Annotated in this window: 53 protein-coding genes, 1 tRNA gene and 1 riboswitch (2 of these 55 cut by a window edge); of the genes, 22 read left to right on the forward strand and 32 right to left on the reverse strand. The window is 68.1% G+C overall.

Features of this window, described 5'->3' with window-relative positions:
* A protein-coding gene (locus C882_RS16240; protein ID WP_009541735.1) for a creatininase family protein crosses the window boundary here: on the reverse strand, positions 1-195 show its 5' end (the start). The gene continues 561 nt to the left of window position 1, outside the view; the window shows 195 of its 756 coding nt (coding positions 1-195); it begins with the start codon at positions 193-195; its stop codon lies off the left edge, out of view.
* A 119-nt stretch (positions 196-314) separates the two neighbouring features.
* Between C882_RS16240 and C882_RS16245 the strand changes: the two genes are divergently transcribed.
* Positions 315-1,874 carry a cryptochrome/photolyase family protein gene (locus C882_RS16245; RefSeq protein ID WP_009541736.1) on the forward strand — a complete coding sequence of 520 codons (1,560 nt, stop codon included), beginning with the start codon at positions 315-317 and terminating at the stop codon, positions 1,872-1,874.
* Here C882_RS16245 and C882_RS16250 read toward each other — a convergent pair.
* Both C882_RS16250 and C882_RS16255 read right to left on the reverse strand, forming a co-directional pair.
* Positions 1,864-2,373, reverse strand: coding sequence for an NUDIX hydrolase (locus C882_RS16250; protein ID WP_009541737.1), 510 nt, complete (start codon positions 2,371-2,373; stop codon positions 1,864-1,866). The two genes, C882_RS16245 and C882_RS16250, sit on opposite strands and share 11 nt — an antisense overlap.
* A gap of 234 nt (positions 2,374-2,607) precedes the next feature.
* Positions 2,608-3,291, reverse strand: coding sequence for a hypothetical protein (locus C882_RS16255; RefSeq protein ID WP_009541738.1), 684 nt, complete (start codon positions 3,289-3,291; stop codon positions 2,608-2,610).
* A gap of 236 nt (positions 3,292-3,527) precedes the next feature.
* Between C882_RS16255 and C882_RS16260 the strand changes: the two genes are divergently transcribed.
* From C882_RS16260 to C882_RS16275, 4 genes are all read left to right on the forward strand, one after another.
* Complete coding sequence (locus C882_RS16260; RefSeq protein ID WP_009541739.1) at positions 3,528-3,767, forward strand: hypothetical protein; 240 nt, start codon at positions 3,528-3,530, stop codon at positions 3,765-3,767.
* Positions 3,767-4,414 (forward strand): hypothetical protein, encoded by a 648-nt coding sequence (locus C882_RS16265; protein ID WP_009541740.1) that lies wholly within the window; start codon positions 3,767-3,769, stop codon positions 4,412-4,414. Before C882_RS16260 ends, C882_RS16265 begins: the two co-directional genes overlap by 1 nt.
* 62 nt (positions 4,415-4,476) lie before the next feature.
* Positions 4,477-5,241, forward strand: a complete 765-nt coding sequence (locus tag C882_RS16270) for a response regulator transcription factor (RefSeq protein WP_009541741.1) — start codon at positions 4,477-4,479, stop codon at positions 5,239-5,241.
* The gene (locus C882_RS16275) at positions 5,219-6,880 is read left to right on the forward strand and encodes a sensor histidine kinase (RefSeq protein ID WP_052000190.1); all 1,662 of its coding nucleotides are present in this window, start codon (positions 5,219-5,221) and stop codon (positions 6,878-6,880) included. The genes C882_RS16270 and C882_RS16275 overlap by 23 nt, the downstream gene beginning before the upstream one ends.
* Positions 6,881-6,966: 86 nt before the next feature.
* Here C882_RS16275 and C882_RS16280 read toward each other — a convergent pair.
* Both C882_RS16280 and C882_RS16285 read right to left on the reverse strand, forming a co-directional pair.
* Positions 6,967-7,043, reverse strand: a tRNA-His gene (locus tag C882_RS16280).
* A 76-nt stretch (positions 7,044-7,119) separates the two neighbouring features.
* Positions 7,120-8,280 (reverse strand): aminotransferase, encoded by a 1,161-nt coding sequence (locus tag C882_RS16285; RefSeq protein ID WP_009541743.1) that lies wholly within the window; start codon positions 8,278-8,280, stop codon positions 7,120-7,122.
* Between the two features lie 416 nt (positions 8,281-8,696).
* Between C882_RS16285 and C882_RS16290 the strand changes: the two genes are divergently transcribed.
* The 4 genes from C882_RS16290 to C882_RS16305 all read left to right on the forward strand — a co-directional run bounded on the left by C882_RS16290 (position 8,697) and on the right by C882_RS16305 (position 14,785).
* Positions 8,697-9,035 (forward strand): P-II family nitrogen regulator, encoded by a 339-nt coding sequence (locus C882_RS16290; RefSeq protein WP_009541744.1) that lies wholly within the window; start codon positions 8,697-8,699, stop codon positions 9,033-9,035.
* A gap of 149 nt (positions 9,036-9,184) precedes the next feature.
* Positions 9,185-10,594, forward strand: coding sequence for a type I glutamate--ammonia ligase (glnA, locus tag C882_RS16295; RefSeq protein WP_009541746.1), 1,410 nt, complete (start codon positions 9,185-9,187; stop codon positions 10,592-10,594).
* A 95-nt stretch (positions 10,595-10,689) separates the two neighbouring features.
* On the forward strand, positions 10,690-12,993 hold the full coding sequence (locus C882_RS23440; protein ID WP_152415373.1) for a PAS domain-containing protein: 2,304 nt from the start codon (positions 10,690-10,692) through the stop codon (positions 12,991-12,993).
* A 151-nt stretch (positions 12,994-13,144) separates the two neighbouring features.
* Positions 13,145-14,785, forward strand: a complete 1,641-nt coding sequence (locus tag C882_RS16305; RefSeq protein WP_009541748.1) for a GMC family oxidoreductase — start codon at positions 13,145-13,147, stop codon at positions 14,783-14,785.
* A gap of 107 nt (positions 14,786-14,892) precedes the next feature.
* Here the strand turns inward: C882_RS16305 and C882_RS16310 are convergent, their stop codons facing one another.
* The 6 genes from C882_RS16310 to C882_RS16335 are packed head-to-tail and all read right to left on the reverse strand — an operon-like array spanning position 14,893 to position 19,531.
* Positions 14,893-15,114 carry a hypothetical protein gene (locus C882_RS16310; RefSeq protein WP_009541749.1) on the reverse strand — a complete coding sequence of 74 codons (222 nt, stop codon included), beginning with the start codon at positions 15,112-15,114 and terminating at the stop codon, positions 14,893-14,895.
* Positions 15,115-15,137: 23 nt separating this feature from the next.
* Entirely contained in the window at positions 15,138-15,944 is an 807-nt protein-coding gene (locus C882_RS16315) for a ZIP family metal transporter (protein ID WP_009541750.1), read from the reverse strand.
* Positions 15,941-16,585 carry an ABC-type transport auxiliary lipoprotein family protein gene (locus C882_RS16320; protein ID WP_009541751.1) on the reverse strand — a complete coding sequence of 215 codons (645 nt, stop codon included), beginning with the start codon at positions 16,583-16,585 and terminating at the stop codon, positions 15,941-15,943. The genes C882_RS16315 and C882_RS16320 overlap by 4 nt, the downstream gene beginning before the upstream one ends.
* Positions 16,586-16,589: 4 nt before the next feature.
* Positions 16,590-17,543 (reverse strand): MlaD family protein, encoded by a 954-nt coding sequence (locus tag C882_RS16325; protein ID WP_009541752.1) that lies wholly within the window; start codon positions 17,541-17,543, stop codon positions 16,590-16,592.
* A gap of 5 nt (positions 17,544-17,548) precedes the next feature.
* Complete coding sequence (locus tag C882_RS16330; protein WP_009541753.1) at positions 17,549-18,382, reverse strand: ABC transporter ATP-binding protein; 834 nt, start codon at positions 18,380-18,382, stop codon at positions 17,549-17,551.
* Positions 18,383-18,385: 3 nt separating this feature from the next.
* Positions 18,386-19,531, reverse strand: a complete 1,146-nt coding sequence (locus C882_RS16335) for an ABC transporter permease (RefSeq protein ID WP_009541754.1) — start codon at positions 19,529-19,531, stop codon at positions 18,386-18,388.
* 168 nt (positions 19,532-19,699) lie between these two features.
* Here C882_RS16335 and C882_RS23445 point away from each other — a divergent pair, with 168 nt between their 5' ends.
* From C882_RS23445 to C882_RS16350, 3 genes are all read left to right on the forward strand, one after another.
* A complete protein-coding gene (locus tag C882_RS23445; RefSeq protein ID WP_009541755.1) occupies positions 19,700-20,161 on the forward strand; it encodes a PRC-barrel domain-containing protein in 462 nt (153 codons plus the stop codon).
* 165 nt (positions 20,162-20,326) lie between these two features.
* Positions 20,327-20,782: a bacteriohemerythrin gene (locus C882_RS16345; RefSeq protein ID WP_009541756.1), complete on the forward strand. Its 456-nt coding sequence runs from the start codon at positions 20,327-20,329 to the stop codon at positions 20,780-20,782.
* A gap of 114 nt (positions 20,783-20,896) precedes the next feature.
* Positions 20,897-21,226, forward strand: coding sequence for a hypothetical protein (locus C882_RS16350; protein WP_009541757.1), 330 nt, complete (start codon positions 20,897-20,899; stop codon positions 21,224-21,226).
* A 24-nt stretch (positions 21,227-21,250) separates the two neighbouring features.
* Here the strand turns inward: C882_RS16350 and C882_RS23450 are convergent, their stop codons facing one another.
* From C882_RS23450 to C882_RS23455, 5 genes are all read right to left on the reverse strand, one after another.
* Positions 21,251-21,781 (reverse strand): CC0125/CC1285 family lipoprotein, encoded by a 531-nt coding sequence (locus tag C882_RS23450; RefSeq protein WP_009541758.1) that lies wholly within the window; start codon positions 21,779-21,781, stop codon positions 21,251-21,253.
* A 69-nt stretch (positions 21,782-21,850) separates the two neighbouring features.
* Positions 21,851-22,960 carry a CaiB/BaiF CoA transferase family protein gene (locus C882_RS16360; RefSeq protein WP_009541759.1) on the reverse strand — a complete coding sequence of 370 codons (1,110 nt, stop codon included), beginning with the start codon at positions 22,958-22,960 and terminating at the stop codon, positions 21,851-21,853.
* Between the two features lie 147 nt (positions 22,961-23,107).
* Entirely contained in the window at positions 23,108-25,402 is a 2,295-nt protein-coding gene (gene clpA, locus C882_RS16365; RefSeq protein WP_009541760.1) for an ATP-dependent Clp protease ATP-binding subunit ClpA, read from the reverse strand.
* 6 nt (positions 25,403-25,408) lie between these two features.
* Positions 25,409-25,741, reverse strand: coding sequence for an ATP-dependent Clp protease adapter ClpS (gene clpS / locus C882_RS16370; RefSeq protein WP_009541761.1), 333 nt, complete (start codon positions 25,739-25,741; stop codon positions 25,409-25,411).
* A 291-nt stretch (positions 25,742-26,032) separates the two neighbouring features.
* On the reverse strand, positions 26,033-26,893 hold the full coding sequence (locus C882_RS23455) for a phasin family protein (RefSeq protein ID WP_152415374.1): 861 nt from the start codon (positions 26,891-26,893) through the stop codon (positions 26,033-26,035).
* Positions 26,894-27,436: 543 nt separating this feature from the next.
* On the opposite strand from C882_RS23455, the gene C882_RS16385 reads away from it, so the two are divergent.
* Positions 27,437-28,780, forward strand: coding sequence for a D-alanyl-D-alanine carboxypeptidase (locus tag C882_RS16385; RefSeq protein WP_201448383.1), 1,344 nt, complete (start codon positions 27,437-27,439; stop codon positions 28,778-28,780).
* A 236-nt stretch (positions 28,781-29,016) separates the two neighbouring features.
* Here C882_RS16385 and C882_RS16390 read toward each other — a convergent pair whose 3' ends face one another.
* The 3 genes from C882_RS16390 to C882_RS16400 form a co-directional block, all read right to left on the reverse strand.
* Entirely contained in the window at positions 29,017-29,463 is a 447-nt protein-coding gene (locus C882_RS16390) for a hypothetical protein (protein WP_009541764.1), read from the reverse strand.
* 123 nt (positions 29,464-29,586) lie between these two features.
* Positions 29,587-29,814, reverse strand: coding sequence for a hypothetical protein (locus C882_RS16395; protein ID WP_009541765.1), 228 nt, complete (start codon positions 29,812-29,814; stop codon positions 29,587-29,589).
* Between the two features lie 112 nt (positions 29,815-29,926).
* The gene (locus C882_RS16400) at positions 29,927-30,415 is read right to left on the reverse strand and encodes a hypothetical protein (protein WP_009541766.1); all 489 of its coding nucleotides are present in this window, start codon (positions 30,413-30,415) and stop codon (positions 29,927-29,929) included.
* Positions 30,416-30,603: 188 nt separating this feature from the next.
* Between C882_RS16400 and C882_RS16405 the strand changes: the two genes are divergently transcribed.
* Complete coding sequence (locus C882_RS16405) at positions 30,604-31,989, forward strand: glutamine synthetase family protein (RefSeq protein ID WP_009541767.1); 1,386 nt, start codon at positions 30,604-30,606, stop codon at positions 31,987-31,989.
* A 455-nt stretch (positions 31,990-32,444) separates the two neighbouring features.
* Here C882_RS16405 and C882_RS16410 read toward each other — a convergent pair whose 3' ends face one another.
* The 4 genes from C882_RS16410 to C882_RS16425 all read right to left on the reverse strand — a co-directional run bounded on the left by C882_RS16410 (position 32,445) and on the right by C882_RS16425 (position 36,960).
* Complete coding sequence (locus C882_RS16410) at positions 32,445-33,272, reverse strand: ABC transporter permease (RefSeq protein ID WP_009541768.1); 828 nt, start codon at positions 33,270-33,272, stop codon at positions 32,445-32,447.
* Positions 33,273-33,294: 22 nt separating this feature from the next.
* Entirely contained in the window at positions 33,295-34,584 is a 1,290-nt protein-coding gene (locus C882_RS16415) for an ABC transporter permease (protein WP_009541769.1), read from the reverse strand.
* 96 nt (positions 34,585-34,680) lie between these two features.
* Positions 34,681-35,736, reverse strand: a complete 1,056-nt coding sequence (locus tag C882_RS16420; protein ID WP_009541770.1) for a polyamine ABC transporter substrate-binding protein — start codon at positions 35,734-35,736, stop codon at positions 34,681-34,683.
* 123 nt (positions 35,737-35,859) lie between these two features.
* The gene (locus tag C882_RS16425; RefSeq protein ID WP_009541771.1) at positions 35,860-36,960 is read right to left on the reverse strand and encodes an ABC transporter ATP-binding protein; all 1,101 of its coding nucleotides are present in this window, start codon (positions 36,958-36,960) and stop codon (positions 35,860-35,862) included.
* A gap of 447 nt (positions 36,961-37,407) precedes the next feature.
* Between C882_RS16425 and C882_RS16430 the strand changes: the two genes are divergently transcribed.
* From C882_RS16430 to C882_RS16445, 4 genes are all read left to right on the forward strand, one after another.
* Positions 37,408-38,400, forward strand: coding sequence for an ABC transporter substrate-binding protein (locus C882_RS16430; protein ID WP_009541773.1), 993 nt, complete (start codon positions 37,408-37,410; stop codon positions 38,398-38,400).
* Positions 38,401-38,468: 68 nt separating this feature from the next.
* A complete protein-coding gene (locus C882_RS16435; protein WP_009541774.1) occupies positions 38,469-39,380 on the forward strand; it encodes an ABC transporter permease in 912 nt (303 codons plus the stop codon).
* A complete protein-coding gene (locus C882_RS16440; protein WP_009541775.1) occupies positions 39,377-40,171 on the forward strand; it encodes an ABC transporter ATP-binding protein in 795 nt (264 codons plus the stop codon). Before C882_RS16435 ends, C882_RS16440 begins: the two co-directional genes overlap by 4 nt.
* Before the next feature lie 255 nt (positions 40,172-40,426).
* A riboswitch (yybP-ykoY riboswitch) is annotated at positions 40,427-40,533 on the forward strand.
* Between the two features lie 109 nt (positions 40,534-40,642).
* The gene (locus C882_RS16445) at positions 40,643-41,203 is read left to right on the forward strand and encodes a TMEM165/GDT1 family protein (RefSeq protein ID WP_009541776.1); all 561 of its coding nucleotides are present in this window, start codon (positions 40,643-40,645) and stop codon (positions 41,201-41,203) included.
* A gap of 7 nt (positions 41,204-41,210) precedes the next feature.
* Here C882_RS16445 and C882_RS16450 read toward each other — a convergent pair whose 3' ends face one another.
* The 5 genes from C882_RS16450 to C882_RS16470 all read right to left on the reverse strand — a co-directional run bounded on the left by C882_RS16450 (position 41,211) and on the right by C882_RS16470 (position 46,785).
* The gene (locus tag C882_RS16450) at positions 41,211-42,260 is read right to left on the reverse strand and encodes a nucleotidyltransferase family protein (protein ID WP_043646052.1); all 1,050 of its coding nucleotides are present in this window, start codon (positions 42,258-42,260) and stop codon (positions 41,211-41,213) included.
* 211 nt (positions 42,261-42,471) lie between these two features.
* Positions 42,472-43,347, reverse strand: coding sequence for an N-carbamoylputrescine amidase (aguB, locus tag C882_RS16455; RefSeq protein ID WP_009541778.1), 876 nt, complete (start codon positions 43,345-43,347; stop codon positions 42,472-42,474).
* A gap of 58 nt (positions 43,348-43,405) precedes the next feature.
* A complete protein-coding gene (locus tag C882_RS16460) occupies positions 43,406-44,422 on the reverse strand; it encodes an agmatine deiminase family protein (protein WP_009541779.1) in 1,017 nt (338 codons plus the stop codon).
* A 231-nt stretch (positions 44,423-44,653) separates the two neighbouring features.
* Positions 44,654-46,153, reverse strand: coding sequence for an aldehyde dehydrogenase (locus C882_RS16465; RefSeq protein WP_009541780.1), 1,500 nt, complete (start codon positions 46,151-46,153; stop codon positions 44,654-44,656).
* On the reverse strand, positions 46,150-46,785 hold the full coding sequence (locus C882_RS16470) for a cupin domain-containing protein (protein WP_009541781.1): 636 nt from the start codon (positions 46,783-46,785) through the stop codon (positions 46,150-46,152). The genes C882_RS16465 and C882_RS16470 overlap by 4 nt, the downstream gene beginning before the upstream one ends.
* 340 nt (positions 46,786-47,125) lie before the next feature.
* Between C882_RS16470 and C882_RS16475 the strand changes: the two genes are divergently transcribed.
* Entirely contained in the window at positions 47,126-48,157 is a 1,032-nt protein-coding gene (locus C882_RS16475; protein WP_009541782.1) for a histone deacetylase family protein, read from the forward strand.
* 164 nt (positions 48,158-48,321) lie between these two features.
* A complete protein-coding gene (locus tag C882_RS16480) occupies positions 48,322-50,637 on the forward strand; it encodes an HWE histidine kinase domain-containing protein (protein WP_009541783.1) in 2,316 nt (771 codons plus the stop codon).
* 39 nt (positions 50,638-50,676) lie between these two features.
* Here C882_RS16480 and C882_RS16485 read toward each other — a convergent pair whose 3' ends face one another.
* The 4 genes from C882_RS16485 to C882_RS16500 form a co-directional block, all read right to left on the reverse strand.
* Entirely contained in the window at positions 50,677-51,378 is a 702-nt protein-coding gene (locus tag C882_RS16485; RefSeq protein WP_009541784.1) for an ABC transporter permease, read from the reverse strand.
* Positions 51,379-51,398: 20 nt separating this feature from the next.
* A complete protein-coding gene (locus tag C882_RS16490) occupies positions 51,399-52,073 on the reverse strand; it encodes an ABC transporter permease (protein ID WP_009541785.1) in 675 nt (224 codons plus the stop codon).
* 147 nt (positions 52,074-52,220) lie between these two features.
* Entirely contained in the window at positions 52,221-52,979 is a 759-nt protein-coding gene (locus C882_RS16495) for an ABC transporter substrate-binding protein (RefSeq protein WP_009541786.1), read from the reverse strand.
* 70 nt (positions 52,980-53,049) lie between these two features.
* Complete coding sequence (locus C882_RS16500; protein ID WP_009541787.1) at positions 53,050-53,856, reverse strand: ABC transporter ATP-binding protein; 807 nt, start codon at positions 53,854-53,856, stop codon at positions 53,050-53,052.
* 133 nt (positions 53,857-53,989) lie between these two features.
* Here C882_RS16500 and C882_RS16505 point away from each other — a divergent pair, with 133 nt between their 5' ends.
* Together C882_RS16505 and C882_RS16510 are read left to right on the forward strand one after the other, a co-directional pair.
* Positions 53,990-55,021 (forward strand): threonine aldolase family protein, encoded by a 1,032-nt coding sequence (locus C882_RS16505; protein WP_009541788.1) that lies wholly within the window; start codon positions 53,990-53,992, stop codon positions 55,019-55,021.
* A 4-nt stretch (positions 55,022-55,025) separates the two neighbouring features.
* Positions 55,026-55,348, forward strand: the start of a protein-coding gene (locus tag C882_RS16510) for a DMT family transporter (RefSeq protein ID WP_009541789.1). 580 nt of this gene lie beyond the right edge of the window; 323 of the gene's 903 nt are visible here — the first part of the coding sequence; the start codon lies at positions 55,026-55,028; its stop codon lies off the right edge, out of view.

The following is a 55,348-nucleotide window of genomic DNA, read 5'->3' on the forward strand; positions in this document are numbered from 1 at the left end:
GACCGGAATGCCCGGCGCCACCATGATTCCGGCCCGTTTGCCCGCCTCGACCGCGACGGCCTCGGCGCAGAGCGCATCAGTGCCCAGCAGGCCGGTCGGGCCGTGCTGTTCGGTGGAGCCGATGGGGACGATGATGCCGCGGGAGGACTCCAGGTAGTCCTCGACCTGGGGCCAGGTGGAAAGCTGCAGGCGCATGAGGGTTCCGTTGAACTGACAGAGGGTCCGGCGCCGTATGGACGACGGGCGCCCACACCTACCACCGCGCCCCCGCCCACGCCAAGCCCGACACGTCCCCAGTCCGCGCAAGGGTATCCATGACCGACGCCGCCCCTGTCCTCCGCCTGGTGCTGGGAGACCAACTCAGCCGCTCCATCGCCGCGCTCGGCGACATCGACCCGGCGCGCGACGTGGTGCTGATGATCGAGGCGATGGAGGAATGCACCTACGTCCCCCACCATCCGCGCAAGATCGCCTTCCTGTTCTCGGCCATGCGCCACTTTGCGGAAGCGCTTCGGGCCGAGGGCATCACCGTCGATTACCGCCGCCTGGACGAACCGGGCGAGGGGCGGTCCTTCCGCCACGGGCTCGAGCAGGCCGTGGCGCGCTACCGCCCGGCACGGGTGGTGGTGACCGAGCCCGGCGAATGGCGCGTGCTGGAAGACATGCGCGGGTGGCAGGAGGCCGTGGGCGTGCCGGTGGACATCCGCCTCGACGGCCGGTTCCTCTGTCCGCTGGAGGACTTCCGCCGCTGGGCCGGGGGCCGCAGGACGCTCCGCATGGAATGGTTCTACCGCGACATGCGCCGCCGCCACGGACTGCTGCTGACACCCGGGAGCGAGCCCGAGGGCGGGCGCTGGAACTACGACCAGGACAACCGCGAGGCCTTGCCGGCGGACCTTGAGGCGCCCGACCCGCCCGCCTTCGCGCCCGACGCCCTTACGCGCGAGGTGCTGGATCTGGTGGCGGCGCGCTTCGGCCATCATTTCGGCAGGTTGCAGGGGTTTGCCATGCCGGTCACCGCCGCCGACGCCGAGGCCGCGTTCGACCATTTCATCCGGCACCGCCTGCCGCGTTTCGGCACCTATCAGGACGCCATGCGGCAGGGGGAGCCGTTCCTGTTCCACTCGCTGATCTCGGCGCCGCTGAACGCCGGGCTCCTGGACCCGCTGGACCTCTGCCGACGGGCCGAGGACGCCTATCATGCCGGTCACGCGCCGCTGAACGCGGTCGAGGGATTCATCCGCCAGATCCTGGGGTGGCGGGAGTACGTGCGGGGCATCTACTGGACGCGGATGCCGGACTACGCGCAGACGAACGCGTTGGAGGCCCATCGTCCGCTGCCGCGCTTCTATTGGACCGGCGAGACCGGCATGAACTGCCTGCGCCAGGTGGTGACGGAAACCCACGATCACGCCCATGCCCACCACATCCAGCGCCTGATGGTGACGGGCAACTTCGCGCTGCTGGCGGGCATTGATCCGGCGGCGGTGAATGCCTGGTATCTGGTGGTCTATGCCGACGCCTATGAATGGGTGCAGTTGCCCAACACGCACGGCATGGCGCTCTATGCCGACGGCGGGTTGCTGGCGTCAAAGCCCTATGCGGCCAGCGGCAAGTACATCGACCGCATGTCGGATTATTGCCGCCACTGCCGCTATTCGCCCAAGAAGCAGCTGGAGGACGACGCCTGTCCCTTCAACGCGCTGTACTGGGATTTCATCGCTCGGACGCGGGCGGTCACGGCGCGCAATCGGCGCATGATGATGATCCACAAGACCATGGACCGGATGGGCGACGAAAAAATCCGCGCCTTGAGGGACAAGGCGCGGACCTTTCTGGATGGCCTGGAGTACGACCCGCCCGTCAGGCGGTAGCAGGGGAAACGCGCATCTTGCCGGCGGCCGGCGACGGGACGAAGGCGCCCTGGTAGGCCGCGCGGGCCTTGCGCTCGATCTTGCAGAAGCGGCGGAACAGGTCGGCCAGTTCAGGCTCGGCGACCATGAGGGCGGCCTCCTCGGGCGTCACCCATACGCGCTTGCGTTCGTGCCGCTCCGGCCAGTCCAGGCATTCGAAGCGCACGCGCAGGCCGTAGACGTCGACCGTCAGGGGTTTGATGGCGCCACTGTTGAGGATCTTGTTGTAGTCATACAAGCCGATGGGCCGGGGCGTCACATCGCCCACGACACCGCCTTCCTCGAAGGCTTCCAGCGCCGCCATTTCCGCGGGCGTGTGCTTCTTCTTCACCCAGCCCTTGGGAATGATCCACCGCCCGGTCCCGCGCGAGGTCAGCAGCATCACCTGCACCTCGCCGTCGCGAACCACGTAAGGAATGGCGGCGCATTGCCGGTCCTTGCCGGTCTTCTTTTTCGCCACGTTACACAACCTCCCCTTTGCCACCCCCACACCACGGGGCGACATATGTTCTATAGCATGCCACGGGACCGATCGGATAGCGACTAACCGTTTGCGGTATTCTGCCATCCCCTTTCTGCACCGTAAGTATAGGCTGGGGGCGACGCTGGCCGCATGTGGACCCGGCCGTCCCGGCGCCTTCGGACGGGAAGGAGAACGCGCGGTACGCCGAAAGGTTCCATGTCGCGTGCGGGTTCAGTCCGCCGGCGCGGTCTCCGTCGCCGCCGTATCCGCCGGCGCGGGGGCTTGCTCCGCTGCCGCATCGGGACGTTCCGAGGCGTCGGGCTCCGCCTCGTCCACGGTTTCGGCGGCGGCGGCCGGCTCGGCCTCGGGCGGCGCGGTCAGCACCGCCAGGCATTCCTCAACCGTCAGGGTTTCGGCCGAGGCGTCCAGGGCGTAGAGGCCCTGGCTCTCCACGCGCGGGAACAGGTGGATGTCGAGCACGCAGCCTTCCGGCCGGTACCGCCACGTCACGCCGGGTGTTTCCTCGATCTCCTCCGCCGGCGTGCCGAAGCGGGCGCGCAACTGCTCCGCCGACAGCCCGACCAGCCCTTCCGGCAACTTGCCACGCTTGGGCGCCGCGGCCACCGCCGCGGCCTCCGCCGTGTCGGCGGGCTCCTCGGGTTCCGGCGGCACGGGTTCGGGCTCGGGCGCCAGAGTCGCCGGCGCCGCGGGCGCGCGCTTGGCCGGCTGGCGCTTGGGCGGCGGCACGTCCGTGGGCTTGCGTTCCGGCAGGGGCTGGAACGGTTCGACCACCGGCGCCGGCGCCGGCTCCTGCGGGTTCAGCGCCGCCGACAGGCGCCGGTCCAGGTCGTCCAGGGCCGTGCAACCACTCAGCGCGAGGGTGGCGGCGACAAGGGGGAGAATGACTGCGCGCATATGTCTTTCGTCGAGGATGGGCACCGGCCGGGATCATGCGCCCGAATGGACGCGAGAGCAACATACGCGGGCCCCGGTGACAACGCTGTGACCGGCATCATCGGACTTACCGCTTCGTGTGACAAAGCAAGGACCAGTGATTTCAGTCACTTGTGGCCTGCGCGGGCCCCGCACATTCTGCAATCAACGCGCGGTCGATCGACGGCGCCTCATTGGAACCTTTGGACGAGAGACCCATGACCACTACCCGAAAGAGCCTGACGCTCACCGCCGTGGCGGCGCTGGTTCTTGCCACCGCCGGATGCTCCAACCTGTCGCGTGACGAACAGCGGGCCCTGACGGGCGGCGCGCTGGGTGCGGCCGGCGGTGCCGCCGCCGGTGCCCTCATCGGCGGGTCGGTGGTCGGCGGCGCGCTGCTTGGCGGGGCCGGCGGCGCGCTCATCGGCGGCCTGACCGACATCGAGATCGACCGCTGATGCAGGCCCGTCGCCGCGCCGCCGCTCTTGCGCTGGCCGCCGTCATGGCCGCGGGCTCGGTCATGGCCGCGGCCCCGGCGAACGCCGAGCCGCCGCCCTGGGCGCCGGCCCACGGCTGGCGCGCCAAGCACGGCCACAAGCACAAGGGGCCGGACGTCGTCTACATTCCGGTGCCGACGGTGGTCGAGCGCGGCGGACGGGACCTGCCGTACGGCTTCGGACGCGGCACCTGCGACCGCAGCCTCATCGACGGCGAGCTGATCGGCAACGTCCTCGGCGCCGCCGCCGGTGGTCTCGCCGGCAGCCGCTTCGGCGAGGGCAAGGGCAAGCTGGCCGCGGTGATCGGCGGAACGCTGCTCGGCACGCTGGTCGGCGGCGCGGTCGGCCGCTCCATGGACCCGGTGGACCGCGCCTGCACCCTGACGGCGCTGGAGCATGTGCCCGACGGCCGCGCCATCCGCTGGACCGGCGGTTCCGCCGGCAGCGGCGTCGGCACGCCCTATCGACTGGTCCCTCAGGACACCTTCCGCGACGGAGGCCGCACCTGCCGCACCTATACCACCACTGCCTCGGTCGACGGACGGCCGGAGGTTTTCAGCGGAACCGCCTGCCGAAGGGAGGATGGCGCCTGGGAGATCGTCAACTAAATGGTTTGATGGTACCCTCTCGGGAACGCCATGGTTTCCTTCTTCCTCATCCCCCGGATGGCATGACTGACCGCTCGACCATAGTCCTCATCGACGACGATCCGCTGTTCCGCGAGTCCCTCGGGCGCAATCTCGAGGACAGCGGCTACGCTGTCGAAACCTTCGCCGACGGCCCGACGGCCATCGAGCCCCTGACCCAGGGCGACCTGGCGCCGTCGCTGATCCTGCTCGACTGGAAGATGCCCCGCATGACGGGGATCGAGGTGCTGCGCCAGTTGCGGTCCTCGGGCGACGTGACGCCGGTGATCTTCCTCACCACGCTCAACGACCAGCTCTACGAGGAGACGGCCCTGACCAACGGCGCCGTCGACTATGTGGACAAGGGGCGCGGCTTCAACATCCTGTTGCGGCGCATCAACCTGATCCTGGAAGGCTCCAAGCCCGTCCCGGGAATGCCAGCCGGGGCGGAGAACGGAATGGTCGGCCAGGCCATCGAGCCCGAGGAGATCATGACCCTGGGGCCGTTGACGCTGGACGTTTCGTCGGCCCGGGCCCGTTGGCGGGAGCAGCCGGTGGACCTGACCATCACCGAGTTCCGCATCGTCCGCAAGCTGGCGGAGAACGCCGGCCGCGACCTGTCGTACCGGGCGCTCTACGACGCCGTGCGGGGCGAGGGCTTCATTGCCGGGTCTGGCGACGAAGGCTATCGCGCCAATGTGCGCACCCACATCAAGCGCATCCGCCAGAAGTTCCGCGAGATCGACGCGAGCTTCGACGCCATTCTCAACTATGCTGGATTCGGATATGGCTGGCGCGCCGAGGGCTGAGCCGGCCAACGATACCGCCGTGCGTCCGCACGTGGAGGCGACGCCGACCCGCCGGGTCCGCACGACCGCCGGGGCTGGCGTGGGCGCCCGCGGCGGCGATCCCGGTGCCGCGGCGGCGCACTCACCCCCGCCGGTGTCGGGCGGCGGGCGGCGCCGTTGGTTCCGCCTGCGTCATCCCTCGCTGGCGGCCCGTCTCGTGCTGCTGGCCTTCGTCTTCATCGCCGTGCCCGCCGTGCTGGTCGGGCCGTTCCTCGCGGCCGAGGAAGCCAAGCGCGAGGCCCTGCTGCGCGCCGTGCGCACCCAGGGCGCGGTCATCGCCGAGGGCCTGCGCCTGGCCCTGGAAAAGAGCCAGGAGGCCGACCTGCCGACGGCCCGCGAGGCGCTGGAGCGCCTTGCCCAGCCGGAAATGCGGCTGCGGCTGCTCTACCGCCCGCAGGACCAGGACAGCGTCTTCCTCATCGGCGCCCAGCCGCCGCTGCCCTCCGACCAGCTGGACACCGAACGCCTGGCGCTGGTGGCGGCCGGCGTGCCCTGGACCCTGCCGGAAAGCTGCCGCGGCGGTCAGCCGCTGGACCTGCCCTACGTCACGCCCGGCGGCGAGCAGGAGGTGCTGACCAGCCTCACCCCCTTCACCACGCAGGCGGGATGCTGGGGGCTGCTCACCTCCTACAGCCTGTCGGGCCTGATCGGCGAGCAACTGGCGCGGCCGACGTGGCGTTCGCAGCAGGTGCTGTACGCCGCGGGTCTCTACGGCCTGGCCGCGCTGCTGGCGCTGGGCGTCATCTGGGCTCTGTGGCGGTCCCTGCGCCGCTTTGCCGGGCAGGCCCGCGCCGTGGCCCAGGGTGACGCCGAGGCCCACCACGGCTTCAAGGCCCGAGCCCGCATCCCCGAGCTTGAGGACGTGGCATCGGACTTCGACCGCATGGTGGAGCGCCTGCGCGCCTCGGCCGATGCCATCCGCCACGCGGCGGAGGAAAACGCCCACGCCTTCAAGACGCCGCTGGCGACCATCGCCCAGAGCCTGGAACCGCTGTATCGCACGGTGCCCGTCGGCGACCAGCGGGCGCGGCGCTCGCTTGACACGGCCCGCGCGGCGCTGACCCGGCTGGAGGCGCTGGTGCAGGCGGCGCGGCGGGTGGATGCCGCCATGGCCGACCTGATCGACCCGCCGCGCCGGCGCATCGACGTCTCGGTGCTGGTGAGCGCGGTGGCGGAAAGCTTCGACGACCCGGAGGAGGGCGTGCGCGTCACCGCCGAGGTCACGCCGGGCCTGCATGTGCTGGGCGGGGAGGACCTGCTTGAGACGGTGGCCGAGAACATCATCGAGAACGCCGTCAGCTTCAATCCCGCCGGTGCCACGGTGAAGGTCAGCCTGGTGCGCGAGGGCCGGGACGTGGTCTTCCGGGTGGAGGACGAGGGACCGGGCGTCGATCCGGCGGTGCTGCCCAACGTGTTCGAGCGCTACGTCAGCCATCGCCCCGATCCCCGCCACGGCGACGTCCGTCCCGGCGCCGGCCATTTCGGCCTGGGCCTGTGGATCGTCAAGCGCAACGTCCAGGCCATGGGTGGTACGGTGACGGCCGAGAACCGCAAGCCCCGCGGCTGCCGCATGACGGTTCGGCTGCCGTTCGCCAAGTAAGGGCGGGCGGCCCCGCCACCGGTGGCGGGGCCGCTGCCTCGAAAAGAGAACACCCCCGCGCCGGCAGGCACGGGGGTGTTTTCATGTGGGGCGACTAGTCGGATTCGAACCGACGACCTCCTGGACCACAACCAGGCGCTCTAACCAACTGAGCTATAGCCGCCATCGCGGGAGGGCCGCTTTGTATGCCATAAGGGCCCGACCGTCAAGGACGATTTCGACGAAATCCCGCGCCTTTTTCACCGCGCGAAATGGGCCGACAGGCGCGACAGAGCCTCGTCCAGCGCCGCGTCGTTCTTGGCGAAACAGAAGCGGACGAAATGCCGGTCCGCCTCGCCGGCGAAGAAGGCCGACACCGGCACCGCCGCGACGCCCGCCTTGGTGGTCAGGTGCAGGCAGAAGTCGGCATCCGTGCCCGTCCACCCCAGCGGCCGGACGTCGGTCGTCAGGAAGTAGGTGCCGGCGCAGTCCAGCACCTCGAACCCGATGCCGCGCAGGCCGTCCGCCAGGTGGTCGCGGCGGGCCTGCATGTCGCGGGCGAGGCCCTCGAAATAGGCGTCCTCCATGCCCAGGCCCTCGGCCACTGCGGCCTGCAGGCCGGTGGGGGTGGTGAAGGTGAGGAACTGGTGGGTCTTGGCGATGGGCCCCAGCAGGTGCGGCGGCGCCGTGATGTATCCCACCTTCCAGCTGGTCACCGAGAAGGTCTTGCCGGCCGAGCCGATGCGCACGCAGCGCTCACGCATGCCCGGCAGGGTCATCAGCGGCACATGGCGGCGGCCGTCGAAGGTCAGGTGTTCGTAGACCTCGTCGCACACCGCATAGGCATCGTGGCGCTGCAACAGGTCGGCGATGAAGGCCAACTCGTCCTCGTCGAACACCTTCGCGCAGGGGTTCATGGGACTGTTGAGCATGATCAGCTTGGTGCGGTCGGAGAACGCCGCGGCCAGGTCCTCGCGCGGCAGGTCCCAGCGCGGCGGCTGCAGGCGCACCAGCTTGGGTACGCCGCCGGCCCTCTTCACGATGGGCAGATAGCTGTCGTACAGCGGCTCGATCAGCACCACCTCGTCGCCCGGTTCGATCAGCCCGAACAGGCAATCCGCCAGGGCCTCGGTGGCGCCGGAGGTGACCATCACCTCTGTCTGCCAGTCGACGTCGAGCCCGTAGAAGCGTTTGTTGGCCGCCGCCACCGCCTGCCGCAGCGCCGGAATGCCCATCATGCTGGGGTACTGGTGCGGTCCCTGCAGGACGTGGCGCGCGGCGGCCTCAAGCACCGCCGGCGGCTCCAGGTCCTCGGGAAAGCCCTGGCCCAGGTTCACGGCGCCGTGCTCCTGCGCGAGCCGGGACATGGTTTCGAAAATGGTGGTGCCGAGGGAGGAGAACAGCGCGTTGGCGGGCTTCACGGGGCGGTCACTCCGGCGATCGATGGACAGACTGCCACGGTTTTAGCACGACGGCACGGCGGCGGCCCAGGGGGCGACTCGCGAGCCGTCGCATGCGCCCCTCCGCCGGGCTGGACGCCTCCTGCCCGATGGTGTTGCCCGCGCGGCGATCACTATGCCCAAGACTTAGGCACGACACGGCGGCGATAGGACCCGTACATTCCCTCCCGGACCTGTGGAAATCCTCAGGATTCCGCCGTTTTCTCTGTTTGGCACGCGGCGTGATAATGAGCTGTTGCCGAACCACGGCGGAAGCGGCCACACTCGCTCCGCGCGAGGCCGCCGCCCGGACCGGGAAAAGGTCGCGGGCGGTCGAGGAACGCGGAAGCCAGAGGTCGGACGCGCGACGCATAGAACGAGCGAAAGCAACGGGGGCCATGAAGAAGATCGAAGCGATCATCAAACCGTTCAAGCTGGACGAGGTGAAGGAAGCCCTTCACGAGATCGGCTTGCAGGGCATCACCGTGACCGAGGCCAAGGGCTTCGGCCGTCAAAAGGGCCACACCGAGCTGTACCGCGGCGCCGAATACGTCGTCGACTTCCTGCCCAAGGTGAAGATCGAACTGGTGGTGGACGACGCGCTGGCGGAACGCGCCATCGAGGCGATCCAGCAGGCCGCCCACACCGGGCGCATCGGCGACGGCAAGATTTTCGTCTCCTCCGTCGAGGAGGCGATCCGTATCCGTACCGGGGAGCGCGGCGGCGACGCCATCTAGGCGCCCTCGCTTTCCGACCCCCGGCCGGACGACGACGCGAACGCGCCGCACAGCGCGCGCAGCACTGTCCCGGCCGGACCCGGGCCGACGGTTGGCGGCCCTGGGGGGATCCATTCAACCGGCCACACATATTTACGGGAAACAGGATCATGTCCGACGTGAACAAGGTTTTGGAGCTGATCAAGGAAAACGACGTCAAGTACGTCGACTTCCGCTTTACCGACCCCAAGGGCAAGTGGCAGCACACCGCGCAGCATGTCGCCTCCATCGACGAGGACATGCTGAACGAGGGTGTCATGTTCGACGGCTCCTCCATCGCCGGGTGGAAGGAGATCAACGAGTCCGACATGATCCTCAAGCCGGACCTGACCAGCGCCGTCATGGACCCGTTCTCGGCCCAGCCGACGCTGATCCTGTTCTGCGACATCCTGGAGCCCTCGACCGGTCAGCTCTACGACCGTGACCCGCGCGGCATCGCCAAAAAGGCCGAGGCCTACCTGCACTCCACCGGCATCGGCGACACCGTGTTCATGGGCCCCGAGGCCGAGTTCTTCGTGTTCGACGACGTCCGCTTCGACGTGCAGATGAACCGCTGCTTCTATGAGATCGACAGCGAGGAAGGCCCCTACACCTCGGGCAAGCTGTTCGAGGAAGGCAACTGGGCGCACCGTCCGACCGTCAAGGGCGGCTACTTCCCCGTGCCGCCGGTGGACTCGGGCAACGACCTGCGCTCCGAGATGCTGACGGTCATGGGCGAGATGGGCCTGGCGATCGAAAAGCAGCACCACGAAGTCGCGCCGTCGCAGCACGAACTGGGCACCAAGTTCCAGACGCTGGTGACCGCCGCCGACCATATGCAGATCTACAAGTACGTGGTGCACATGGTCGCCCACGCCTACGGCAAGACGGCGACCTTCATGCCCAAGCCGGTCATGGGCGACAACGGCTCGGGCATGCACACCCACCAGTCGATCTTCAAGGAAGGCAAGCCGCTGTTCGCCGGTTCGGGCTACGCCGACCTGTCGGAGACCTGCCTGTACTACATCGGCGGCATCATCAAGCACGCCAAGGCGCTGAACGCCTTCACCAACCCGTCGACCAACAGCTACAAGCGCCTGATCCCGGGCTTTGAGGCTCCGGTGCTGCTGGCCTACTCGGCGCGTAACCGTTCGGCGTCCTGCCGCATCCCGTACGCCACCAGCCCGAAGGGCAAGCGCGTCGAGGTCCGCTTCCCCGACCCGACCGCCAACCCCTACCTGGCCTTCGCCGCCATGCTGATGGCCGGCCTGGACGGCATCGAGAACAAGATCCACCCGGGCGACCCGATGGACAAGAACCTCTACGACCTGCCGGCCGAAGAGCTGGAGGGCGTGCCCACCGTCTGCGGCAGCCTCCGCGAGGCCCTGCAGGCGCTCGACGCCGACCGCGACTTCCTGAAGAAGGGCGACGTGTTCACCGACGACGTGATCGACGGCTACATCCAGCTCAAGTGGGAAGAGGTGTACAACTACGAGCACACCCCGCACCCGGTCGAGTACCGCATGTACTACTCGGTGTAAGCCGAACCGCCGGAACCGCGCCGTGCCCGTTGGGGCCGGCGCGGGATCGGGAATGATGAAGAAGGCCTCTCCGGGCAACCGGGGAGGCCTTTTTCGTGCCCGATGTCCTTTTCCGCGGTGCCCGCACGCTGGGATTGACCATCCGGCGCACACGGTCGACCGGCCGGAGTACGGTGCGACCCACGACGGAGGCGCGCCGTTACATTCCTTACACCAACGGTTTCGCCCGCCCACCCACCGTCGAGGAGAACCGGATGGCTGCCGGCACGCCATCGCAGCCGCCTGCATCCACCACCGTCGATCCGCACGCCGAAAAGAGCCCGGCGGCGCGCGCCCTGGCGCGGCGGGTGGGGCCGCTGGCGGGTCTCCCGTTGGTGGCCGGGGCCCTTGCGGGCGGACTGGCGGCGGCGGGCGGCCTGGAACTGCCGGCCGCGATCGCCCTGACCGCAGCGGCGGGAGGCGGGGCCGTGGCGGTGGCCGCGTGGGTCTCGGTCCGCCGCCTGGCCGGGCTGGAGCGCGACCGCATGGACAGCGAGGAACGCTTCCGCATCTTCCGCCGCGAGGCCGGCATCGGCATGTTCGAGTGGGACCTGAGCCAGCCCTACGCCACCGGCACGCCGGAATATTTCGCCATGATGGGCATGCCGCGCGACAAGGGTACCTTCACCAAGGAGGAATGGGCGGAAAAGGTCCACCCTGACGACCGAGCCCGCGCCGGAGACGCGGTGGAGGCGCTGGTCAACAAGGGCCGGCCCTACGACATCGAGTTCCGCAGCATCATGCCCGACGGCTCGGCGCGCTGGTACGCCAACCGCGCGGTCCTGTTCCGCACCCGCGAAGGCAAGCCGGCGCGCATCCTGGGCGCCATGGTGGACATCGATGACCTCAAGCGCACGGAAGCGCAGGTGCGCGAGCGCGAGCGCATGTTCCGCCGCATGGCCGACGATGCCCCCGTGACGGTCTGGCTCAGCGATGCCGATGGGCGTCTGGTGTTTCTCAGCCGGTCCTACTACGCCTACACCGGCCATGATCCCGACAAGCCGCCCGACGACATCTGGCTGGAGAGCATCCACCCGGACGACCGCCCCGCCGTGCTGGCGGTATGGGAACACGCCAACCGCACGCGCGAGCCCTTCTCCATCGACCTGCGCGCGCGCCGGCACGACGGCGTCTGGCGGTGGAAGCTGGACACGGCGACGCCGCGCTTCGAGGAAGACCGCTTTGTTGGTTATATCGGATCGGTGGTCGACATCGCCGCCCGCAAGGAGGCCGAGGAACGCCATGAACTGCTGATGCGCGAGGTCGACCACCGCGCCAAGAACGTGCTCGCCCTGGTGCTGTCGGTGCTGCGCGTGACGCGGGCAGACAGCATGGAGGCTTATGTCGCCGCCGTGGAAGGACGGGTGGAGGCCATGGCGCGGGCGCACGTGCTGCTGGCCGAAAGCCGTTGGTACGGCGCGCGCCTCCAGCGGCTGGTGGAGGACGAACTGGGCAGCCTGCGCGGCGGTGCGGCGCGGGTGGAGATCGAGGGCCCGGCGGTCACCATACTGGCCGACGCCGTCCAGCCCATGACCATCGTGCTGCATGAACTGGTCACCAATGCCGCCAAGCACGGCGCCCTCTCGGGCGGCGAGACCGGCAGCCTCTCCGTCACCTGGATGCGCACGCCGGAAGGCGGCCTCGCGGTGGAATGGCGGGAGGCGGTGGGGCATCCTGTTGCGCCGCCGTCCCGCCAGGGCTTCGGCCGCATGCTGATCGAGACGCTGGTGGCCCGCCAGTTGGGTGGCACGATCACCTTCACCTGGGCAGAGAACGGCCTGCATTGCCGCCTCGACCTGTCGGCGGCCCTGGTTTCCGCCCGCGCGCCCGACGCGGAGCCCGACGCGGTGGGCGGGGCAGAGGCCGCCGGCGGCACGGCGTCGCCGTCCGGCTCTGCCGTCGCCGCCCCCGACACGGCGCCACCCCCGGCCGCGCCGCCGCGTCGCCGGGTGCTGGTGGTGGAGGACGACGTCCTGGTGGCGCTGGGACTGGAGCAGATGCTCGAGGACCTCAAGTACGAAGTGATCGGCCCCGCCCATGGCGTGGAGGACGCGCTGGCGCTGCTGGAGCGGGAGCGGCCCGACGCGGCCCTGCTGGACATCAATCTCGGCGGCATGCTGTCGACCGCCGTCGCCCGCCGACTGCGCAAGAAGGGGGTGCGGTTCGCCTACTGCACGGGCTACAGCGACCGCGGGGACACGGGTGTCGAGGCGCCGACGATCATCAAACCGGTGTCGGCGGGGCAACTGTCCAAGATGCTGACCGCCCTGCTGCGCAACCCGCCCCCCAACCGGGCGCGCCCGGCGCTGCCGTCGCCGGTGGCGTGGACGCACGGAACCGGCGGCCCGTCGCGCCGGTGAGCCCGTCATCGGGCCGACGACGGCCCCTGTCCGGGGCGCGCGGACAGGGCCGCATTGGTTTCGGTTGGCTTTCGCTTCCTCCAACGCCTACAGTCCCATGAAACGGCGCCGGGCAGCGCGTGAAAAAAGAACAGTGGCAACGGGAGGAACCATGTCCAGGCATCTGGGGACGTTCGATTACGTGGTCGTCGGCGCCGGCTCGGCCGGCTGCGTGCTCGCCAACCGGCTCAGCAAGGACGGCAGGCACTCGGTTCTGCTGCTGGAGGCGGGCGGCAAGGACGACTACATCTGGATCCACGTTCCCGTGGGCTACCTCTACTGCATGGGCAACCCGCGCACCGACTGGGGGTTCGCCACCGAGAACGAACCCGGCCTGAACGGCCGCGCGCTCAACTATCCGCGCGGCAAGGTTCTGGGCGGGTGCTCGTCCATCAACGGCATGATCTACATGCGCGGCCAGGCCCGCGACTACGACGGCTGGCGCCAGATGGGCAATGCCGGCTGGGGCTGGGACGACGTGCTGCCCTATTTCAAGCGCAGCGAGGATCAGGCCGCCTGCGAGCTGGGGGACTTCCACCAGTCGGGCGGCGAGTGGCGCGTGGAAAAGCAGCGCCTGAAGTGGGAAATCCTCGACGCCTTCCGCGAGGCCGCCCACCAGTGGGGCTTGCCCAAGTCAGACGACTTCAACACCGGCAACAACGAGGGCGTGGGCTACTTCCACGTCAACCAGCGCTCGGGCTGGCGGGTGAGCACGGCCAAGGCGTTCCTGAAACCCGCCATGAAGCGGCCCAACCTGCGCGTGGTCACCGGCGCCCACACCTCCGGCCTGCGTATCCAGGACGGCCGCGTGACCGGCGTTCACCTGAAGATCGACGGCGAGGACGCGCTGGCGGAAGCCTCCGGCGAGGTCATCCTGGCCGCCGGCGCCATCGGCAGCCCCCAGATCATGCAGCTGTCAGGCCTGGGGCCGGGCGGCCTTCTGCGCGAGTACGGCATCGACGTGGTGCGTGACATGCCCGACGTCGGCGGCAACCTGCAGGATCATCTGCAGATCCGCACCGCCTACAAGGTCCAGGGCGTGCCGACGCTGAACGAGCGCGCCGGCAAGCTGCTGGGGAAGATGGGCATCGGCCTGGAATACATGCTGTTCCGGCGCGGCCCCATGTCCATGGCGCCGTCGCAACTGGGGGCCTTCGTGAAATCCGACCCGGCGCTGGAGACGCCTGATCTTCAGTTCCACGTCCAGCCGCTCAGCCTGGACGCTTTCGGGCAGCCGCTGCACCCGTTCCCGGCCTTCACCGCCAGTGTCTGCAACCTCAGGCCCGAGAGCCGCGGCGCAGTGACCATCAAGAGCGGCGATCCCTTCGCCTCGCCGTCCATCCGCCCCAACTACCTGGCGACGGACGGCGACAAGCGCATTGCGGCGAAAAGCGTCAAGATCGCCCGCGAGATCGCGGCCCAGCCGGCGCTGGCGAAGTACAAGCCCGAGGAGTTCAAGCCCGGTCCGCAGTACCAGACGGAAGAGGACCTGTGGAAGGGCGCGGGCGACATCGCCACGACAATCTTCCATCCCGTCGGCACCTGCCGCATGGGCCAGGACGACACCGCCGTGGTGGACGAGCGCCTGCGGGTGCGGGGGATCGACGGACTGCGGGTGGTCGATGCCTCCATCATGCCCACCATCACCAGCGGCAACACCAACAGCCCGGTCGTTATGATCGCCGAAAAGGCCAGCGACATGATCCTGGAGGACGCGGGGAAGACGGCCAAGGTGGCGGCGACGGTCGGGTGACGAGCGGTTGTTAAGGCGCCTGGCGGCGGACGTGGAGTGTCCTGCTTCCGCAGGGGTCCGCCGCCGGTCTCAGCCACTCTGTCCCACACCTTAAGCCGAACGGTCCTTCACCGCCCCCGCTCCCCCTCCTTTCTCCGTGCCCGGCGTTTCATGGCCCACAGGCCGCCGCCCAGGAAGGCGAGAACGATCAGGCCGATCAGCAGAAGCAAAAGCACCGGGCTGTCGGGGCTTTCGCTCAGGCCGGAGTCGGTTGTTTCCTGCGCCAGCGCGACGGCGGGCGCCGTCAGGCCAACCAGGGTCAGCAGAACGGTCTTGAGCATCGGTGTCATGCGTCCTCCCTTTCCTTCAGCGGTCAGCCGGCGTAGCGGCTGAGCAGGAATGCCAGCGCGAAGCCCGACGCCGTCGACATGGCGACCCAGGGGCCGCCGGTGCGGAAGGCGTCGGGAAACATGGTGTCCGACAGCATTGCCAGAATGCCGCCCGCCGCCAGCGCCAGAAGCGCGCTCTGGAAGGCGTCGGGCATGCCGGCCAGAAGCTCGAACCCCAGGATCACCGAGGCGACGCAGGCCAGCGCCACGATACCCCAGGCGGTGAGGATGTAGGTCGCCGACCGGCCCTCGTGCTTCATGCCGATGGTCGACGACATCGCGCCCGGCAGGTTCGACAGGAACACCGCCCCCAGCAGGACGATGCCCAGTCCCGGCCCTTCCTCGGCGGCAATGCCGACACCGATGGCGGCGTTCTCGGGGATGCCGTCCAGCGCCGTGCCCATCAGCACCGCGATGCCCGATACGGTCGCCTGCTCGTCGGTCTTGGGCGGCGGTGCGTCCTCGTCCACCTGGAAGGGCTCCGTGCCCTCGCGCTTCGGCGAGCTTTTCGCCGCCATGCGGTCGGTGATCTGGTCCAGCACCACATAGATCAAGGCTCCCAGCATGAAGCCGGCGACGGTGGACAGCGTGGTGCCGGTTTCGAACGCCTCTTCCATCAACTCGAAGGACAGGGCGCAGACCAGCACGCCGGCGCCGAAGGCGATGACGGCGGCGACGATCTTGCGCGGCGGCGTCCAGAACAGGCCGATCAATACGCCGATGGGAAAGGCGGCGCTCGCCATCAGGCCGAAGGCGACGGCGCGGCCGAGGCCGGGTCCGTCCTCCATCATGCCCCCGTCCGGCCGCGTGCGATGGTCTCGACCGTCCACGTCACCAGGTCGGAGACGGCCCGCTGCGTGGCCGCGTCGAAGGCTGCAATGACCGCGCCGACGCTTTCGTCCGCCGGTGTTGCGCGGGCGGTGGCGGTGGTCTGGCCGACGACGTCACCGCCCGGTTCCGCCAGCAGGTCGGCGGCGATCTCGACGCGGACGGTGGGGATGGCGGCGCCCGCCTCGTAGCCGGATTCGAAGTCCGACAGGCGGGTGTGCAGGCGGTGGGTCGGGTCGAGTTCCACCGAGCGCCGGCCGACGGCGCCCAGGGCGCGGGTGGAGCGGAAGGCCTCCAGCATGATGGCGCGGACCATCTCGGGCGCGTCTTCCACCCACCGGCTGTCGGCGTAGTATTGCAGGTGGCGGGGGTCCCGCCAGACGGCGATGCGGTCGGTGGCGAGTCCGGGCGCCGCCGAGGGGGCCTCCACCACCAGCCGGGCGCCGGGCGCGGCGGAGGCGGCGGCGACGTCGGGCGCCGTCACGCGGTAGGTTTCCGGCCGCTCGCCCTCGCCGGGGATCACGCTGGAGCACCCCGCCAGCACCAACACCAGCAGCGCCAGGACGGGGGCTTTGGACAGGCGGACGGCGGCGGCGCGGGTCATGGGATCACTGGGCCTCCGGATCGAATTCGGACGGCTCCTCGCCGAACACGAGGGCGTTGGGGTTGTCCTGCAAACGGTCGGCGAGTTGGGTCAGTTCATCCACCATGCGGCGGGACTCGCTGACCAGGTACCGGATTTCCGTCAGCCCCTCCGACGCGAACTCGCCGACGTCGGGGCCGGTCTGGCGCAGCGTGCGCTCCAGCCGGTTGGCGGCGGCCTGCAGCGACGACGCAGCACCCCGCGCTTCCGCCACGGTCTCGGAAATTTCGCCCTCGATCAAAGCGTCGGCGCTGCGGAAGGTTCGCCGCGCTTCCGCCGCCGCCTGCTCGCCGGTGACCAGCGCGCCCTGCGCGTCGCGGAGCGCAATGCGGGCCTCGCGCAGGATGCCGGGCGCGGCCTCGGTGGTTTCGGCGATGTTGTTCAGGATGCGGTCGACCTGCGCCATGCGCTCCTCGTCCAGCACCTCGGCGACGCGGTCCACGGTCGCCCGCAGGTCGCTGGCGACCTTGGGAAGGGTGTCCATGATGGCACTCAGGCCGCCCGAGGGTCGGGTGGCGATGGTCGCCATCTGCTGGCCTTCCGCCGCCGTCAGCTGCGGGCCGCCGGCCTCGCCGGGATGCAGGGCCAGATAGGTGGCGCCGGTGATGCCCATGGATTCGACGGTGACGTAGGCGTCCTGCGACACCGGCAGGTCGGACCGCACGCCGATGACCACCGGCACGCGCGTCGGGTTTTCCACGCCCAGGCGCAGGCGTTCCACCTTGCCGACGTCGATGCCTTTGACGCGCACGGCCGTGCCCTCGTTGATGCCCGCGACGGACTGCTCGAACACCACCTGATAGCGCGTGCGGTCCTCGCCCAGGCCCAGGTTCACCAGCCATGCGACGAAGGTCAGCATGCCCAGGATGAAGACCACCGTGAAGATGCCCACCAGCAGCGGATGCGCCTTGGATTCCATGGTCGTCACTCCTTTTCGGCACGCCCGCCCTTGCCGGGCTCGGGTTCGCTCTTGAAGAAACGCTGGATGAAGGGGTGGTCGGCGCGCGACACCTCGTCCACCGGGCCGACCTCCAGGAACCGCTGCTCGGCCAGGATGGCGACGCGGTCGCAGACCTCGTGCAGCAGGTCCAGGTCGTGGGTGACCAGGAAGACCGTCAGCGACAGGGTTCGGCGCAGTTGCAGCAGGAGCTGGCGGAAGTTGGCGGCGGCGATGGGGTCCAGCCCCGCCGTCGGCTCGTCCAGCACCAGAAGTTCCGGGTCCAGGGCCAGGGCGCGGGCCAGTCCCGCCTTCTTGCGCATGCCGCCCGACAGCTCCGACGGATACTTCCAGGCGGCCTCGGGCTCCAGGCCGACCATGTCCACCTTCAGCGCCGCCACTTCCGACGCCAGGCGGTGGGGCAGGTCGTGGTGTTCCTTCATCACGCGGACGATGTTCTCCATCACGGTCAGGTTGGAGAACAGGGCGTCGCTCTGGAACAGCACGCCCCAGCGGCGCTGGATGCCGTGGCGCTCGCGCAGGGGCGTCCCCGTCATGTCCTGGCCGAACACCTCCACACGGCCGCCCGTGGGCGTGTGGAGGCCGATGATGGAGGTCAGCAGGATGGACTTGCCGCTGCCCGACCCGCCGACGATGCCCATCACCTCGCGCGGGAAGACGTCGAGGTCCAGCCCCTCGAACACCAGGTGGTCGCCGAAGCGCTGCTCCAGGTCGCGCACACGGATGACGGGCCGGCGCTTGCCGTCGTCCCCGCCGTGCGCTTTCGCCTGGCTGGCCCGGTCGCGGCTGGCGTGTCCCATCGCCTAGAGCCCCATCTGGTTCAGGAATACGGTGAACAGGCTGTCGAGCAGCAGCACCAGGAACAGTGCCTGCACCACTGCCCGGGTGGTCAGGCGCCCCATGGCCTCCACCCCGCCTTCCACCCGCATGCCCTGCCAGCAGCCGATGATGCCGATGGTCGCGCCCAGGACCGGCGTCTTGACGAAGCCGGCCAGGAACATCTCCAGGTTGGCGATGTTGCTCAGGCGCTCCATGAACAGTTCCGGCGTCACCCCGACGGAGGCGATGGTCGCCAGCCCGCCGCCGATGATGCCCATCACGTCGCCGAAGAAGCCCAGCATGGGCAGGGTGAGCACGATGGCGATGACGCGCGGCAGCACCAGGGCTTCCATGGGGTCGATGCCCATGGCGCGCATGGCCTTGACCTCCTCGCGCGTCTTCATGGTTCCCAGTTCGACGGCAAACGCGCTGCCCGAGCGGCCGGCGGCGACGATGGCGGCGACGATGACGCCGATCTCGCGCAGCATGGCCAGCGCGATCATGTTGATGACGAAGATTTCCGCCTCGAACTTCTGCAACTGCGCGCCCACCATGAAGGCCGAGGACCCGCCGACCACGAAGGTCAGGATGCCGACGATGGGCAGGGCGTTGATCCACACCTGCTGCATGTGGTGGACGACGGAGACCACGGGCACCCTGGCCCGGCCGGTGAACAGGCGTCCGAAGGCCATCATGGTCAGGCCCACGAACTCCAGGAAATCCAGTGTCTCGGTCGCCGCCGCACGACCCGGCGCAAGCACGGCCGAGACCGCCCGCTGCCGGGCCGAGGGACGGTTGCGGCGTCCGATCTCGAGCGTGTCGTCGGGCACGTCGGCGCACTCGCGCACATGGTCCAGCAGCGCCTGCTGTTCGTCGCGCAGGCCCGAGACGTCCACCGCGGCGCCCGCGTCCTTCAGGCGCCGCGCCGCCCGCTCCAGAAGCCAGGCGCCGGTGGTGTCCAGGTGCTCGACGCCGGACAGGTCGAAGCGGACGGACGCGCCCCTGGCCTCGACGCCCGCCAGCGCATCGGCCAGTTGCCGGGCGCAGTCGATCACCCACGCGCCGCCGCCGGTGACAACGGCGCCGCCGTCGTCCCTGTGCTGCTCGACAAGGGCCGTGGATGGGCTCATGAAGCGGCGTCCGCGCAGGTTCTTCCGTAAACAGCCAACACCGGCGCTGGCTTGGCCGTTGCACGGGGTGCGGCAGGACCCCGCATGTTCGGCAACCCGCCGGGGCGCGCCGGCCGTTTCTTGTGAAGACAGCCGCCATGCCCGCTTCCCATGTCCAGGAGCCGCGCCATGCGCCACACGCCTCGCCTGCTCGCCGCCGCCGCCTTCGTCCTGGCTGCCCCCGCCACCGGCTGTGCGGCGGGGGATGGTGCCCCCGATCCTGCGAAAATGGCCGCCAAGGCGCCCGCGCCCATCGATGCCCAGGCCCTGCGGGCGGTGGAACCCGGCGAGACCAGCGTGGTCTGGCCCGCGGGGTGGGAGCGCGCGGACGAGGACGTTTTCCGCGATCTCACGGGCTTCGACATCTACGGTCCCGGCGAGGAGCAGGTCGGCGAGATCGCGGCCGTCCTCGCCGATGCCTCGAACCGCGTCGTGGGCTTCGTGGTGGAGACGGAAGGCTTCCTCGACATCGGGGACCGCGAGGTGATCGTGCCGCTGGAACGCCTGGAGATCGGGCCGCAGAACGACACCTTCATCACCGGCGTGACAGAGGACGAACTGGAAGCCCTGCCGCAGTGGGAGGGCTACTGAGGCCTCATCAGGCTCGTTGCCAAGGCGTTACGACCTTGGCCCTGCGGGGCCGCGACCTCCCGGCGTGCTGCCGGGATAATGTATGACCTCTGGGAGGTTCCCACCGGACCCTTTGAATGCGACCATTGCCGGACCGTCGGATTCACGGGGACCGGGAGGCCCGCGATGCCCATTCAATGGCGGGACAAGATGAGCGTCGGATCAAGAGTCCTGGACGAGGACCACAAGCGCCTCATCGACATCCTGAACACCTTCGAGCAGATGACACGCAACGGCGCCAGTTTCGAGGCGCTGGACCAGATCTTCCAGGAACTGGCCGACTACACGCGCGACCATTTCGCCAGAGAGGAGCGCATTCAGCAGGAGATCAACTATCCCCTGCGCCAGACCCACCAGGAACAGCACCGCGCCATGGTGGCCTGGCTGCTGAAGGCCTACAAGACCTACAAGGCCCGGCGTCAGGCGGCGGAGGCGCGGGGCGTGAGCAGTGATCATGACTGCTACGAGGAGTTGCTGTCCATCCTCAACACCTGGCTGACGCGCCATATCCTGCAGGAGGACATGAAGCTCAAGCCTCACCTTCAGCGCCACCTGGAGGCTGCGGCAATGTCCGATGTATGACCACGCGGCGACGTTTGGTGCATTGCACCGGCGAGACGACTCCTGTAATTCCTGAAGTAAGCAAGAAAAACAGGCGGCGCGCGACGGGTTGCGCCGGTGGGAAAGAGGGAAAGCATGCCAACGGAAATCCGGCGCCTGCTGTACAGCGAGGTGGAGGTGGCCCGGGCCGTCTCGGAATTCGCCCTGCAAACCGAAACATCCATGCCCAAGGGCGCGGTGCTCGACTTCAAGGTTGAAAATGAACAGCCTCTCAAGCTGCGCCTGCACATGCAGACGCGCGAGGGCAAGCAGCTTTATCACACCATCGACGAGCCCTTCATCGCCGCGGCGCTGATTTCCCACTGCATGCGCAACAAGATTCCCATCGCCAAGCAGAGCCGCAAGACCGTGCGCGCCGCCAAGAACGGCGGCATCGCTCTGGACATGACGCTGGAGCAACGGTAAGGGCGGCAGCGGCCGCCCCGGTTCCTACTCGAACTCGATCCGGGGGCGCAGCGTCTCGATCACGGCGTCCGTGCGGAAGGCGTCGTCACGGTCGTCCGGCCGCGTGTCGAACATCCGCACGGCGGCGAAGGCCTCGTAGGACTCGCGCGTCGTCACGGTCGGGGCCGCGGGGTAGGGGAACGTCCCGTAATAGGGAAATCCGTAGGCGCCCAAGGGTCCCAGGCCGGGACCATAGCCGTAGAAGCCCGGCTGCGTCCGGTAGACGTCCACGGTCACGTCGCGCTCCGTTTCATGCTCGACCAGCGCAAACCAGGGGTGCCCCGTTTGGTCGGCGACCTGAGCGGCGCGGAACAGCAGGTACGTTTCCACGGTCTCGCGCGACGTCGCGGCGTTCCCCTCGAAGCTGACCAGATAGCGGTCGGGGGAAACCTGCGTCGTCCAGTAGCCGGTCCCGCCGGGCGAACCGGCGGGCTCGTAGTCCGTGGGCGCGCAGGCCGCGAGCAGCCCCATCAGGACGGCTGCGCCCAGCGCATTGCGATGGCTTGCCGAGGGCATTTGTGCCTCTCCCTGTCGTTGGTGCTTCAGGGCACAACGCGCCGGGAGGGGCAGGGCTGCGGCCTCCGACTACCGCATCCAGGCGTCGCGCACCGCCACCGCTTCGGCCTCCATATGCGGCTTGCGGGCAGGCGGAGCGGCGCCGTCGGCGTGGGCGGGGAACAGCGCCTCGCCGCCGTCCGCCGTCAGCGCCACCATTCCACGGGCGACGGCGTGAGGGTGGGTGAGGGCCTCCATGGGCGTCAGCACGGGCTCGAAACAGCAGTCCACCCCGGCGAAGGCCTCGAGCCAGTGGGCGCGCGGATGCTCGGCCAGCAGCGCCGCGACGGCGGCCGTCAGGTCCCCCTGGGGGAAGGCGTCGCCGTGGCAGCCGATCCAGTCCGGTCGTCCCACGGTTTCGCAGAACAGCGCCCAGAACTTGGGCTCGATGGCGCCCAGCGCCATGAAGGCGCCGTCGGCACAGCGGTAGACGCGGTAATACGCCGCCCCGCCATTGAGAAGCTCGTGCCCGCGCTCCGCCGGCTGCGTGGCGGCGGTGACGTGGTTGAGGTACTGCAGCGTCAGCGCGCTTTCGTAGATGCTGACGTCCAGCGTGCCGCCTTGGCCCGTGCGCCCGCGCCGTACCAGGGCGGCCAGCGTGGCGATCACCGCCTGCATGGCGCCGGCGTGGTCGGCAAAGGGCGGGTAGGGCATGACGGGTGCGGCTTCCTCGCCGGTGCCGCTGGCGTGCAGGGCGCCGGCCAGCGCCATGTAGGTGTTGTCGTGCCCGGCGCGCTGGCTGAGCGGCCCGGTCTGGCCGAAGCCGGACAGGGCGCAGTGGACCAGGCGCGGGTTGAGCGCCTTCAGCCGATCCCACCCGAAGCCGAGGCGCTCCATGACGCCGGGCCGGTAGCTTTCCAGCAGCACGTCGGCGCCCTTGACCAGGTCAGCGAGCACGTCCGTGTCCGCCTCGCGTTTCAGGTCCAGGCGCACCACGGTCTTGCCCTTGTTGACGGCGTCGTAGAGGTGCGAGGTGCCGTCGGCCTTCAAGGGCGGCAGGCCGCGCATGGGATCGCCGGCCGGCGGCTCCACCTTGACCACCTCCGCCCCCAGGTCCGCCATGAGCAGCGTGGCATAGGGGCCGGGAATGTACTGGCTGAGATCCAGCACCCGGACCCCGGCAAGGCAGTCGTTCAGCATGAAGGGCTCCGTTCGGCGACAGGGGAGCGACAGCCTGCCCCAACCTGGCCCCCCGCGCAACTCGGTGACGTCGCCCGCCGCCCGAAGAAAAACCCCCGACGCCGAGGCGCCGGGGGCCAATGCGGTGCACCGAACGGGCGGCGGACGTCAGTCCACCGTTTCCTCTTCCTTCTTACGCGAGGCCGGCGGCGGCTCGGTGATGTCGAAGACGGGGGTGTCGTCCTCGATGCGCACCTTGACCACGCCACCCAGCGTCAGCTTGCCGAACAGCAGTTCCTCGGCCAGCGGGCGCTTGATGTGCTCCTGGATGACGCGGCCCAGCGGGCGGGCGCCCATGGCCGTGTCGTACCCGCGGGTGGCGAGCCACTTGCGGGCCTCGTCGGTCAGTTCGATCTGCACGTCGCGGTCGGCCAACTGGGCCTCCAGTTCCATGATGAACTTGTCGACGACCTTGGAGACCACCTCGGTCTGCAGGTTGGCGAACGGGATAGTGGCGTCCAGGCGGTTGCGGAACTCGGGGCTGAACATGCGTTCGATGGCCTCGGTGTCCTCGCCCTGCCGCGCCTCTCGGCCGAAGCCGATGGCGGGCTTCGCCATTTCCGACGCGCCGGCGTTGGTGGTCATGATCAGGATCACGTTGCGGAAGTCGATGGTCTTGCCGTTGTGATCGGTCAGCTTGCCGTGGTCCATGACCTGCAGCAGGATATTGAAGAGGTCCGGGTGGGCCTTTTCGATCTCATCCAGCAGCAGCACGCAGTGCGGGTTCTGGTCGACGCCGTCGGTCAGCAGGCCGCCCTGGTCGAAGCCGACGTAGCCCGGCGGCGCACCGATCAGGCGGCTGACGGAATGACGCTCCATGTACTCCGACATGTCGAAGCGCAGAAGCTCGATCCCCAGCGAGCGCGACAGCTGGCGGGCGACTTCCGTCTTGCCGACGCCGGTGGGGCCGGAGAACAGGTAGTTGCCGATGGGCTTGTCGGGCTCGCGCAGGCCGGCACGCGCCAGCTTGATGGAGCTGGCCAGCATGTCGATGGCCTTGTCCTGGCCGAAGACCATGGTCTTCAGGTCGCGCTCCAGGCTGCGCAGGGCCTCCTGGTCGTCGCGGCTGACGGACTTGGGCGGGATGCGCGCGATCTTCGCGACGATGTCCTCCACGTCCTTGACCGTGACGGTCTTCTTGCGCTTGGTCTCGGGCACCAGGTTGCGGGCCGCGCCCACCTCGTCGATGACGTCGATGGCCTTGTCGGGCAGCTTGCGGTCGTGGATGTACTTGGACGACAGCTCCACCGCCGAGCGGATGGCTTCGACCGTGTACTTCACGCCGTGGTGCTTCTCATAATACGGCTTCAGGCCGCGCAGGATCTTGACGGAATCCTCCACCGACGGCTCCGGCACGTCGATCTTCTGGAAGCGCCGCACCAGCGCGCGGTCCTTCTCGAAGTGGTTGCGGAATTCCTTGTAGGTGGTGGACCCGATGCAGCGCAGCGTGCCCTGGGCCAGCGCCGGCTTGAGCAGGTTGGAGGCATCCATGCTGCCGCCCGAGGTCGCGCCGGCGCCGATGACGGTGTGGATCTCGTCGATGAACAGGACGGCGCCGTCCAGCGCCTCCAGTTCCGCGACGACGGCCTTCAGACGTTCCTCGAAGTCGCCGCGGTAGCGGGTGCCGGCCAGCAGCGAGCCCATGTCGAGCGCGAAGATGGTGGCGTCCTTCAGGACATCGGGCACCTCGCCCTCGACGATGCGCTTGGCAAGGCCCTCGGCGATGGCGGTCTTGCCGACACCCGGGTCGCCCACGTACAGCGGGTTGTTCTTGGTGCGCCGGCAAAGGATCTGGATGGTGCGTTCGACCTCCAGGTCACGCCCGATCAGCGGGTCGATGCGACCCTCGGCGGCCTTCTTGTTGAGGTCGACGCAGTAGGTGTCGAGCGCTTCACGTCCCTTTTTCACCACCGCCTCCGCATGTGCATCGTCCTCGGCACCGGAAACGGGGCGCGACTGGGTCGAGCCGGGGCGCTTCGCGATACCGTGACTGATGTAGTTGACGGCATCCAGCCGGCTCATGTCCTGGCTTTGCAGGAAGTAGACGGCGTGGCTTTCCCGCTCGCTGAAGAGAGCCACGAGCACGTTGGCGCCCGTCACTTCTTCGCGACCGGAACTTTGAACGTGGATGGCGGCCCTTTGGACCACCCGCTGGAACCCGGCGGTGGGCTTCGGGTCGGTCTCCCGCGCGGTCACCAACCCGGACAGTTCCTTTTCCACGAAGGCCGACACGTCGCGTTTCAGGCGATCGACGTCGACGGTGCAGGCGCGCATGACCGCGACCGCGTCCGCGTCGTCGGCAAGCGCCAAGAGCAGGTGCTCCAGCGTGGCGTACTCATGCCGGTTTTGGGCAGCCAGCGCCAGGGCCTTGTGTAGAGTCTGTTCCAGGTTGGCCGAAAGCATGGGCGGCTATTCCTTTTCCACGGTGCACTGCAGTGGATGCTGGTGCTGACGCGCCAGATCCATCACCTGGGTCACCTTCGTCTCCGCCACCTCGTAGGTGAAGACGCCGCACACACCCACACCCCGCTGGTGCACATGCAGCATGATCCGCGTCGCCTCCTCCCGGTTCTTGCCGAAGAACCGTTCAAGCACGTGAACGACGAACTCCATGGGGGTGTAGTCGTCATTCAGCATCAAGACCTTGTACATGGACGGCTTTTTCGTCTTCGGGCGGGTCTTGATGACGACGTTGGTGTTGGGCCCGCCCGGCCGGTCCGGTTCATGATCGTGGTCGCTCATGTGGCGTCCGTCACTCCGATACTGTCACTGTCTGTCCATTATCATAGGACGGGCGGGCGCGGTGGCAAAGGTCACTGTTGGAGACCCGATGCTGATATAGGTACGCGTGAATCCGGCAGCCAGTGGCAGCGCGAAATTCTCATTGTCGTGCGCCGAGGCCCGTTTGTCGGAATCACGCCACGAAAAAAGGGTGCCGCAGCGACCGCAGCCGCCGGAGCACCCCCGTTTCGACGGGCGGGTTGAGCGGCGCGCGCCGGCGCTGCTCACCCGCCGTATGGCGTTCGCCGCTGATCAGCGGGCGATCGGCTGCGCCTGGGCCATGCGGTCCATGGCGACGGTGACGCGCTCGGTCAGCGGCGCAACGGCCTCTTCGACGGTCTTGGCGGACATTTCCGACATCTTGCCGGAGGTCTGCGCCAGGCCCTCGACCGAGGACTGCAGCGTCTTCTGGTTCAGCTCCATCAGGTCGTGGACCGAGCGGCAGCCCAGCGCCGCCTTGCCGTAGGCCAGGTTGGTCTCAAGCTGCTCGTGCACGTGGGCGAGCATCACCTTGGTCAGGTCACGCATGCCGTTGACCATGGTGGTGCCCGACGCCAGCGCCGCATCCACGTTGCCCTTCAGGAAGGACACGTTGTCCTCGTAGGACTTGATGGCGGCATCGGTGGTCTTGGCGGCCTCGTCGACGCGGGTGCGGCTGACGGCCACGGCCTTCTCGTACGACTTGGCGGCAGTGTCGGTGCCGGCCTTGACCACGTTCTCCACGGTCTTCTTGCCGACGGCCACGGCATCGTCGAGCACCTTGGCGGTCTCCTGCGCCTGCTTGCTGGCGGCCTCGGTCGCCTGCGTGGCCGAGGGCACCTTCGGCGGCTCGGGCGCCTTTTCGGCCGGGGCGGCCTTGGGGGCGGGCGCACCGGCCGGTTTGTCGGCAACCTTGGCGGCCTGCGCCGGCGCCTTGGCGGGCTCTGCCGGGGTCTTGGCGGGCTCGGCGGCGGCCTTGGGCGCCTGAGCAGGAGCCGACGCCGGAGCGTCCGCCTTCGCCTTCGGATCGCTGGCCGCGGCGGCCTTGGCGGCGGGCTTGCGGGCCGGGGTCTTGGCGGCGGTGGAGGTCTTGGCGGGGGCGGCCTTGGCCGGAGTGGTCTTGGCGGTGGTCATGGTCATCGGGCTCCCTGGGTCGCGGAGAAGGGCACCCGGCGATCGATCCGCGCGCCGGTGCCGAATATGCTGGTTGTCGCGCCGCACGGCCCCGCTCGCGCCGCCGTGACCACCGGGCGGTCGGCCGTCGACGGCCGAACTTCCGGTGAAAGGCGCACGAAGGGGTCGGCCGTTCCTTTCCGGCCGATTTTGTGCGATGCAACATCCGAACTATGCGCCTGGATTCCCCACTGGTCAAACGGAAAAATGGTGCGCCGCAGCACGGGCCGTCCGCCCATCGTGCGGTGCTTGCCGGGGGCAGGGGCGGCCGTCGGCGCCGCCGTGTCACCGACAAGTCATACGCATAGGGATGAATCCTGTTGATTTTTCACACTTTGGTTTACAGCGACTCGGTAGCTGTTTATGCTGATCATCGAGTCGTGCCGCGGAAACTCTTGGTTAACCGGGGTATGCCAGAGTAGCAGACCCAACGCCGGGATGCGTTGCAGAGAACGAGAGCCGGGGGAAGGCATGAGGGCACTGGCGGTCGCGCTGATCTTTTGCATGACCATTATCGCGGGCTCGGCGGATGCCGTCGCGCGCTATGCATCCATCGTGGTCGACGCCGAAACGGGCGCCGTTCTGTATTCGCGCAACGCGAACCAGAAACTGTACCCGGCGTCGCTGACCAAGATGATGACGCTGTACATGCTGTTCGACCAGATCGAACGCGGCAAGATGACGCTCAAGACCCGCCTGCCGGTGTCGGAGCGCGCCGCCGGCATGCCGCCCTCCAAGCTGGGGTTGAAGGTCGGCGAGACCATTCCCGTGGAAACCGCCATCAAGGTGCTGGTGGTCAAGTCCGCCAACGACGTCGCGACGGTCGTCGGCGAGGCCATTTCCGGCTCGGAATGGAAGTTCGCCATCGACATGACCGAAAAGGCGCACAGCCTGGGGATGTCGCGCACCACCTTCAAGAATGCGTCCGGCCTGCCCAACAGCGGCCAGAAGTCCACCGCCCAGGACATGGCGACCCTGGCGCGCGCCCTGATGCGCGATTTCCCCCAGTATTATCCGTATTTCTCGACCACCCGGGTCACCTGGAAGGGGCGTACGCTGACCACCCACAACCACGTCCTGACCCGCTATGACGGCGCCGACGGCCTGAAGACCGGCTACATCCGGGCCTCGGGCTTCAACCTGGCGGCCTCGGCGGTGCGCAACGGGCGCCGTGTCGTCGGTGTGGTGTTCGGCGGCAAGACCTCGCGTTGGCGCGACAACCACATGATCGACCTGCTGGACGAGGGCTTCGTGCTGGCCAACCGCCTGGACCCGGTGGTGGCCCCGCCGCCGGGCCGCAAGCCGATCCTGCTGGCCGATGGCAGCGTCAAGCTGCATCCCAAGACCGTCGCGGCCCTGAGCACGCCTCTGCCCCAGCCCAAGCCGGTCCAGGCCGTGCCGGGCACGCCCGAGACGACCCAGGCCGTCGCCCTGGCATCGGCCGTGCCGGCACCCAAGCCGCTGGTGACCCGCCCGACGGCGCTGGCCTCCGCCGCGCCCGCCGCGCCGGAAGCCCAGGGCTCCGCCGACCCGGCGCAGACGGGCGACCCGACCGTGGGCCAGTGGGGCGTGCAGGTGGGCGCCTTCAGCCGCTACGCCTCGGCCCAGACCAAGGCGTCGGAGGCGGCGGACCGGCTGCGTCCCTCCATCGAGGGCAGCCATCCCAAGATCGCCACCATGAAGGACACGGGTGACACCATCTACCGCGCCCGCGTCATGGGCATGGACGAAGGGGAGGCCCGCGAGGCCTGCAACTTCCTGCGCGTCAACCGCATGGCCTGCATCGTGGTCCCGCCCGAGCAGGACCTCGCGCGCGTCTCGCGTCCGGCGGCGCTGGCCGGAAACTGACCCACCGGCGGGGCGGCGTCCGACCGGTGCGGCGCGGTCTGGTCGTCATCGTCTGAAATGCAGGTGCAGGCGGCCCGCAGGCGCGGCCCGCCGTGCCGCATAATGTCGCGGCCACACCGGCCCGAATGCCGCGCGGCCCGTGTCGACGACCCGCCGGCAGTGTGCCGGCCGGTGGGCTGTCGATGGCGGGATGTGGGTGGGAAGGGGCAAAGGGTCCGCCCCTTGGACCCGGGGCCTTACTTGCCCTTCATGGCGCGGACGTACATCTGCAGCCGTCCGTCTTCCAGCAGGATTCCATAGCTGTCGCCGGTGCGGAAGCCCTCGCCGGTCTTCTGCGTGCCGGCCCAGATCAGGGGCAGGGCGAAAATCTCCTGCTCGTCGCCCTGGCTGATCACGAAGGTCACGCTTTCGCCCTGGACCGAGACGATGGTGAATAGCTTGCCGGTCTCGGCGTCCTCGAACACCGACCCGACCTGCGCATCGGCGAACTCGCGCACCGTCCAGGCCTTGGTGGTGACGGCCGGCGGCATGGACTTGATGACCTTGGACGTGCCGATGGCCCCCTTGGCCGCCCCTTGCGCGGCGACCGGCTGGGCGGTGGTGGCGGCGCCAAGCGCCAGGGCCACCGAGGCGGCGGCGGCAAGGGTCAGAACGCTGATCCGGGGCGACATGCGAAGCTTCATCGGGACCTTCCACGCGACAACTGCACCTGTGGCGATAGGGCCCGGCCTTCCTGGCGGAAACTGCCGGACGTCACGTTCTACCACAGACGATCGCTGTCGTCCCCCGAAAGGAGCGGGGGCGCGTCAGGCCTGCTTCTTGTTGTAATCGTAGACCGGCGGTGTCGGCAGGCTGCCGTGGCCGTCGCCGCCGCCCTTCTTCAGGTGCGGGCGGTCCTCGTCCGGGATGACGGGCTTCTTGTCGCCGGTGAAGTCATAGACCCTGGGAGTGGGCACCTTGGCCGGCGGGCCCTTGTCTTCCGCCGACCCGGGATTGGCGAAGCCAAGCGGCGTGCCATTGGGGGATTTGGTCATTCTGATGCCTCCGTGCCGATTTTCGCGGTTCGCGGGAGGTATCCGTTGGTTCCCTCTTGATAGCCCCGAGTATGGGTGTTTCCTGCGTGCGTGGCAACCTTTCAGGCGTGAATCACTTCGCCTCGGAGGAGCGCGCCACGGTCTCGGCAGGGGCAGGGGCAGGAGCAGGGGCGGGCGCGACGCCGGCCCTTTGGAGCGCGGCGTTGACGTGGGAGATCTCGCGCTTGAGGGTGGCCTGGCGCGCCCGCAGGTCTTCGATCACCTTGTTCTGCTCGGCCGTCGTGGTCTGGAGCTGTTCGCGGAAAGCATCCAGGGTGCCGTCGACCAGGCTGATGGTCTCTTCGTGGCGGCGCTCGTTGTCCTGACGGATGGCATCCTTGCTCTTGGCGATGTCGTCCTGCACCTCGCGTTTCAGGCGCCGGTTCTTGGCATCCAAGTCCTCGTCGATGCGCTTCAGGCCGCGCTCGATCTCGTTGTGCAGTTCGACCTTCAGCTCGTAGGCGCGGCGCACCAGGGCCGACATGTAGGTAAGCAGCCCCACCACCAGCACCCCCAGAAGGGCGACGATGACGGTCATGCCCGTGACCGATCCAACATCCATGACGACGCCTGCCTTGTGCCAATCCCGCGATAGGCGAATGGTCCCCGCCTTTGGTGGGCACTTTCCCTCAGACCGGGGTCGCGGTGCAAGCGTCCTGGGTTGTTGTGCGGTGCCGCAGAGGTGCCCCCTGTCGCGCAGGCGGCGAAGGGCGCTATAGTGGCTCATCCGTAACCAACTGCGTGAGTCACATGCCAAATGACGCATCGAAGCCCCAGCACGCGCCGGAGAACGCGGTCGATTACCTGACGGAGTGGATCCGCTCGCGCGGGATCACCGAGGTGGAGTGCCTTGTCCCGGACATGTCGGGCATTCCGCGCGGCAAGATCCTGCCGGCCCACAAGTTTCTCTCCGGCCTGACGGATCGGGGCCTGCGGCTGCCGGAAAGCGTCTTCATCCAGACGGTCACCGGCGAATATCCCGAGGAAGACATCATCGACGAGGTCGACGGCGACATCTACCTGCGCCCCGACCCGGAGACCCTGCGCATGGTGCCCTGGTACGAGGAGCCCACCGCCCAGGTCATCAACGACTGCATCCGCCGCGACGGCAGCCCCGTCGACATCTCGCCGCGCCACGTGCTCAAGCGCGTGCTGGCGCGCTATGAGGAAAAGGGCTGGAAGCCGGTGATCGCGCCGGAGCTGGAGTTCTTCCTGGTCAAGGTCAATGCCGACCCCGATTACCCGCTGGAGCCCCCCATCGGCCGTTCCGGCCGGCCGGAGATCGGGCGCCAGGCCTATGGCATTGACGCCGTGAACGAGTTCGACCCGCTGTTTGAGGACGTCTACGACTACTGCGACGTCCAGGAACTGGACGTCGACACTCTGCACCACGAGGGCGGGGCGGCGCAGATGGAGATCAACTTCAACCACGGCGAGGCCCTGTCCCTGGCCGACCAGGTGTTCGTCTTCAAGCGCACCGTCCACCAGGCGGCGCTGCGCCACGACGTTTACGCCACCTTCATGGCCAAGCCGCTGGAGGGCCAGCCGGGCAGCGCCATGCACATGCACCAGTCGATCATCGACATGGAGACGGGCAAGAACCTGTTCGCCCACGACGACGCGACGGAGACCGACCTGTTCCGCTGGCATATCGGCGGGCTTCAGAAGTACCTGCCGCAAGCCATGCTGATGCTGGCCCCCAACGTGAACAGCTTCCGCCGGCTGGTGCGCGACTACAACGCGCCCATCAACATGCACTGGGGCCGCGACAACCGCACGGTCGGCCTGCGCGTCCCGTTCTGCCAGCCGGAAGCGATGCGGGTGGAAAACCGCCTCTCGGGCGCGGACGCCAACCCGTACCTTGCCATGGCGGCGTCGCTGGCGTGCGGCTACCTGGGCATGATGGAGCAGATCGAGCCCACCAAGCCCATCAAGGGCTCGGGCTACACCAAGGCCCACGCCCTGCCGCGCCACATGCCGGAAGCCATCGACCGCTTCGCCCACGCCCGCAAACTGCAGGACGTGCTGGGCGAGAATTTCTGCCGCTGCTACGCGGCGGTGAAGGAAGCGGAATGGGACGCCTACCAGGACGTCATCTCGTCGTGGGAGCGGGAGTATCTGCTGCTGAACGTGTGATGGTTGACGGGGCGGGCTTGCCGCTGCATTCTTCTGCTTGTGCATGGTAAGTGCCGCAAGGCCGCGCCCGGTGCCCGGAAAGGCGGGGCCTCTCATGGCACCGTGAGTCACTGATCCGGGGAGTTCGTCGGCCCGTCGCACATTTCAAAAAGCCGCTCCGGGTGGGGCGGCTTTTTGTTTGTTGACGGGATGTTCGACATCGGGTGTGGACCTCTGCTGTCGCGGGGGCGACGGCGTAGGCAAGAGACTGTTATAGAACAAAAAATTCCCGTCATTCCTGCGAAAGCAGGATTCCACATGCGATGATAACCATCTTGTTGCCCGCCTGTCGCGGAACCCTCACTGATCTCTTTACAGCCTCGAAGGGCGGCACCTGCCCAGAGGGTGCCACCACCGAAAAAGGGGCGGCTTCCCCCCGGAACCGCCCCTTCTCATGCCCGCCCCTCGGCGAAGCGCTATCCCTTCGTCCCCCGCAGGCGCTCCCCTCGGCGGCGCAGGGCTTCCAGCGTCGAGAGCAGGAACACTGACAGCACCGTCAGAATGGTCGCAACGGCGGTGATCGTCGGGCTGATGTTCTCGCGGATGCCCGAGAACATCTCGCGCGGCAGGGTGCGCTGCTCAGGCCCCGCCACGAACAGCACCACCACCACCTCGTCGAAGCTGGTGGCGAAGGCGAACAGGGCGCCGGATGCCAGGCCCGGCGCGATCAGCGGCAGGATGATCGCGAAGAACACCCGCGTCGGCGAGGCACCCAGCGAGGCGCCGGCGCGCGCCAGGTTCATGTCGAAGCCCTGCAGCGTCGCGCTGACCGTGATCACCACAAACGGCGTCGCCAGCGCCGTGTGGGCCAGGATCATGCCGGTGTAGCTGGCCGTCAGGCCCAGCGGCGCGAAGAAGAAATAGAACCCGACGGCCGTGATGACCAGCGGCACGATCATGGGCGAGAGCAGGATGCCCATGATGATCGCCTTGCCGCGGAAGGTCGCGCGCACCAGGCCGAGCGATGCCAGCGTGCCCAGCGTCGTCGCCAGCATGGTGGCGGCGATGCCGACGATGAAGCTGTTCTTCAGCGAGCGCATCCAGTCCTCGGACTGGAAGAACTCCTGGTACCACTGGAAGGAGAACCCTTGCAGCGGATAGGTCAGGAACTGCCCGCCGTTGAAGCTGAGCGGCATGATGGCGATGATCGGCGCCATCAGGAAGAACAGCACCAGTACCGACGACGTCCACAGGATGGTCGTCCACAGCTTTTCCGAGGTGGTGCGGGAATGGGTGTTTGCCATTGTCGTCTCTCCTTTCCCGCGATCAGCCCAGGCGCATCTTGTCGGCGCCGATGAGGCGGTTGTAGACGCCGTACAGGATCATGGTGGCGACCAGCAGCACCGCGCCCAGCGCCGAGGCCATGCCCCAGTTCACCGTGTCGGACGTGTAGAAGGCGATGAAGTAGGAGATCATCTGGTCGGCGGCACCACCCACCAGCGCGGGCGTGATGTAGTAGCCAATCGAGATGATGAACACCAGCAGGCCGCCGGCCGACAGGCCCGGAATGGTCTGCGGCAGGTAGACCCGCAGGAAGGCCGTCGTCGGCGGCGCGCCCAGGGACGTCGCGGCCTTCATGTAGACCGGCTTGATGCCCTTCATCACCGAGTACAGCGGCAGGATCATGAACGGCAGCAGGATGTGCACCATGGCGATATAGACGCCGATGCGGTTGTAGATCAGCCGCACGGGCTCATCGAGGATGCCCGTGAAGATCAGCGCATCGTTCACCAGCCCCTGCTCCTGCAGCAGCACCACCCAGGCGGCCGTTCGCACGAGAAGGCTGGTCCAGAAGGGCAGCAGCACCAGGATCATCATGACGTTGGCGATCTTGGGCGGCAGGTTCGCCAGCAGGTAGGCCACGGGAAAGCCCAAAAGCGCGCAGATCAGCGTCACCGTCATGGAGATGACGAAGGTGCGCGTGAAGATGTCGACGTAGACGGCTTCCTGTTCCGGCGCGCTGACGATCTCGCCGGTGGCGGTCTTCTCCAGGTCGATGGCGTTGAGCAGGTAGAACGAGGTGAACGGGCCGGACGCGCGCGCGATGGCGCCGAAGGTGTCGATCTCGCCCCAGGCCTCGTCGATGTCGATCATGGTCGACTTCCAGCTTTCCGCCGTGTCCGGCAGGCGCCGGGCGGTGCCCATGACGAAGGTGCGCGCCCCGTTGGCGTCGTAGTTCAGCCGGCGGGCGGCCTGGGCGATCGTGCGGTTCGCCCGGCTGTCCTTCATGTCCTGCGCGATGGCGGCGTAGACCGGCTCCGGCGGAAGCTGGGTGCGGTCTTCCCACTGCTCGATGGCGGCGGTCGTGCGCGGCCAGACCTCCGACAGGTCGGTGTCGTGGACGCTGCGCAGCATCATGTCCGCGATGGGCACGACGAAGGTGATGAGCAGGAACAGCAGCAGCGGCGCGATCAGGCCGAAGGCCTTGAGCTGCTTCATGCGCTCGGCGCGGCGCAGGCGGCTTTTCAGTTGCGCGCGTTCGGCACGCTCGGCGGCGCGGTCGGCCTGCGGCTGCTGCGGACGGGCCGCTTGCGAAAGGGCGAGGTCGGAGGGCATGGCGCTCTTCGTCCGGATCGAAAAGGGTGGGGCGGGACGGCGGGCCGCTGGTGGGCCGCCGCCCCGTCCCGTGTGTGCTTCACGCGATGGTGCGGCTTAGTTGGTGGCCGCCCACTTGTTGAAGCGCTCGGTCAGGCGGTCGACGTTCTCCAGCCAGAACATGTCGGAGATGCGAACCGCGTTCTCGATGTTGGCCTTGGTGGTCGGCAGGTCCTTGGCGCGCTCCTCGGGGATCGCGTCGATGGCCTCCTTGTTGGTCACGCCGTAGGCGATGGCCATGGGGAATTCCTTCTGGTATTCCGCCTCGCCGACGAAGTTGAGGAACTTGTAGGCCTCGTCCTTGTTCGGCGTGCCGGCCAGCATGACCCAGCTGTCGAGCGTGTAGAGGGCGCCGTTCCAGACGATGCCAAAGTTGCGGTTGTCCTCGCGGTTGGCGGCGTCGATGCGGCCGTTGTAGACCGACGTCATCACCACCTCGCCCGAGGCCAGCAGCTGCGGCGGCTGGGCGCCGGCCTTCCAGAAGATCAGGTCGTCGCGGATTTCGTCCAGCTTGGCGAAGGCGCGGTCGATGCCCTCGTCGGTGCCCAGCACCTCGTAGACCTTGTCAGGCGCCACACCGTCGGCCATGAGCGCGGCTTCCAGGGTGGTCTTGGGGCCCTGGCGCAGGGCGCGCTTGCCGGGATACTTCTCGGTGTTGAAGAAGTCCGCCCAGCCGTCCGGCGCGTCGTCGAGCTTGTCCTTGTCGTAGCCGATGACGAAGTCGTACACGATGGCGCCGACGCCGCAGTCATGCACGGCGGAGTCGATGTAGCGGTCCTTGCCGCCGATCTTGTCCCAGTCGAGGATCTCGTAGATGCCTTCCTCGCAGCCCAGCTCCAGCTCCTCGCTTTCCACCTGCACGATGTCCCAGGTGGCGGCGCCGCCCTGGACCTTGGCGCGCAGCACGCCGATGCCGCCGTCCCACGACTCGTCGATCATGGAGATGCCGGTCTGCTCGCGGAACGGGTCGAAGTAGACCTCGTTCTGGGCTTCCTGATAGGCGCCGCCCCAGGACACGACGGTCAGGTCGCGCGCGTTGGCGGCGCCGGCGGTGGCGGCCACGGTGCCGGCCACGGCGGTGGCGATGATCGCCTTGGTCGCAATGCTCTTCATCTATGCTCTCCCTGTCATGAAAGGCTTGGGTTGTTTATCTGCGTCCGCCGCCGCCGCCGCCGCACGGGCCGGGTCCGAGCCCGGCCCTGTTGCGGCATGGGGCGGCGGCCCCGCGTCCGGTGCTCAGGCGGCCACCGGATCGAGGGCGAGGCAGTCCTTGGGGGCGAAGCTGACGTACATTTCCTCTCCGGCCGCCGGCGGGCGACGGTTGGAGCGGAAGCGCATCTTCACCATGAAATCGTCGTTGCCGGCGACGTTCATGCGGATGCGCACGTGGTCGCCCATGTAGATGGTTTCCGCCACGCGCGCCTTCAGCGCGTTGTCGTGGTGGTCCTCGACGTCCTCGATCTCCACGCGCTCGGGGCGGAAGGACAGGCTGGTGCGGCTGCCCGGGCCGTCCACGTTGACCGCCTGGGCGATGATCCGCTCGCCGTTCTCCAGCCGCACGGCGCATTCCCCGCCGTCGATGCTCTCCACCGTGCCGTTGAGGATGTTGTTCTCGCCGATGAAGTGCGCGACGAAGCTGTTCTGCGGGCTTTCGTACAGGCCCGAGGGGCTGTCGAGTTGCTGAATGATGCCGTCGTTGAACACCGCGATGCGGTCCGACATGGTCAGCGCTTCCGACTGGTCGTGGGTGACGTAGACCACCGTTACGCCCAGGCTTTCATGGATATGCTTGATCTCCAGCTGCATGTGCTCGCGCAGCTGCTTGTCCAGCGCGCCCAGCGGCTCGTCCATGAGCACGATCTGGGGCTCGAACACCAGCGCGCGGGCCAGGGCGACGCGCTGCTGCTGGCCGCCCGAAAGCTGGCCGGGGCGGCGCTTGCCCAGGCCGCCGAGCTGGACCATGTCCAGCGCCTTGCGGGCGCGGTCGACCTGTTCGGATTTCGACGCCTTGCGCACCTTCAGCGGGAAGGCGACGTTCTCCTCCACGGTCATGTGCGGGAACAGCGCATAGTTCTGGAAGACCATGCCGATGTCGCGCTTGTGCGGCGGCGTGTCCTTCAGGCTGCGCCCGCCCAGGCGTATGTCGCCGTGAGTCGGGTTCTCGAACCCCGCCAGCATCATCAGCGACGTGGTCTTGCCCGAGCCCGACGGGCCGAGCATGGTGAGGAACTCCCCCTTCTCGATGTCCAGGTTAAGGTCCTTCACGACGATCGTCTCACCGTCGTAGGTTTTCTGGACGCCTTCGAAAGCCACCAGCGGGGCCTGGGTGCCTGCCATGTTGTGCCGTCCGTCTCTTGTCCGTGGTTGAAGCCTCTGTGCCGTTGCCCCGATAAGCGACCGGTTGCCCGCCGGTCGCAGCCCGTCCATGCAGTGTCAGCATGGCAACGTTTAAATTTTTCGACAATCCCCTTTTTTGCGCAAATTTTGTCCCTGCGCCTCCGGATAGCCTGTAATTGCTCAAAACAAGGGCAGGTACGGCCCACGAGAGAGGCAGTTGCTGCCTGTTTCATGGCCGGGGCTTAATATTTTAGACGGGCCGCGGCCACGCCGCCGGGTGCGCCGCCGGCCGGTCCGGCGGCGAGTCCCGGCCGGGCATTCGCGGCCGGACGACCGTCGACACGCCCGCGCGGGCGCGTGCGCTTGACGGGCGGGTGGTTTCCGCGCATCGTGCGCCTTCAACAGGTTGTCATACAATTCCCCCAGAAGAACCGGAGGAACGGGAAGGTGATCCTGAAACCCTTGCGCTTCGCCGCCGCCTGCGCCGCCGTCGCGCTGGCCGGCATGACCGCCTTGTCTGGTCCGGCCGCGCTGGCCGCCGACGACACCAAGTCCGTCAAGATCACCTCCATCGTCGAGCACCCGGCGCTCGACGCCGTGCGTGACGGCGTGGTGGACGAACTGGCCGAACGCGGCTTCAAGGAAGGCGAGAACCTCGAGGTGGAGTTCCAGTCCGCCCAGGGCGACGTCGGCATCGCCGGGCAGATCGCCAAGAAGTTCGTGGGTGACGCGCCCGACGTGATCGTCGCCATCGCCACCCCCAGCGCCCAGGCCGCCGTGGCCGCCGCGCGCTCGCGCATCCCGGTGATCTTCTCCGCCGTGACCGATCCGGTGCAGGCCAAGCTGGTGGATGCGCCGGGTGAGGCCAAGGAGATGGTCTCGGGCGTTTCCGACATGACGCCCGTGGGCAAGCATCTGGCCCTGATCCAGGAGATCGTGCCCTCGGCCAAGACCATCGGCGTCGTCCACAACCCTGGCGAGGCCAACGCCGTCGTGCTGGTGGATGCCGCCAAGGCTGCCGCACCCGACCTGGGCCTGGACATCGCCGTGGCGTCGGCTCCCACCTCGGGTGACGTGCTGCAGGCGTCGCGCTCGCTGGTGGGCAAGGCGGACGCCATTTACATTCCCACCGACAACACCGTGATCTCGGCCATCGAGGCCGTGGTGAAGGTGGGCGAGGAAGCCGACATCCCGGTCTTCGCCGGCGACACCTCCAGCGTCGAGCGCGGCGCCGTCGCCGCCGCCGGCTTCGACTACTACGACGTGGGCCGCCAGACCGGCGCCATGGTCGCCGCCGTGCTGGAGGGCCAAAAGCCCGGCGAGCTGCCGGTGGAGGGTGTCGACACCATGCGGCTGGCCGTCAATCCCGCCGCCGCCGAGCGCATGGGCATCACCCTGCCGCAGGCGGTGATGGACCGGGCGGAGACGGTCGTCGAGTAACCTCTTGATGTGAAATGAAAGACGGGGCCGTCCGCCGGGCGGCCCCGCCGTTGTTTGGGAACAGCCCCGTGTCGCTCATCGCATTTCTCGGCGCCGTCGAAATCGGCCTCCTGTTCGGGCTGGTGGCGCTGGGCGTCTTCATCTCGTTCCGCATCCTCAACTTCCCTGACCTGACCGTCGACGGCTCGCTGCCGCTGGGTGCCGGCGTCGCCGCCACCTGCATCGTGGGGGGGTGGAATCCCTATCTCGGCACGCTGCTGGCCTTTTTCGCCGGATGCGCCGCCGGGCTGGTGACGGCCTGGCTGAACGTGAAGCTGAAGATCCTGCACCTGCTGGCCTCGATCCTGACCATGATCGCGCTGTTCTCGATCAACCTGCGCGTCATGGGTCGGCCCAACATCGCGCTGCTGGGCGAGGACACGGTGTTCACGCCGTTCGAGGGCCTGGGCCTGCCGTTCTACTGGATGAACCCGCTGGTGCTGCTGGTCGTCGTGATTCTCGCCAAGATCGCGCTCGACCGCTTTCTGCTGTCGGAGGTGGGGCTGGCCATGCGGGCGACGGGCGCCAACCAGCGCATGGCGCGCGCGCAGGGCATCAACACCGGCCGCATGACGCTGATGGGCATTGCGCTCTCCAATGGCCTGGTGGCCTTTGCCGGTGCGCTGTTCGCCCAGCTTCAGGGCGGTGCCGACATCACCATGGGTGTGGGCGTCATCGTCATCGGCCTGGCCGCCGTGATCCTGGGCGAAGCGGTGATGAGCACGCGGACCATTATTCTCGCGACCATCGCCTGCGTGGTGGGCTCCATCATCTACCGTCTGTTCGTGTCGCTGGCGCTGAACGCCGACTTCATCGGCCTCCAGGCCCAGGACCTGAAGCTGATCACGGCGGTGCTGGTGGTGGCGGCCATGACGCTGCCCGGCATGCGCCGCAAGCTGCGCATCAAGAAGATCACCGCCGGCCAGGGAGTGCGGAAATGATCGAGGCGAAGGACCTTCACGTCCGCTTCAACCCCGGCACGCCGATCGAGAACCACGCGCTGAAGGGGCTGTCGCTGACCATCCCCGAGGGGCAGTTCGTCACCGTCATCGGGTCCAACGGCGCCGGCAAGTCGACCTTCCTCAACATGCTGTCAGGCGAGTTGATTCCCGATTCGGGTAGCGTGACCATCGACAACGAGGACGTCACCGGCTGGCCGACGGCCCGGCGCGCGGGGCTGTGCGCCCGCGTCTTCCAGGACCCCATGGCCGGCACCTGCGAGATGCTGACCATCGAGGAGAACCTGGCGCTCGCGGCGGCCCGCGGCCACCGGCGCGGCTTGCGCTCGGCGGTGCGGAACGAGCTGCGGGCGGAGTTCCGGGAGCGTATTTCGGTCCTTGGGCTCGGGCTGGAAAACCGCCTGACGGACAAGATGGGCCTGCTGTCGGGTGGGCAGCGTCAGGCCGTCAGCCTGGTGATGGCGACGCTCAACCCCATGAAGATCCTGCTGCTGGACGAGCACACGGCGGCGCTCGACCCCAAGACGGCGGCCTTCGTCATGGAGCTGACCGACCGCATCGTCGGCGAAAAGCAGCTGACGACGCTGATGGTAACCCACTCCATGCGCCAGGCGCTCGACCACGGCCACCGGACCGTGATGCTGCACGCCGGTAACGTGGTGCTGGATGTGGAGGGCGAGGAACGCCGGGGCATGAAGGTGGAAGACCTGCTGCACATGTTCGAAAAGGTGCGCGGCGAGGAAGTGGACGACGACAGCCTCATCCTGGGATGAGGCGTGGGTGAAAGGGGTTTTTTGAACCACCAAGGCACCAAGGTTTTCCGGCTGCGCCGGAATGCGAATGCGAGGGAGCCACGGGCTCCCTCGCGCTCCCTCAGTGACTTATTCATTATCAGGTCAACAACCAGGCCCATCGGTCATCAGGACGATAATGGCGCGCCTTCGCGCGCTGTCTTGGTGCCTTGGTGTCTTGGTGGTTTCCCACCAACCGCCAGCCGCCTTGACACCCCCGCCGATGCCGCTATGCTCGCTCCCGTCATTGGGGAGTAGCCGCCCTCATCGCAGAGGGGGCCGCGTCAACAGACTTGGGGCCTTGCGTCCCATGGCGCGGACAGTCCACCGCTCCGCGTGGACCTGGCGAGACCTTTGACCGGACGCACCCGAGGTTCCTGGAGGGAGAGGAGCCGGGCGGGGGCGCGTTCGGTCATGGGTTGATTGCGCCGCCCGGCTCCGTTGACGACCATCATGAACGGACTTCTCGTCTCAACCGGCGTCGTGGCGCTGGCCGAGATCGGCGACAAGACGCAGCTTCTGGCGCTGGTGCTGGCCTGCCGCTGGCGCAAGCCCGTGCCCATCATCCTGGGCATCCTGATCGCCACGCTTGCCAATCATGCGGCTGCCGCGGTGGTGGGAGTGGCCGTGACCGACCTGCTGACGCCCGAAGTGCTGAAGTGGGTGCTGGGCTTGGGCTTCCTCGCCATGGCCGGCTGGATGCTGGTGCCTGACACGCTGGACGACGACGAAGGCGAGCCGAAGGCGTCCAAGTACGGCCCCTTCCTGGCGACGCTGGTGACCTTCTTCATCGTGGAGATCGGCGACAAGACCCAGGTCGCCACGGTCGCGCTGGCGGCCGAGTTCCAGAACCTGGTGATGGTGACGCTCGGCACGACGATCGGCATGCTGGTGGCGAACGTACCGGTGGTGCTGATCGGCGACCGTGCCGGCGCAAAGATCCCGCTGGCCCTGGTGCGCGGCATCTCGGCGGCGCTGTTCGCGGTGATGGGTGTGGCGGCGCTGGTGTGGTGAACGCCGATCAGGACGAGGTGGCGGCTTCCAGGGCGCGGCGCGCGGTGTCGGGCAGGAGTGCGATGCCCTGCTCGGCGTACCGCCGCCACTTGGGCCCGCGCTGTTGCAGGTCGTCCCACGCCTCGGCAAGCTCATAGGGTCGGACCTCGGCGAGGGCCGTGATGAGGTCCGCCGCCTGACGAAGGTCCTTGCGGGACTTTTCCTGACTCTCCCGGCTCTCGATTCGCAGGCGGCTGACGATCAGCTTGTGCAGAGCGTAGCGCTCCGGCGCGGGCACGTTGACAGCTACGCCGCCCCCATGCAGGGCGATGGCCCGCTCCTCGTTGTAGATGAGGTAGTCCAGGTAGCGTAGAGGCCGGGCCGCCGTTCCCAAAGCCGGCAGGGCGACCAGGTCGTCGGAGTCCGCCCCCCGGTTCGGCGTAAGCACATCCACGCGATAGCGGTCGCCGATGGCGTACCGCGAGGCAACGCGCGGATCACCAGGATGCGGGAGCGGTCTAAAGTCGGCATCGACGCTTTGCAGGACCCGCTCCAGCGGTTCGGCCAGATGATCCTCGACCGCCAACGAGATGGTGCTGAATTGTGCAAGGTCCAGATCGGCGGTCGTCATGTTCGCCCCGGACAGCTTGACGCCCAGAAGCCCGCCATAGCATTGGTAGGCGATCGTCCCGACGACGACGGCGCGAAGGCGGAATGCGCCGGCCTTCGCCAAGGCTTCCAGAACCTTGCCCGTCATCGGGTCCGGCGCCGGCAGGCCGGCCCGCTTCAGGGCCGCGACCATGGACCGCCGCTCCTTGAAGTCGGCCTTCGCGGACTTGTGCTCGGAGATGAGGCGTTCAATCTCTTCCGTCGCCGGCCCGATGTACATCTGCCGGCGCTTGCCCTCGGCGTCCGCTCGCTGGAAGTACCAGTAGTCGCGTCCGTTCTTCGTCTGGCGGACGAATCCGCCGCTCAGCGGATAGGTCTCGCCAACGGCCTCCCCCAAGGATGCGATGCCGCACCGTTCCACAAGCTCGGCGTACATTGTTTGAAGCGGCAAAGGCAAGGCGGTGGGCATGGTCTGCAATCCGGTGTTTGAATACACCAGAGTCTGCCACGGTTGCCGTTATAATCAAAATGCAAATTGATTATAAATCACTGCTACTAGCCGAGGTCCAGGAGGCCGCGCCTCCTGGCAGGGAGCGCGAGGGGCGGCGCCCCTCGTTTTCTCGGCGAAAATGCGTCGTCGCGCGCCAAGACGCGCTCGGGATTTGCGGCGGGCGCCGGGCTCAGCGCACCTGCCGCCCGTCCAGCCCCGCCAGCACCCCGTACAGGTCCGGCCGGCGGTCGCGGAAGAGGCCCCAGGCGGCGCGGTAGTCGCGAATGGCGGCAAGGTCGAACTCGGCCGTCAGCACCGTTTCCTCGCGCCGGTCGGCTTCCGTCACCTTGGCGCCGGTCTGGTCGGCGATGAAGCTGGAGCCGTAGAAGGTCAGCTCGCACGTGGTTCCCACCTCGCGTCCGACGCGGTTGGAGGCGACCAGCGGCATGACGTTGGCGCCGGCGTGGCCCTGCATCACGCGCTGCCAGTGGCCCATGCTGTCGATGGTGGCGTCGTGGGGCTCGGTGCCGATGGCGGTGGGGTAGAACAGGATTTCCGCCCCCAGCAGCGCCATGGCGCGGGCGGCTTCGGGGAACCACTGGTCCCAGCAGATGCCGCAGCCGATGGTGGCGTAGGCCGTCTTGAAGACGCGGAAGCCCGTGTCGCCCGGCGAAAAGTAATACTTCTCCTCGTACCCCGGCCCCTGGGGGATGTGGCTCTTGCGGTAGACGCCGAGGTTCGCGCCGTCGGCGTCCAGCACGGCGAGGCTGTTGTAGAAGGCCTGGCCGGCGCGCTCATAGAAGGAGAACGGCAGCACCACCGACAGTTCCTTCGCCAGCGCGGCGAAGCGGGCGAGCACCGGGTTGTCCTCCACGGTGCGGGCCAGGGCGAAGTGGCGCGGGTCCTGGTCCTTGCAGAAGTAGGGGGTTTCGAACAGCTCCTGCAGCAGGATGATCCGCGCCCCCTGGTCGGCGGCCCGTCGCACCATGGCCTCCGCCTTGTCGAGCGTCTCCTCCGGAGAGGCGGCACAGGCGAACTGGGTGGCGGCGACTTTGACGGTGCTCATGGGCGCTGGTCCTCTGCGTGGTGTGGCGCGCGCATATGGGGTGGCGTGGCGCGGGTGGTCAAGCCTTGGGCTGCTGCTGCGTGATGCAGTGGATGTTGCCTCCGCCCACCGCGACCTCGAATGCCGGGACCTGCGTCACGACGTGGTCGGGGAAGGCGTGGCGGAGGATGTCTGCCGCGTCCTTGTCCTCGGGCACGCCGAAGCTCGGCATCACCACGCCGCCGTTGGCGATGTAGAAGTTGACGTAACTCAGCGCCATGCGTTCCCCGCGTGCGTCGTTGCGGCGCGGCGCCTGCGGGAGGTCGATGATCTCCAGCGGGCGGCCCTGGGCGTCGCGGGCCTCGCGCAGGCGGTCGCGGTTGTCCTTGAGCGTCGCGGTGTCGGGGTCGGCGGGGTCCTCGGACGTCACCATCAGCACCTTGCCCGGTGCGGCGAAGCAGGCGACGTTGTCCACGTGGCCCGTCGTTTCGTCGTTCTGGAGGCCCTTGCCGAGCCAGATGACCGTCTCCACCCCAAGCCAGCCCTTCAGGTTGGCCTCCATGTCCTCGCGGCGGAGGTGGGGGTTGCGTTCGGGGTCGAACAGGCATTCCTCGGTGGTCAGCAGGGTGCCCTGGCCGTCGACGTGGATGGAGCCGCCCTCCAGGATTTGCGGGCCGGCGAAGCGCCGCGCGCCCACGTGGTCGAGAATGCGGCCGGCGATCCTGGCGTCCTCCGCAAAGCCCTCGTACAGCAGGCCCCAGGCGTTGAAGCCCCAGTCGACGCCGGCCACCTCGCCGTTGCGGCCCTTCAGGAACAGGGGGCCGATGTCGCGGGTCCAGCTGTCGTCCAGCGGCCAGGCGATGACGTCGATGTCGTCGCCCAGCAACTGTCGCGCGGTATCGGCGTCTTCCGGCCGGGCGATCATGGTCACCGGCTCGAACCGGCGGATGGCGCGGGCGACGGCGGTGTAGGCGTCGTAGGCGGCGGGCAGGCCGTTGTCCCACGACTCCGGCCGGCAGGGCCAGGCCATCCAGCAGCGTTCGTGCGGTTCCCACTCGGCGGGCATACGGAAGCCGAGGTCGGCGGGGGTTTGCATTCTTTGCAGGCTCCGGTGGCGCAGGGGAAGAGGGGGGAACCACCAAGACACCAAGGGCACCAAGAGAGCCGTCCCGGTCCTTCCGCCTCGTCATGGCCGCGAAGGTCGGAGCAAGCTCCGCCTGCGGTGGTGGAGTCCCGCTTTCGCGGGAATGACGGGTGATTGTAGGGCTGGGCGAGGTTCCTTGGTGTCTTGGTGCCTTGGTGGTTCAACTCCCCATCGAACGTCAGATCAGGTGAGGTCGATCCAGGTTGCCTTGATCTCGGTGTATTTGTCCATGGCGTGCAGGCTCTTGTCGCGGCCGTTGCCGGACTGCTTGAAGCCGCCAAACGGCATGGTCATGTCACCGCCGTCCCAGCAGTTGACCCACACGCTGCCCGCCTTCACCGCGCGCGCCATACGGTGCGCCTTGGTGATGTCGCGGGTCCAGATGCTCGCCGCCAGGCCGTAGGTCGTGTCGTTGGCGACCTTCACCGCCTCGTCCTCGTCCTTGACGGAAATCACCGACAGCACCGGGCCGAAGATTTCCTCGCGCGCGATGGTCATGTCGTTCTTCACGCCGTCGAACACGGTCGGCGCCACGTAGAAGCCGCCCTCGTTGCGGCGCACCTGCTCGCCGCCCATGCGAAGCGTTGCGCCTTCCTTCTGGCCCTTTTCGATGTAGCCGAGGATGCGCTTCATCTGCTCCTCGTCGACGATGGCGCCCATCTTGGTCGCCGGGTCGATGGGGTCGCCGGGCTGCATGGTCTCGCCGATGGTCATGATCTTCTCGATCATCTCCTCGCGGATGCTCTCCTGCACCACCAGGCGCGAGGCGGCGGTGCAGACCTCGCCCTGATTGAAGAAGATGCCCATGGCGGCGTGCTGGGCGGCCTTGTCCAGGTCGGGCACGTCGGCCATGACGATGTTGGGCGTCTTGCCGCCGGCCTCCAGCCACACGCGCTTCATGTTGGACTGGCCGGAGTACTGGAGGAACAGTTTGCCCACCTCGCCGGAGCCGGTAAACGCGATGCAGTCCACGTCCGGGTGCAGGCCCAGCGCCTTGCCGGCGGTCGGGCCGAAGCCCGGCACCACGTTCAGGACGCCCTCGGGCAGGCCGGCCTCCACGGCCAGTTCGGCGACGCGCAGCATGGACAGCGGCGACTGCTCGGCCGGCTTGACGATGACCGAGTTGCCGGTCGCGAGCGCCGGGCCGAGCTTCCAGGCGGCCATCATCATGGGGAAGTTCCACGGCACCACCGCGCCGACCACGCCGATCGGCTCGCGCGTGATCAGGCCGAGGGCGTCGGGGCCGCTGGGCGCGACCTCGTCATAGACCTTGTCGATGGCTTCCGCGTGCCACTGGATGCAGTTGGCCGACGACATGACGTCGACGGAGAACGCATCGCGGATGGGCTTGCCCATGTCCAGGCTTTCCAGCAGCGCCAGTTCGTTGCGGTGCTCGCGCAGCTTTTCGGCGAACGCCAGCAGCACGCGCTTGCGCTTGGCCGGCGCCATGTTCGCCCAGGAGCCCTTCTCGAAGGCGCGACGGGCGGCCTTTACGGCGGCGTCGATGTCGGCCGCGTCGCCCTCGGCCACCTGCGCGATGACCTTGCCGTCGCGCGGGCTGACGTCGTCGAAGGTCTTGCCCGATTCCGCGTCGACGAACCTGCCGTCGATGAACAGCTGCGTGCGCGGCCGGAAATCGGCGGCGAGCTTCTGGTAGTCGTCGTGGCTCAGCAGCTTGCTCATGGCGTTGCGTCTCCCTGGTTGGTCATGGCGGGCGGGGCCTCGGCCGTGTCGAGGGGCTGGCCGGAGGCCGCCTGGCCCTTGTGGAAGGTGGTGGTGGTGCTTGCGGAAATCAGCACGCACGGCTTATCGGTCGTGTTGCGGAAGCGGTGCGGCTCGGCGGTGGAGAAGTAGTAGCCCTCGCCGGCCGACAATTGCCGGCTTTCCGCCCCCACGGTCAGCTCGATGGTGCCTGAGATGACGATGCCGGCTTCCTCGCCGTCGTAGGACAGCAGGGGCTCGCCGGTGTCGCCGCCGGGGTGATAGGTTTCCTGCATCATGTGCAGCTTGCGGTCGGCATAGCTGCCGCCGACCATGCGGAAATCGATGGTGTCGCCGAAACTGAAGGCGGCGAACTCGTCGGCACCGTAGAAGGTCTTGTTTTCCTGCCCCAGGTCCATGGTGAAGAACTCGGCCAGCTGAATGGGCAGGCCGTCCAGCACCTTCTTCAGGCTGGCGACCGAGGGGCTGACGCGGTTCTGCTCGATCAGCGAGATGGTGGAGTTGGTCACGCCGGCGCGTTTCGCCAGTTCCCGCTGGCTCAGGCCGTAGAGCGCGCGCAAGGCCTTGAGCCTGGCGCCCACGTCGAAGCTCATCCGCTGTCCTCCCCGGCGCCGAGTTTTGGCGCGTGCTGAGAATGTTGAACATGGGACGCCGCAGGCACCCCCGTTTTCTCCGAAGTGTAGGGCTCATGGCACGGCTTCGGAAGCCCTCTTGTCAAGTTTTCTCATCGCATGAAAACGGTGATCCGGTTGCGGCGGCGCCTGCGTAAGGATGGTTGGAGACAGACAAACTTGCGTCCCCCTTGTCGGTCTCCAACTTCCACTCCCTCATCATGAGACTCGGCCCCGCCGGCTTCGGCGGGGCCTCTTTCTTGACAGGCGGGGCGGGGCGTGCTGGGACTAAAGGCTTGTTTCCGAAGCCTGAGGGTCGCCGATGCTCACCGTCTATTCCGAGGACTGCCGCCTGCACCATGGCCGGGCGGAGCTGAACGAGGGGCAACTCGTCCCCTGCTTCGAGAACCCCAGCCGCACCGACATCGTGCTCGACCGCCTGAAGGCCGTCGACCTGGGCGAGATCGTCGCGCCGCGGGACTTCGGCGTGGTGCCCTTGAAGCGCGTCCACGACGCCGGCTTCGTGGACTTCCTGGCCGAGTGCTGGGACCTGTGGACGGCGCAGGGCCGCGACTGGGACGCCATCCCCTTCACTTTCGGCAAGCGCGGCATGCGCGACGACCGCATCCCCAAGGACATCGACGGCCGCATCGCCTACTACGCCATGGATGCCGGCACGCCCTTGACCGCCGGCACCTGGAAGGCCGCCACGGCTTCGGCCAACTGCGCCCTGACCGCCGCCGAGCAGGTGGCCGGCGGGCTGAAGTCCGCCTTCGCCGCCTGCCGTCCGCCGGGGCATCACGCCAGCATCGACTACTACGGCGGCTATTGTTTCCTGAACAACGCCGCCATCGCGGCGCAGGCCCTGCGCGACAACGGGGCGCAGCGGGTGAGCCTGCTGGACGTGGACTATCACCACGGCAACGGCACGCAGTCCATCTTCTACGACCGGGCCGACGTTCAGTTCCTGTCGCTGCACGCGGACCCGGAGGTGGAATACCCCTACTTCCTGGGTCATGCGGACGAGACCGGCTCTGGCGCCGGCGAGGGCTTCAACCACAACTTCCCGCTGCCCTGGGGCACCGACTGGGAACGCTGGTCGGCGGCGCTGGAGGACGCCTGCCGCCGCATCCAGGGCTACCGGCCGGATGTGCTGGTGGTGTCACTGGGGCTGGATACCTTCGAGCAGGACCCCATCAGCAAGTTCACCCTGTCGTCGGACCGCTATCCCCTGGTGGGCGCGCGTCTGGCGGCGCTGAAGGTGCCGACCGTGTTCGTGCTGGAGGGCGGGTACGCGGTGGACGACCTGGGCGTCAATGCCGTGAACGTGCTGACCGGGTTCGAGGACGCTTGAGCGCCATCCCTGCTTCGGTCGGAACCCCGCCGAACCGGATCGCGTAGATGGTCTGCGGTGCCCATAGTGACTATGGTGACTATAGTGCAAGGCTGGCACCAAGAAAGGCGAGTGATTTGCGCGAAACGGAGACGGCACTACCGTTCCTGGCGGACGGCGGGGAAATGGGCGCCCGTATCCGCGCTTATGACTGGGCCGCGACGCAGCTCGGTCCGCCCGAGGATTGGCCCCAGGTCCTGCAGACGCTGACGGCCTTGATGCTGGCCTCCAGTCAGCCCATGTTCCTGGTCTGGGGGCCTGAGCGGACGACCCTCTACAACGACGCCTACGGCGAAATTCTTGCCGCCAAGCATCCGGCGCTCGGCCAGCCTTTCAATGAAATCTGGCACGAAATATGGGACAGCGACCTCAAGCCCATCGTTGCGCGCGCCTACGCCGGCGAAGCCCTGCACATGGACGACATTCAGCTTGTCATGGTGCGCCGGGGCTATCCCGAGGAAGCCCACTTCTCGTTCTCCTACACGCCGGTGTGCGACGAGGACGGCGCCGTGCTGGGCTTCTTCTGCCCCTGTCTGGAGACCACCGAGCAGGTGCTTGAGCAACGGCGGGCGCGCCTCCGGGCGGACCTGACCGAGCGTCTGCGGATGCCTGGCGATCCGTCGGACCTTGCCCGCGACGCGGCGGCGCTGCTCGCCCGGCACCTTGGGGCCGAGCAGGCGGCCTTCGCCGAAGTCGATCCGTCCGGCGGGTACGCCGCGATCGCGCCCCACCGGGACGACGGCCGCCACCGGCTGAAGGATTTCGGCCCGGACTTCATCGCTGACCTCGAGGCAGGACGCAGCATTGCCATCAACGACGTGATGGACGACCCGCGCACGGCCACACCCCATGCGGCGAAGACCTTCGTCCATGCCGGCATTCGCGCCATCCTTTACATCCCGCACGTCCGGCATGGCCGGTTGGTGGCGGTCCTCGCCGTGCACGCCGCCGCGCCCCGGCACTGGCCGGCCGCCGACATCGACCTTTCCGAGGAAGTCGCCGAGCGGGTGAGCGTGGCGATGGACCGCGTCCGCGCCGAGGCGGCCTTGCGCGCGAGCGAGGGCCGGCTGCGGAAGGTGCTGGAGATCGAGACCGTCGGCATCGTGTTCTTCGACCTTGTCGGCGGCATCCACGATGCGAACGACACCTTCCTGTCGCTCATCGGTTACAGTCGCGCCGAACTGCAGGCCGGCCTGATCCGGTACGAAAGCCTGACACCGCCCCACTGGCACTGGCGGGACGCGCAGACGGTCGCCGACCTGAAGGCCCACGGCGCGGCCGGCCCGTTCGAGAAGGAGTACACGCGCAAGGACGGCTCCGTCGTCTGGACCCTGTGTGCGAGCAAGATGCTCGAGGACGGCACGGCGGCCGAATTCGTGATCGACATCACCGAACGCAAGCGCAGTGAGCAGCACCAGGCCATGCTGATGGCCGAGCTGGACCACCGCGTGAAGAACGTCCTTGCCGTCGTGCAGTCGATCGTCCGGCAGAGCCTGCGCGGGGCGGACCTCGGCGGGTCGGATGCGGCAGACCGGCTGATCGGCCGTATTTCGGCCCTGGCGGAGTCCCATACCCTGCTGGCCGCCAGCCGGTGGGAAGGCGCGCGGTTCCGCGATCTGGTCGACAACGCCCTGGCGCCTTACCGCGATGGCGGTGCATCGCGCATCCGGGCGGGCGGGCCGGACCTGCGGGTGACGCCGAAAGCCGCGCAGACGCTCGCCCTTGCGCTGCACGAGCTGGTGACGAACGCGGTGAAATACGGGGCGCTCTCGGTGGCCGAGGGCAGCGTCGCAGTGGACTGGCGGTTCGAGGGGGCCGCCGACGACCGCCGGCTGGTCTTCGTCTGGGCGGAGCAGGGCGGCCCGGCGCTTCCCGGCCCGCCGCGCCGCAAGGGCTTCGGGTCCCGCCTGATCGAGCGGACGCTGACGTTCGAGCTGGACGGCACGGTGACGCTCGACTTCGCGGCGGGTGGCCTGCGTGCGGTGTTCGATCTGCCGCTGCGGGCGCTGGAGGTTGTTGAAAAGCGCAGCACCTCCGACCCCCGCCGCGCCATCGCACCGTCCGCCGGGGAGGCCGCGACGCTGAGCGGCAGGCGGGTCCTCCTGGTCGAGGACCAGCACCTCGTCGCCGAGGAGATGGCTGAGGCTCTTGTCTCCGTCGGCTGTTCCGTGGCCGGCCCGGCGTCCACGCTGGATCGCGCCCTGCGCGCTGCCGAGGCGGAGGACCTGGATGCGGCGGTGCTCGACATCAACCTGAGCGGCGACCTCGTGTGGCCGGCCGCCCGGCTGCTGCGGGACCGGGGCATTCCGTTCGTGTTCGCGACGGGGTACTCGGAAACCATCGACGTCCCGCCGGAACTGGCCGACGTCCCCAGGATCGAGAAGCCGGCCCAGCCGCAGCACCTCGTCGCGGTGGTGGCCGGCCTGATCGCGGGAAACTGAGCCGCCCGCCCGCGCCGGCGATGCGGAGCCGGCCGGCTGCTAGTTCGGCATCCCCGGCGGGGGGCTCAGGTTCGCGTGCAGGCGCTTTTCCAGCCAGCGCAGGAAGGTGGCGAACAGGAAGATCATCACCAGATAGATGACGCCCGCCGCCGCGAAGGTTTCCACCGGCTGATAGTTCACAGCGATGATCTTGCGGGCCATGCCTGTCAGGTCCAGCAGCGTGATGGTGGACGCCAGCGCGCTGGACTTCACCATCAGGATCACCTCGTTGCCGTAGGCCGGCAGGCAGATGCGAAAGGCGCGCGGCAGGATGATGCGGCGGTAGGTCAGCGCCCGGCTCATGCCGACGGCACGGGCGGCCTCGACTTCGCCCCAGGGCACGGCCTGGATGGCCCCGCGCAGGATTTCCGCCGAATAGGCCGCCGTGTTCAGCGAAAAGGCGATGATGGCGCACCAGTAGGCTTCCCGCAGCACCGGCCAGAGGAAGCTGTCGCGCACGGCCTCGAACTGCGACAGGCCGTAATACACGAGGAAAATCTGCACCAGCAGCGGCGTGCCGCGGAAGAAGAAGATGTAGGCGTAAGGCCCCGCACGCACCAGGGGGTTCTCCGAGACCCGCAGCAGCGCCACGGGCAGCGCGATGGCGAAGCCGATCAGCACCGCGATGCCCACAAGCTGCACCGTCAGCCAGGCGCCTTCCATCAACCCGGGAAAGACGGAGAAGAAGGTTTCCATGTTCATGGCTCAGTCCTCCGTCCCGATCACGAGGCCGCGCGGCGCTGGCCGCGGTTGGCGCGTTTTTCCAGGCGGTGCAGCACGGCCATGCTGACCACCGTCAGGCCCAGATACATGACGGCCGCCGCCATGTAGAAGGTGAAGGGTTCCTTGGTGTAGCGGGATGCGATGTCGGCCTCGCGCATCAGGTCCTCCAGCCCGACCACGGACACCAGTGCGGTGTCCTTCATCAGCACCAGGAACAGGTTGCCGAGGCCGGGCAGGGCGATGCGCCAGACCTGCGGCAGCACGACGCGGCGGAAGGTGAGCAGCTTGCTCATGCCGTAGGCGTGGGCGGCCTCGATCTGGCCCTTGGGGATGGCGATGATCGCCCCCCGGAAGACCTCGGTCGCGTAGGCGCCGAAGGTGATGCCGAGCGCGGCGACGCCCGCCCCGAAGGCCGAAACCTCCACGTAGTCGCCCACGATGGCGGTCAGCAGCACGGTGCCGCCGAAGTAGACCAGCAGCACGGTCAGCAGTTCCGGCAGGCCGCGGAAGATGGCCGTGTAGACCTCGGCGATCCAGCGCACCGGCGCAATCGGCGACAGCTTCATGGCCGCACCCAGGATGCCCATCACCAGCCCGACGCAGACGGCGGCCAGCGCCAACTGGACGGTCACCCAAAGGCCGCTCAGCAACTGCGGCAAGAAGCCCTGCAACATCGGCCCCCGACTCCCCTCGTATCCGGCGGCGATCGACGTCGCCGCCGCTGCCGGGCGACGACCGCACAGGTGTCACGCTCGCCCCGGCAAAAAAGCAACGGGCGCCCCGCCCGGCGGTCGGCCGGCGGGGCGCCCGGATCGCTCAGCTTAGTAGATGCTGAACGGGAAGTACTTCTCGTTGATGTCGGCGTAGGTGCCGTCCTCGATAATGGCGGCCAGCGCCTCGTTCAGGCGGTTCAGCAACTCGTCGTCGCCCTTGCGCACGGCGATGCCGATCTTGTCCTCGTCGTAGACGGGCTCGCCCTTGAACTCGAACGTGCCGCCTTCCTCGGTCTGCAGCCAGTCATAGGTGACGTAGACGTCGTTCAGGACCGCGTCCAGGCGGCCCGAGGCGAGGTCGAGGAAGGCCTCTTCCTGAGTGCCGTACAGCTTGATGTCGGCACCCGGCACGTTCTCTTCCAGCCATTGGCCGGAAATGGTGGCGCGCTGGGCGCCGATGGTCTTGCCCTCCAGCGCTTCCGGAGAGGTGTCGATCTCCTGGCCCTTGGGCGCGACGAACTGCAGCTTGTTGGAATAGTACGGGTCGGTGAAGTCCACCGCCTTCTGGCGCTCCGGCGTGATGGACATCGACGCGATGATGGCATCGTACTTCTTGGCCAGCAGGCCGGGGATGATGCCGTCCCAGTCCTGGGCGACGATCTCGCAGTCGGCTTCCATTTCCTTGCACAGCGCGTTGGCGATGTCGACGTCGAAGCCCTGGAGCTGGCCGGATTCATCGATGGTGTTGAACGGAGGGAAGGCGCCCTCGGTCGCGATGCGGATGGTGTCCTGCGCCTGCGCGGCGGTGGCCGAGGCGGCCAGCACCACGGCCGTGGCGGCGGCGGCAAGGGTCTTCTTGATGGTCATGCGATGCGCTCCCTGATGGCAGAGCCGGCGGTTCGATGGCCGGCGTGTCTTGCTTTGGGTTGATCGGCGGCTAGTGAAGGTGGTTGGCCAGGAACTGGCGCAACCGCTCCGACGAGGGGTCCTTGAACAGCTTGGACGGCGGCCCCTGTTCCTCGACCCGGCCCTCGTGGAGAAACATGATCTGGCTGGAAACGTCGCGGGCGAAGGCCATCTCGTGCGTGACGATCAGCATGGTGCGGCCCTCGTCGGCCAGCTTGCGGATGACGCCCAGCACCTCCACCACCAGTTCGGGGTCGAGCGCGCTGGTCGGCTCGTCGAACAGGATCACCTGCGGCTCCATGCACAGCGCGCGCGCGATGGCGGCCCGCTGCTGCTGGCCGCCCGACAGGTGGTTGGGGTAGTGGTCGCGTTTCGCCGCGATGCCCACCTTGTCCAGAAGCGCCATGGCGCGGTCGCGCACCTCGGCCTTGTTCTGGCCGAGGACGTGGACCGGCGCCTCCATGACGTTCTCAAGGATCGTCAGGTGGGGCCACAGGTTGAAGCTCTGGAACACCATGCCGACACGGGTGCGCAGGCGCTCCAGCTGCTTGTGGCTGGCGATGCCCGGCTTGCCGCCGCGTCCCGGCCGCACGCGCACTTCCTCGCCGCCGATGCGGACAAGGCCGGTATCGGGCGTTTCCAGGAAGTTGATGCAGCGCAGGAAGGTGCTCTTGCCCGAGCCCGAGGACCCGATGATGGAGATCACGTCGCCGTCGCGGGCCTCCAGCGAGATGCCCTTCAGCACTTCCAGCCCGCCGAACCGTTTGTGAATGTCGACCACTTCCAAAGTCGGCGCGGCGGTCTGCGGCGCCGGCGGTGCGTTGTCGGCTTGGCTCACGGAGATGTCGAGTCCCTTTGTTGGCGAAACGGGTTGTCTGGCATGCCGAGGCCGCATAGTTTCCAGCCTGCGGCGAAGGAGTGTCAAGATTTTACGGCGCTTTTCGCAACCATTCCTTTACCGGAGAACCCAGGTGAGCAATTTCGGCAGCGACAACGTCACCGGCGCGCATCCCAAGGTCATGGAGGCCCTGGCGAAGGCGGCCGACGGCCCCGCCATCCCCTATGGCGGCGATGACTGGACCGCGCGGGTGGAGACGCGCCTGCGCGACGTGTTCGAGGCGCCGGACCTGCGCGCCTTCCCCGTCGCCACCGGCACCGCCGCCAATTCCCTGGCCCTGGCCTGCGTGACGCCGCCGTGGGGCGCGGTTCTCTGCCACCAGGACGCCCATGTCAACGTCGACGAGTGCGGCGCGCCGGAAATGTTCACCGCCGGCGCCAAGCTGATCGCGCTGCCGGGCGCGGATGCCAAGCTGACGCCCGAGGCCATGGCCGCGCCCCTGGCCCTGGCCGCGGCGCGCGACGTCCACCGGGTGCGGCCCTCTGCCGTGACGCTCACCCAGGCGACGGAGGCCGGCACGGTCTACACGCCGGCTGAGGTGTCCGCCATCGCCGACGCCGCCCACGGGGCGGGCCTCGCGGTGCACATGGACGGCGCGCGGTTCGCCAACGCGCTGGTCTCGCTCGGCTGCTCCCCGGCGGAGGCGACGTGGAAGCAGGGCGTGGACATGCTGTCCTTCGGCGCCACCAAGAACGGCTGCTGGGCGGCGGAAGCGGTGGTTTTCTTCAAGCCCGAACTGGCTGACGGCTTCGAATACCGCCGCAAGCGCGCCGGCCACCTGGTCAGCAAGATGCGCTTCGTCTCCGCCCAGCTGGAGGCCTATCTGGAGGGCGACCTGTGGATCGCCAACGCCCGCCACGCCAACGCCTGCGCCGCCCGCCTCGCCGAAGGGCTGACGGCCGCCGGCGTGCGGCTGGCCCATCCCGTCCAGGCCAACGAAATCTTCGTCCACATGCCGGCGGAGGCGCGGGATCGGGTGAAGGCGGGCGGCTTCCTTATCATTCCCTGGCCCGACCTGGGGCCGGATGCGGTGCGCATGGTCTGCGCCTTCAACACGCGGGACGAGGACGTGGAGCGCCTGATCGCCACCGTCGCCGGGGCCTGATCCGGTGGCGGCACTTCTGGGCCTGCTGACGGCCCTGTCGTGGGGAACTGCGGACTTCTCCGCCCGCTTCACCAGCCGTGCGCTGGGCGCCATGATGTCGGCCCTGGGCGCGTCGGCGGTGTCGATGACGCTGATGACCGGCGCCTGGCTGTGGATCGGCGCGCCCATGACCGGCGGCTGGCTGGTCATCGTCCTCTCGGCGGCATCCGGCCTGGCCACGGCGGCGGCGCTGACGCTGCTCTACCAGGGTTTGCGGCTGGGCACGGTCGCGCTGGCGGTGACGCTGGCGTCGACCTATCCCGTCTGGGCACTGGTGATCGGCGTCGT

The organism is Caenispirillum salinarum AK4 (genome assembly GCF_000315795.1).
GTDB lineage: Bacteria > Pseudomonadota > Alphaproteobacteria > Rhodospirillales > Rhodospirillaceae > Caenispirillum > Caenispirillum salinarum.

What these genes read in the sequence shown, in the direction of transcription:
- C882_RS16245 (WP_009541736.1), top strand. Translation starts at nt 315, where the DNA reads ATGACCGACGCCGCCCCTGTCCTCCGCCTGGTGCTGGGAGACCAACTC.
- C882_RS16255 (WP_009541738.1), bottom strand. Translation starts at nt 3,291, where the DNA reads ATGCGCGCAGTCATTCTCCCCCTTGTCGCCGCCACCCTCGCGCTGAGT.
- C882_RS16260 (WP_009541739.1), top strand. Translation starts at nt 3,528, where the DNA reads ATGACCACTACCCGAAAGAGCCTGACGCTCACCGCCGTGGCGGCGCTG.
- C882_RS16265 (WP_009541740.1), top strand. Translation starts at nt 3,767, where the DNA reads ATGCAGGCCCGTCGCCGCGCCGCCGCTCTTGCGCTGGCCGCCGTCATG.
- C882_RS16270 (WP_009541741.1), top strand. Translation starts at nt 4,477, where the DNA reads ATGACTGACCGCTCGACCATAGTCCTCATCGACGACGATCCGCTGTTC.
- C882_RS16275 (WP_052000190.1), top strand. Translation starts at nt 5,219, where the DNA reads ATGGCTGGCGCGCCGAGGGCTGAGCCGGCCAACGATACCGCCGTGCGT.
- C882_RS16290 (WP_009541744.1), top strand. Translation starts at nt 8,697, where the DNA reads ATGAAGAAGATCGAAGCGATCATCAAACCGTTCAAGCTGGACGAGGTG.
- glnA (WP_009541746.1), top strand. Translation starts at nt 9,185, where the DNA reads ATGTCCGACGTGAACAAGGTTTTGGAGCTGATCAAGGAAAACGACGTC.
- C882_RS16305 (WP_009541748.1), top strand. Translation starts at nt 13,145, where the DNA reads ATGTCCAGGCATCTGGGGACGTTCGATTACGTGGTCGTCGGCGCCGGC.
- C882_RS16310 (WP_009541749.1), bottom strand. Translation starts at nt 15,114, where the DNA reads ATGACACCGATGCTCAAGACCGTTCTGCTGACCCTGGTTGGCCTGACG.
- C882_RS16315 (WP_009541750.1), bottom strand. Translation starts at nt 15,944, where the DNA reads ATGATGGAGGACGGACCCGGCCTCGGCCGCGCCGTCGCCTTCGGCCTG.
- C882_RS16320 (WP_009541751.1), bottom strand. Translation starts at nt 16,585, where the DNA reads ATGACCCGCGCCGCCGCCGTCCGCCTGTCCAAAGCCCCCGTCCTGGCG.
- C882_RS16325 (WP_009541752.1), bottom strand. Translation starts at nt 17,543, where the DNA reads ATGGAATCCAAGGCGCATCCGCTGCTGGTGGGCATCTTCACGGTGGTC.
- C882_RS16330 (WP_009541753.1), bottom strand. Translation starts at nt 18,382, where the DNA reads ATGGGACACGCCAGCCGCGACCGGGCCAGCCAGGCGAAAGCGCACGGC.
- C882_RS16335 (WP_009541754.1), bottom strand. Translation starts at nt 19,531, where the DNA reads ATGAGCCCATCCACGGCCCTTGTCGAGCAGCACAGGGACGACGGCGGC.
- C882_RS23445 (WP_009541755.1), top strand. Translation starts at nt 19,700, where the DNA reads ATGCGCCACACGCCTCGCCTGCTCGCCGCCGCCGCCTTCGTCCTGGCT.
- C882_RS16345 (WP_009541756.1), top strand. Translation starts at nt 20,327, where the DNA reads ATGCCCATTCAATGGCGGGACAAGATGAGCGTCGGATCAAGAGTCCTG.
- C882_RS16350 (WP_009541757.1), top strand. Translation starts at nt 20,897, where the DNA reads ATGCCAACGGAAATCCGGCGCCTGCTGTACAGCGAGGTGGAGGTGGCC.
- C882_RS23450 (WP_009541758.1), bottom strand. Translation starts at nt 21,781, where the DNA reads ATGCCCTCGGCAAGCCATCGCAATGCGCTGGGCGCAGCCGTCCTGATG.
- C882_RS16360 (WP_009541759.1), bottom strand. Translation starts at nt 22,960, where the DNA reads ATGCTGAACGACTGCCTTGCCGGGGTCCGGGTGCTGGATCTCAGCCAG.
- clpA (WP_009541760.1), bottom strand. Translation starts at nt 25,402, where the DNA reads ATGCTTTCGGCCAACCTGGAACAGACTCTACACAAGGCCCTGGCGCTG.
- clpS (WP_009541761.1), bottom strand. Translation starts at nt 25,741, where the DNA reads ATGAGCGACCACGATCATGAACCGGACCGGCCGGGCGGGCCCAACACC.
- C882_RS23455 (WP_152415374.1), bottom strand. Translation starts at nt 26,893, where the DNA reads ATGACCACCGCCAAGACCACTCCGGCCAAGGCCGCCCCCGCCAAGACC.
- C882_RS16385 (WP_201448383.1), top strand. Translation starts at nt 27,437, where the DNA reads ATGACCATTATCGCGGGCTCGGCGGATGCCGTCGCGCGCTATGCATCC.
- C882_RS16390 (WP_009541764.1), bottom strand. Translation starts at nt 29,463, where the DNA reads ATGAAGCTTCGCATGTCGCCCCGGATCAGCGTTCTGACCCTTGCCGCC.
- C882_RS16395 (WP_009541765.1), bottom strand. Translation starts at nt 29,814, where the DNA reads ATGACCAAATCCCCCAATGGCACGCCGCTTGGCTTCGCCAATCCCGGG.
- C882_RS16400 (WP_009541766.1), bottom strand. Translation starts at nt 30,415, where the DNA reads ATGGATGTTGGATCGGTCACGGGCATGACCGTCATCGTCGCCCTTCTG.
- C882_RS16405 (WP_009541767.1), top strand. Translation starts at nt 30,604, where the DNA reads ATGCCAAATGACGCATCGAAGCCCCAGCACGCGCCGGAGAACGCGGTC.
- C882_RS16410 (WP_009541768.1), bottom strand. Translation starts at nt 33,272, where the DNA reads ATGGCAAACACCCATTCCCGCACCACCTCGGAAAAGCTGTGGACGACC.
- C882_RS16415 (WP_009541769.1), bottom strand. Translation starts at nt 34,584, where the DNA reads ATGCCCTCCGACCTCGCCCTTTCGCAAGCGGCCCGTCCGCAGCAGCCG.
- C882_RS16420 (WP_009541770.1), bottom strand. Translation starts at nt 35,736, where the DNA reads ATGAAGAGCATTGCGACCAAGGCGATCATCGCCACCGCCGTGGCCGGC.
- C882_RS16425 (WP_009541771.1), bottom strand. Translation starts at nt 36,960, where the DNA reads ATGGCAGGCACCCAGGCCCCGCTGGTGGCTTTCGAAGGCGTCCAGAAA.
- C882_RS16440 (WP_009541775.1), top strand. Translation starts at nt 39,377, where the DNA reads ATGATCGAGGCGAAGGACCTTCACGTCCGCTTCAACCCCGGCACGCCG.
- C882_RS16445 (WP_009541776.1), top strand. Translation starts at nt 40,643, where the DNA reads ATGAACGGACTTCTCGTCTCAACCGGCGTCGTGGCGCTGGCCGAGATC.
- C882_RS16450 (WP_043646052.1), bottom strand. Translation starts at nt 42,260, where the DNA reads ATGCCCACCGCCTTGCCTTTGCCGCTTCAAACAATGTACGCCGAGCTT.
- aguB (WP_009541778.1), bottom strand. Translation starts at nt 43,347, where the DNA reads ATGAGCACCGTCAAAGTCGCCGCCACCCAGTTCGCCTGTGCCGCCTCT.
- C882_RS16460 (WP_009541779.1), bottom strand. Translation starts at nt 44,422, where the DNA reads ATGCAAACCCCCGCCGACCTCGGCTTCCGTATGCCCGCCGAGTGGGAA.
- C882_RS16465 (WP_009541780.1), bottom strand. Translation starts at nt 46,153, where the DNA reads ATGAGCAAGCTGCTGAGCCACGACGACTACCAGAAGCTCGCCGCCGAT.
- C882_RS16470 (WP_009541781.1), bottom strand. Translation starts at nt 46,785, where the DNA reads ATGAGCTTCGACGTGGGCGCCAGGCTCAAGGCCTTGCGCGCGCTCTAC.
- C882_RS16475 (WP_009541782.1), top strand. Translation starts at nt 47,126, where the DNA reads ATGCTCACCGTCTATTCCGAGGACTGCCGCCTGCACCATGGCCGGGCG.
- C882_RS16480 (WP_009541783.1), top strand. Translation starts at nt 48,322, where the DNA reads ATGGGCGCCCGTATCCGCGCTTATGACTGGGCCGCGACGCAGCTCGGT.
- C882_RS16485 (WP_009541784.1), bottom strand. Translation starts at nt 51,378, where the DNA reads ATGAACATGGAAACCTTCTTCTCCGTCTTTCCCGGGTTGATGGAAGGC.
- C882_RS16490 (WP_009541785.1), bottom strand. Translation starts at nt 52,073, where the DNA reads ATGTTGCAGGGCTTCTTGCCGCAGTTGCTGAGCGGCCTTTGGGTGACC.
- C882_RS16495 (WP_009541786.1), bottom strand. Translation starts at nt 52,979, where the DNA reads ATGACCATCAAGAAGACCCTTGCCGCCGCCGCCACGGCCGTGGTGCTG.